Origin of the sequence: Candidatus Accumulibacter aalborgensis, from assembly GCF_900089955.1 — a bacterium.
In the GTDB taxonomy this organism is placed as follows: Bacteria; Pseudomonadota; Gammaproteobacteria; order Burkholderiales; family Rhodocyclaceae; genus Accumulibacter; species Accumulibacter aalborgensis.
Genome location: NZ_FLQX01000156.1, coordinates 1 through 44,627 on the forward strand (window position 1 = coordinate 1; position 44,627 = coordinate 44,627).

Sequence of the window (44,627 nt, forward strand, 5' to 3'; positions counted from 1 at the left end):
GTCCTGCTGCGCCACCGTCACCACTTCCACTACCGGCGGCGGCGCCGCCGCCGGCTTCTCCTTCTCACAAGCTGCCGTGAACAGAAGCGCCACGCCGGCCAGACCCAGGGTGGCCCGCCGGACCGCTTGCGCTGCGGCGGAATACGATAATGAGATCAACGACATGACGGCTCCTGCTGGGGAAATCTGGAGTGGCTGGCTGCTGCGCTTTTCGGGAGCTTCCCGTCGACGGGAAGTCAGTGGTCGATGCCCCAGCGCGCTGTTGCCCGAGATGTTGTTGCGGACAGGGACCATTAGCCGGGTGACAGCGACCATCAAGGCCGCGAGTATGACGCAAGCCGGGCGTCGAATCCAGCCTTCGGGGTTCACGGGTCTCTTCAAGCATGGCGGTACCAGGCTCGGCAACGAAGCACCCGGGTCGATCGAGTGACGCAAACGCCCAGCCCAAATCCTGCTGAAACGATGGGCGCGATGCTCGCGCGCGCCGGAACAGAGGTAAAGAGGGCTCTATAGGGATTTTTATAGTAACGTTTCTAATTTATCCGGATGTACGAGAGCTTGCCATGACCATCACGACCCTTACAAGCCGCCAGTTCAACCAGGATTCCAGTAAGGCCAAAAAGGCAGCAAAGACTGGCCCGGTGTTCATCACGGATCGTGGCCGGCTGGCGCATGTGCTGCTATCCATTGAGGCGTACCAAGAGCTGACCAGCAGTGGGTCGGCCAGCATCATCGACATCTTGGCCATGCCCGGAATCGAGGACGTTGACTTCGAGCCACCGCGCGCGAGCATCTCTTGCCGGAAGGCGGACTTGTCCTGATGTTTGTCCTCGATACAAACGTCGTTTCCGAACTACGCAAGGCCCCTCATTGCAGCAACCGCTCTGGTGCATGGCATGACGGTCGTCACGCGCAACGTGGCTGACTTTGAACCGGCTGGGGTCCCGATCCTCAACCCATGGATCGCTCGCTGATGATCGACAGGCGCGATTGCCGTCGAGCGCGGCGGCGATGATCAGACTATCGCAGTAGCTGAGCTGATGGTGTTGGCGCAGCAAATTACCCGGCTGATGTACTCCAAGGCCAGAGCTTGGAATCAACGACACACCTATCGCTCATGTGCCTCATCTTGTGACAGCGGCTCGAATTCCACGACTACCAATGGGTTGGCACAAAGAGTGGAAATCGCATCATCGAAGGAGCCTATGGGATTCACAACAGGCTTCTCATCGAACATCACCACCAGGTCGCCCGCCAACTGCAAGCCGTCCTTCAGGCGGACGGCGGCGACGCCCACGTTCCAGAGCGTGAGCGGTCTCCGCAATTTCTCCCGGATTTCTCCCTCGCGCTTACCAGATCGCTTTCCATAATTGCGTCCATTGATGGCCACTACCGCCATCTCCAACCACAGGAGAATTCAATGGAAACACCCTTGCCAGGGTCTCGGCGACTCAGGGCTTTGGTCCTGAACGCGAACGGCTACACCTTCGACACCCGAACGGGCAGGAGTTACAGCGTCAATCCGCCCGGCCAGGTCGCGTTGCTGATCATGCAGGACGGGAAGTCGCGGATGGCGATGATCGATGCGCTGGTCGAGCTTTGCCAACAGCCGAGGGCCGTCGTCGAGGTGGGGGTCGACGATTTTCTCGACCAGCTGACGAGGTGCGTATCGTGATCCGCCATGCCGATCAGCCGCATTGGACTAGCTGGAACATCGCGCTCACCGGCATCAACGCCAAGCCCGACAACCCCGGCCCGGGCTGTGCCGTGGCGCGCTGCCTGCGGCAGGCGGAGGGCTTTCGCGGCCGCATCATCGGCCTCGCCTACGGGACGCTTGACGCCGGCCTCTATTTGCGGGAAAGCTGCGACAGCGGTCACTTGCTACCGTATCCGGCGACCGGCGCGGCGGCACTTCTCGAGAGACTCGACGAAATCCTGCAGCACGACCCGGTCGACGCTCTGCTGCCCTGTCTCGACGCCGAACTGCCCAACTTCATTGCCGTCGAAGACGAACTCAAGCGGCGTGGCATTCGCCTCGTGTTGCCGCAGCGGGCGCAATTGCGCCGCCGCGACAAGGATAGCCTGCCAGCGCTGTGCGCAGCGGCCGGCGTCGCCACGCCCGACGTGCAGTGCCTCGTCGACGAGCGATTCTTCGACCACTGCGGCGGCGACGGCTGGGACTACCCGCTACTGGTCAAAGGCGTTTTTTACGACGCTCATGTGGTGTATTCGGCGTCGGAAGCACGCCAGCGTTACCGGCAGCTGGTCGCCACCTGGGGCTACCCGGTGCTGGTCCAGAAGTTCGTTCTTGGTGAGGAAGTCAACCTGACGGCGCTTGGCGATGGCAGTGGCGCGATGATCGGCGAAGTGATGATGAAGAAACAGGCACTCACCGACAAGGGCAAGGCCTGGGCCGGTGTCACCATCGACGACCCGGACCTGCACGCAGCCGGACGGCGCTTGTTCGACGCCCTCAAGTGGCGCGGGCCGCTCGAAATCGAGATGCTTCGCGACCAGGCCGGCACCCTGCAGCTGATCGAGATCAATCCGCGCTTTCCGGCCTGGATCTATCTCGCGCACGGTGTTGGCCGCAATCTGCCGGCTGCGCTGCTGGCCTTGATGAACGGCGTCAAACCGTCGCAGCTCAACCTGGCGCTGCCGTGTCCGGGCACCAGCTTTATCCGCCATGCGCAGGAAACGATCGTCGCCCTTGATGAAATCGCCACCCTCGCGATGAGTGGCAGCACGGCGTGTCCGCACGTGCTCGCCAGCCGCGCCGCCTGAACCCCGCAAGGAGAAAAGAATGACCAAAATGACCTGGCAAGCCCCCCGCATAGAGTCCATGACGTTGCCATCGCTGAACAAGTTTGGCCGGCGCCGGCTGGCTGCCGACGCGCAGTCGGCAATCGACGGCGTGTCGGTTGAAACGCTGGTCGAGCGCTACGGCTCGCCACTCTACGTCACCTCTGAGTCGCGTCTGCGCGCCAACATCCGGCGTATCACGCAGGCCTTTTCCAGTCGTTACCCGAAGGTGATTCATGGCTGGTCTTACAAGACCAACTACAACGGTGCCGTCTGTTCGATCCTCCACCAGGAAGGCTCGTGGGCCGAAGTGGTGTCGCGCTTCGAGTACGAAAAGGCGCGCGCGCTTGGCGTGCCGGGCGACCGCATCGTGTTCAACGGCCCGAACAAGCCGCGTCCGATTCTCGAGCGGGCCATCGCTGAAGGCGCCTTGATTCACGTCGATCACGCAGACGAGCTGGCATTGATCGAAGCTATCGCCGAAGAACGCCGCGAGCGCGTCCCGGTGACGCTGCGTCTCAATTTCAAGACCGGTTACAGCGAGCCCTGGAGTCGCTTCGGCTTCAATCTTGAGTCTGGCGCGGCGCGCGCGGCAATCAAGCGGGTAAAGGGCAGCCGGCACTTGCGCCTCAACGGCCTGCATAGCCACATCGGCACCTTCATCCTTGACCCGCGCGCCTACGCCGCCGCAGCGAGCACGCTCTGCATGCTGGCCCGCGAGATCGAGGCCGACGGCACGCGCCTGAGCTACATCGATATTGGCGGTGGCCTGCCGTCCAATAACGCCCTGCAGGGCATCTATCTGCCGCCCGAGCAATCCACGCCGGACCTCGATGAATATGCCGAGGCGATCTGCAGGGCCTTCCTGGACGGAACGGCGTATCGACTCGAGAACGGCGAAGAACGTCCGGCGCTGGTTTTTGAGAGCGGCAGGGCGGTGATCGACGACGCGCAGAGCTTGATCACCTCGGTGGTCGGCCGCAAGGAAACCGCCGACGGTCGCCCGGCTGCCATCCTCGACGCCGGTCTGAACGCCCTGTTTACGGCGCTGTGGTACGACCACCCGGTGCGACTCGCTTCGCCGGCGCGCGGCGAGCTGCGCGACACCGTGCTTTACGGCCCGCTGTGCATGAACATCGATGTGCTGCGGCACTCGGTACAACTGCCGCCACTGGCCGTCGGCGATCGTTTGGTGATCGCGCCGGTCGGCGCCTACAACACCACCCAGTCGATGCAGTTCATCGAATACCGTCCGGCTGTGGTGCTGATCCACGGTGACCGCGAGGTGAGCCTGATCCGTGCGGCGGAGGACCTCGAGGTGGTCTGTGCCCAGGAACGGCTGCCGGCGCACCTGGCGCCAGCAGCGCGGCAAACGGCAGCACCTGTCCCCGCCCTGCGCGTGGCTGGAGGATGAGATGAAGGTCCTGATCGACGGCCTGCACAGCTTGCTCGACGCTTATGGCGCGCTGTTCCTGGCGCGACAGCGCGTGGTGGGTGCCCTGCTCCTGGCGGCCACGCTGTGCGATCCGGCAACGGGTCTCTGTGGCCTCCTGGCGGGCGTCAGCGCACTGCTGACGCGCGCTTTGCTGCGTTTGCCGGGCCTGCCTGGCGAGGCCGAGATCCTCAACGCCATTTACGCCGGTCTGGCCCTCGGCGCGTTCTACGGCGGCCCGCCGCGGACTCTTGCGCTGGCCGCATTTGGCGGCCTGTTGGCCGTGCCGCTGGCGACCGCGCTGCGCCAGATGCTCGCCGGCCCGTTCGGCGCGCGCGGTTTGCCACTGCTCGGCGCACCATTTTTGTGCACCGCCTGGACGCTGCTCGCGGTGGCCAAGACCATCGCCTTGCCGCTGCGCACGCTGTGGCCCGCCTGGCCGGTCTTTCCCGACTGGCTGCCGGCGGCCAGCGCAACGGCCCTGTCGCATGTCGGTGCACTGTTCTTTGTGGCGCATCCGCTGGCCGGCCTGCTGGTCCTCGCTGCCGTACTCCTGGCCTCGCCGCTCCTGGCCCTGCTGGCCATCGCTGGCGGCTTGTTGGCCAGCGGCCTGCTGTCGGTGGCCAGCAGCACGCCGCTGTCGGGCCTGGCCTTGCTGGGAGTTTTCAACGGCGCTCTGGTGGCGATCTTTGTCGGCGGCACGCTGGCCGTGCCAAGCAGACGGACCCTGCTGCTTGCGGCCGGTGCCGTGCTGGTCGCCAGCGCGCTGTCGGCCGGTATGTTCGCGCTGTCAATGCCGCTCGGCGTGCCGCCCTTGTCGGCGCCGTTCGTGCTCACCGTTTGGCTGGCCAGCGCGGCCTTGCGAGCCGAGAGCAGCACGTTCTGGTCACGATTCTGGCTGCCAGTGCCGGCGTCTCCCGAGGACAGCATGGTCAACGCCCGTCTGGCCAGCGCGCGCGGGCTGGCCAGCGGCAGCGTTGCTCTGCTGCCACCGTACGCGGGCCGCATGGTGGTATCGCAGGCGGTCGATGGTCCGCATACGCATCGCGGCGAATGGCGCTATGCCCTCGATTTCGTTCGTCTCGTCGACGACCAGAGCTATCGCCGCGACGGTGCCAGATTGAACGATTTCCATGCTTTCGACCAGCCGGTGTTGTCGCCGGCCGACGGCTATGTCGTGGCGTGTCGCGGTGATATTGCCGACAACCGGCCGGGTGAAATGAATCTGGTCGAGAACTGGGGGAACCACGTCCTGATCGACATCGGTGCTGGTCTCTATGTGTTGCTGGCGCATCTGCGTCGCGGCAGTATCAAGGTCGAGCCGGGACAGCGCGTCGCGCCGGGTGCGCTGCTCGGTCGCTGCGGTAATTCCGGCCGCTCGGCACAGCCGCACCTGCACTTGCACGTCCAGCGCGGGCCCCGGTTGGGTTCGCCAACGGTGCCGTTTCATCTCGCACACTGCCTGATCGACGGCCGCGAATACGCGCTCGACGGCCACCCGCAGGAGGGTCAGTCGGTCGAGGCGGTGCTTAATGCCCCGTCGATAGCGGCGGCCTGTGCCCCCAGGGCAGGCCGCGAATGGTTGTTCGGGGAGCAGGCGAGCGAGTGGCGGCTGGCCGCCGAAGTCGGTTTGCTGGGTGAAACCAGCCTGGTCTCTTCCAGCGGTGGCCGCGTCCAGGCCAGCAGCGCGCGCAGCCTGCTGGCTCTGCATGAGCGGCGGGGTTCGCCGGACCGGCTGCTCGATGCCTTCGTCCTGGCTTTCGGGATGACACCCTTTGCCGCGCAAGGGCTGCACTGGTGCGACGCGCCGGACGCGTCGCTGTTGCCACTGCCGCTAGCGCTGCGGCTGGCGCGGCGCTTGCGCCATCCGTTTGGTGGCAATCTCGAGAGCGAGTGCGAACGCAGCTGGGACCCTGCTCGCCGCCTCTGGTGTCAGCGTTCGTGTCACCGGCTAACGACTGCTCTTGGCGAGGTCGAAAGCGAGAGTATCGGCTGGCTGTCCGAAGCGCGCGGCCCGGTGGCGTTCTCACTGGTCGTGGACGGCCAGACGATCGTAGACGCTGCGCTTGTCGGCTATGGCAATCGTGGCGATCATGGCGTTCCGGCCTGGTCGGCCGCCTACCCGCAAACATCGACGTCATGATCCGCCTGACCATTCAACGCAAGGTCTTCCTCGCCAGCTTCGCTCTGGCGACGAGTATGGCCGTGCTCCTCACTCTGGTCATGCGCTGGAATCTCGGCGACGGCTTCGAGCGCTACACGAGTGCCGCCGAGTTGGCGGGCCTCGACGGCGTGGTCAGCAATATCGAGGCCGAATACGCCAGGCACGGCAACTGGGACTTCGTGCGCGCGGCACCCGAGCAGAGCTGGCGGCGCCTGTCGCGTCCGAGTTCGGGGAACGCTCCGGAGCGTCACTTGCCGGAGCGTGCGGGTGGCTTTTCGCCCGGCTTGCCGCCGCCGCCGTTCGGGCAAGGGCCAGGCGCCACCCGTCCGCCCTGGGATGGGCGCCCGCTACCGCCCGACGTTGAAAGGCGGCCAGCGGGCGAAGCAAACGCCGCTGCGACGCCGCCGCAAGGCTCGCCCGGCAGGCCGCCGCCGGGCGACATCCTGCGCATTGGCCAGCGTCTTGCGCTGCTTGACGCCGACGGCCAGTGGCTGGCGGGTAAGGCACAGGCGAGCGGCGTCGGTGCCGCAACGCCGATTGCCTACCAGGGCAAGGTCGTCGGTAAGCTGACCCTGCAGGCTGTGCCATCGTCGGGACGCGCGCTCGATGCGGCCTTCCTGGCTAGCCAGACCGAGAACATGCTCTTCGCCGGATTGGCCGCGCTGGGTTTCTCACTGCTCGCCGCGTGGCTGCTGGCGCGTCATCTGCTGGCGCCGATTGGTGATCTGGAACGTGCGGCGCGGCAGATCGCCGACGGCTCGCTGGATGCGCGCATTGACGTGCGCAACGAAGACGAGCTCGGCCAGTTGGCCGCCAGTTTCAATGCCATGGCTGTGCGACTGGGCCGCGTCGAGGAATCACGCCGCGCCTGGATCGCCGAGAGCTCGCACGAATTGCGGACGCCTCTGGCCGTCCTGCGCGCCGAGATCGAGGCGATGCAGGACGGCGTGCGCCGGCCCGACGCGGCGACGCTGGTGCGGTTGCACAAGCAGGTACAGCAGCTCGCGAAGCTGGTCGACGATCTCCGCCTGACCCTCGATCGCGAAGCCGGCGGCAGCGAAATGGAGCAGCGTCTGCTGATGCCGGTGGCGATACTCGAAGAAACCGTCGCCGCGTTTCGCGAGCGCTACCTTGATGCCAATATCCGGCTTGACACCGCGCGCCTGGTCGACCTGGGCTGGTGGGTGCGGGGCGACGCCGGACGCCTGACACAGGTATTCACCAATCTGCTCGAGAACAGCTTGCGCTATACCGACGCCGGTGGCCAGTTGGCGATTGCCGCGCAAGCCTGCAAGCAACAGCTCCTGCTGGACTTCGACGACACCGCGCCAGGGCCACCACCAGCCGCGCTGCCGCGACTGTTCGAGCGCTTTTTTCGCGCCGAGGCCTCGCGCAGCCGGGCCTTCGGCGGTTCCGGCCTCGGCCTGTCGATTTGCAAGACGCTGGTCGAGGCGCACGGCGGCCGGATCAGCGCGACGCCAGCGAAGCTTGGCGGCCTGCACATTTGCGTCGAATTACCCCTGGAGATAGCATGAGCAAAAAGATTCTGATCGTCGAGGACGAGGTCGACCTTGCCCAGATTCTCGCCGAATACCTGCAGCGCGACGGTTTCGCAACGACCACCCTGGCCGACGGCCTGGCGGCCATGGCGGTTCTTCGACGAACGCCGCCCGACCTGCTGTTGCTCGACTTGATGCTGCCCGGGATGGACGGTATTTCGATTCTGCGCGAGTTGCGCAAAACCTCGGACTTGCCAGTGATCATGGTCACGGCACGGGTCGACGAAATCGACCGCCTGCTCGGCCTCGAACTCGGCGCCGACGACTACGTCTGCAAACCCTACTCGCCACGCGAAGTGGTGGCCCGCGTAAAGACCGTGCTGCGTCGCACGCAGTCGAGCGCGGGCGTCACCGTCAGCCCGAAAATTGGCGGTGCGGCGCTGGAAATCGACGCTGATGCCTTACAGGCGCGCGTCGCCGGCAAGAGCCTCGAACTCACGCCAAAGGAATTCCGGCTGCTGCGGGCGCTGGCCGGCAAACCGGGGCGGGTCTTCTCGCGTGCGCAACTGCTCGACGCGCTCTACGACGACCATCTCGATGTCTCGGAACGCGCCATCGACAGTCACCTGAAGAACCTTCGCAAGAAACTTGTCCAGGCTTTCCCCGGTGAGGACCCGATCCGTTCGATCTACGGCGTCGGCTTTGCCTTCGAGTCGTGACATCGGCGCCTAGCCGGAGCAGGCGACCGACACGAGATGAATGCCATGAAAATCAGCAAGACGCTCGTCGCCTCGAGGCGATTCATTGCTTCGCCACGAACGAGATTGCGGAAGAAGGTCTTGCCGGAACCGTATTCGCCAATCACCAGGCGAAAGGCCGTGCCGCCGTCGGCAATACGGTCAAGATCCTGGTCAAGAATCGGTTGGGCCAGTTTGAAGCTGACCCGCGTGATGTCGTTCATCACCAGCTTCTCGGCGGACTGCTGCTCCAGGGTGTTGATGTCGACGCGGAAGGCGATGCCGGCGAGCATCGCCTTGCTGTCGCGCGTCGTGTGGCGCAGCAGGTATTTGCGGCGCGGGTCGAGCGGCGACTCGGAACGCCAGCACAGCATGGCGTCGATCTGTTTGGCGACCTTGGGCAGTTCGCCGGATTCGACGCGGCCCATGAAGCCGCGATAGTCGTGCAGCTCGGGGTTGGCGGAATCCTGCGGCCGGCACACGTATTGCACCGGGAAACGGAATTTCTCGGCGTGTTCGGAATGGATCGCCGGGACGGTTTCGAGGATTTCGAATAGCGTCGGACCCTCGTACCAGTCGAGATGCTCGCCGCGGTCGACGATCATGTCGCCGTTCAGCGCCGACAAGGGGATGAAGCGCACGTCGGCGATTCCCAGGCCAGCGGCGAAAGCCAGGTAGTCGGCCTTGATGCGGGCAAAGGTCTCCGGCGCGTAGTCGACCAGGTCCATCTTGTTCACCGCGACGACGATGTGGCCAATGCCGACCAGGTGGGCCAGGTAGGAGTGGCGGCGGGTCTGCGTCAGCACGCCTTTGCGGGCGTCGATCAGGATGATCGCCAGGTCGGCGGTCGACGCGGCGGTGACCATGTTGCGGGTATATTGCTCGTGGCCCGGCGCGTCGGCGATGACGTACTTGCGCGTGCCGGTGGTGAAGTAGCGGTACGCGACTTCGATGGTGATTCCCTGCTCGCGCTCGGCCTGCAGCCCGTCGGTCAGGCACGATGCGGGCTACCAACTGGACAAGGTGCAGCGCGGTGAGCAGCCTGACGATTTCAAGCCCATGCCTACCATCGGCAAGGGCGTCGAGGAAATCCGGATGTGGGACGACACCGGCACCTACCGCGTGATCTACACGGCCAGGCTGGCCGATGCGGTCTACGTGCTGCACGCTTTCCAGAAGAAAACGCAGACGACGGCCAAGCGCGACGTCGAACTGGCCAAGAGACGATTCACCGAATTGATGAAAGGTGCCCAGTGACCAAGCCCGAGACTTTCAGCAGCGTGTGGGATGCGATTGCCGACACACCCCAGCAGGCCGCCAACCTTCAGGCTCGCGCTGAACTGATGCGGCAGATCGCAGCCATCATCAAGGACAACGACTGGAAGCAGGCCGACGCTGCAACCCATTGCGGCGTCACTCAGCCGCGCATCAATGATCTGTTGCGCGGGCGCGTGTCGCGGTTCTCCCTCGATGCTCTGGTGAACATCGCCACGGCGCTGGGCCGGCGAGTGCGTGTGGGTTTGGAAGTAGCGTAAGCAGGTGCTGGCTATGCCGGCGACCTGCCAAGCAAAACGCAGGGTGTCCAGGCCCAGCAATTCACCTTCGCGCGAAACCCATCACCTTGTGTTCCGCCCATGGTGCTCGTACACCACCACGGAAATGTTGTCGTGCCCGCCGGAATGGTTTGCGCGGTCGACCAACTGTGTCGCGATCTGGCGCATCGAGCCATAGCCGCCCATCACCTCGGCAATCTCCTGATCGGAGAGCATCTCCCAGAGTCCGTCCGAGCACAGGAGCACGCGGTCGCCTGAAGTCAATGGGCAGAGTCATCTCCGGAGCGAATCCGACCGCCATTCCGATGGCTCGCAGCACCTCGTTCTTGTCGGGATGCGTGCGTGCATCATCCCGCTTCAACACGCCGACTGCGACCAAGTCGGCCACCATTGAGTGATCGTTTGTGAGCGAGCAGTTGCGGCCCGGTCCACAAATAGCCGCGCCGCTCGCCACTCGTACAGCCCGTAGTTGTAGATCGCCTCGATATGTCGCGTGTCGGTCTGCCGCGCCACCTGCCAGGCCTGCTCGGCAAGCTCCGGCTTACCCCGTTCGAGATACGACAAGGCCCGGTTGCTCAGCCTAGAACCTCTGGTGATGACACGAGAGCCCTTCGACACGCCCGCTACGCGGGCTGCTCAGGGCGAACGGAAGCTCACCCGTTGGGTGAGCCACATGGACGCGCGAGGCCAAGTCACGGGCTGCAGCCAGGTTCAATCGTCTTGACGCAAAGCTGTCGAAGAACAGGCGGTCGGGCAGCGCCCAGTCCCACTTCTCGGGCGTACCGATTTCCTGCCGTTGGAGAATATCCGCCGGATCGGGCAGCGGCGCAGTGGCGATTGCCGCCAGGGTATCGCCGACCTCGGCCTCCGTGGTGCTGCCTATTCGCAGGCAAATGCCCATGTTTTCAGCCGGCAACCCACGCGCTCGCAACAGGCAAGCCAGCGCATCCTGCGTGGCGTCGCCTCGCCAGGCAAACAGATACACGGTCCGTCCTTCCGCGATCAGGTGCCTCGCGTCCAGCCCCAGGTCAGCGCAGTGATGGCGCGCTGCGGCGAGCATCTTGCAAGCAGTGGCATCGAGCCATTCCGGGTAATCGCTTCCGAGCACCAGGGCCTGCATTTCATCGCGCACACGATCATGGATCGGCATGCCGGAGCCGCCCGTTCTGGGCAGTTTGCCTGTGCTGGCCGCAATCAGTTCCACGCGCAGCTTGTCATGATCGATCGCGGCAATCTGCCAACGTCGCCCGGCAAAAATCAGCGCGTCGCCGATGCCATGGGCGCGTTTCAAAGGCAGCGTGCCCAATTCCTTGCCAGCGGTGCAGCAGGCGGTATTCGCGACTGTCCTGAAAGGCGGCGAAGAAGGTGTAGTGATTCACCCGCCTCTCGCCTACGCGACCGTGCAGGAGGACGCGATTGCCATCGTGCATGACCAGCTCGTTCGCCGCCAGGTTGCGCAGCAGTTCGATGAAATCGGCTTCGCCAATGTCGCGAAACGGTCCACCCAGACAGAGGATCCGATAAGCCTCTGCCGCGATCACACCACACCGCTCGCCGATCAGACTGAGGATCTGTTGCACGAGGGTGGAGTAATGCAGCGAGTTGGCAGGCGGAGGCTCGTACCATCTGGCCAGAAACAGCCGGGTCACCGCGATGGACTGCAACAGATCCGCGTGCAGCCCCGTCACCAGGCCGGAATCGGTAGCCGGTTCTTCGGTCACGCAATACTGCCAGAGTTCTGCCACTTCGCCGTCCCGCCTTCCCGCCCGTCCAACGCGCTGACAGAGGCTGGCGACCGTTTCCGGAGCACCGATCTGTACCACACCGCGAATGGCACCAATGTCGATACCCATTTCGAGGGTGCCGGTGCAAATAGCGCTGACCGGTAGACTGCCGCGTTTGAGTTCAAATTCGGTGCTTTCACGTTCCGCTTTTCCCAGGCGGCCGTGGTGCGGGAAGAAGGTCACCGGCAAGCCGGCCGCTTCGCAATGGCGCCGCAGAGCATCGGCGTAGAACTCGACCCTGCCCGTGCTGTTGGGAAAGATCAGGTAATTGGCGTTGCGCAGGCGCTTGAACAAGGCCGCCGCAATGTGGGTGTGGGCCGCGTCATCGCTATCGCTGTCGTCGGCTGGCTGCATCACCGCTTTCACCAGCAGCCGCAGCGATTTTGTTTCCGCTGCGCTGACAATCAGACGAACATCGTTTCCTTCGCCCAGCCGGAGAAAATCCGCTGCCATCGCCATGTTACCCAGGGTAGCCGACAGTCCGACCCGCTGTACCCGTCGCGCCAGGGCGGCCTCCAGGCGATGCAGCAGCGATTGCAACTGGCGGCCGCGTTCGCAGCCGATGAAGGCATGCAACTCGTCGACCACCACCGCTTCCAGCATACCGAACAAATGCCGCAACTCGGCGCCACGATGAAAGAGCAGGGACTCCAGCGACTCTGGCGTGATCAGAACCACGCCACGGGGCGCAGCGACAAAGCGTTTACGTGGAGTTTCTCTGATGTCGCCATGCCAGGGACAGACGGGGATCTCCAGCCGCTCGCAAAGCAGGCTCAGGCGCTCGTGCTGATCGTTGATAAGCGCCTTCATCGGTGCCACATAGAGCACGACGCCGTCGCCACCGCCCTGCCAGAGCCTGGTGAGAAGGGGCAGAAAAGCGGCCTCCGTCTTGCCGGAGGCGGTGGCGGCGGCAATCACCACATCGACCCGGCCCTCCAGGATCGGCGCCACGGCTTGCGCCTGCGCGGGTCGCAACTCCGACCAGCCCTGTTCCCACAACCAGCGCTGCAGCGGTGGGGCAAGGCGATCGAAGCTGGCGTGCTCCAGCGCTGTCATGAGGGTCAGCCTGCCTTGAACGGATTGACGATCGTCAGGCACTCGTCAATGACCAGGCCATGGTGCAGGTCTTCGGAGTACAAGGTGGCGCAGTCACCTTCGAGCGCTGCGGCGACGATCAGGCTATCCCAGAAGCTGAACTGATGGCGTTGTCGCAGCAAGTGCGCCCTCTGGTGCAATCCAAGGTGAGGCCCAACGACATGGCAGCGCCTATAGAAACTCTCCACGATCGGAAGAAGCCTGTCCTCGCTCAGTTTTCCCTTGCGCAACAAATTGACGGAAACCTCAGCCACGACTTGCTCGCTGATCGTCCGTGGCACTGGTGCGTCGACCAGGCTTCGCGCTTGTTCGTGGCGCTTCTCCTCACCCGGACGAAGCACCAGTGCGTACAACCAGACGTTGGAATCAACGAAACACCTATCGCTCATGCGCCTCGTCCCGTGAAAGCGGCTGGAAGTCAGCGATTACCAACGGGTTGGCACAAAGGTTGGAAATCGCATCAGCGCAGTGGCCTGTCGAGTTCCCAGCAGAATTTTCCTCGAACATCACCACCACCCGAACCGGCATTCCGGAAGCCAGCAAGGAAGGCTCCGGTAGTGGAATTGCCGCGTTTTGAACAACCGAATCAAATTCAATCGCTTGCATAATCTTCTCCGAAAAACGGTGCTAATTCAGACGATAATTGAGATGGAACTTGTCGTATTCAAACATCTTTCCATGTCGAAATCACTTGAGTTAGCACGTCATAAGCGATAGTGATTTCATCATCATTCTCTTCAAGGGCGAGTTCGCCGGTAAGGTTGAGCGCTCGCTCGTTGAGTTCGGCGATGACGGCATTGGGAAGCAGGTCGAGGGGAAGCTCGGCGTAAAGGCTGCGGGCTTTGCCAGCGGAGGCCTGCAAGCGTCGATCGGGGCTGAGGTCGGCGTGGGCAACCACCAGTTGGCGATTCATTGCTTCGCCACGCACAAGATTGAGGAAGAACGTTTTACCCGAACCGTATTCGCCAATCACCAGGCGAAAGGCCGTGCCGCCATCGGCAATACGGTCAAGATCCTGGTCGAGAGCAGCAATCTCAGCGTCGCGGCCGACCTGGATGTGCCGGGCGCCCAGCCGGGGTGTCACTCCCGCGCGCAGGGATTGAATCAGCGCGTCGCGTTCGCGGGCACGGAGAGCAGGACTGAGCATGGCAGATGGGCAGGTTTATCCTTGATCGTGGGCGTATCTTACGCCTCTGGCGAATGGTGCTGCCCTGAAAAACAAGCTCTCAGACGATCATGCCGGCGCCGACGGTGTTGTTCGATGACTCGTCGATGACAATGAAAGCGCCGGTGCCGCGGCTCTCCGCGTAGGGATCGGCAAAGATCGGTTGCGCCAGTTTGAGGCTCACCCGCGCGATGTCGTTCATCATTAGCTTCTCGGCGGACTGATGCTCCAGGGTGTTGATGTCGACGCGGAAGGCGATGCCGGCGAGCATCGCCTTGCTGTCGCGCGTCGTGTGGCGTAGCAGGTACTTGCGGCGCGGGTCGAGCGGCGACTCGGAAAGCCAGCACAGCATGGCGTCGATCTGTTTGGTGACCTTGGGCAGTTCGCCGGTCTTGACGATCATGTCGCCGCGCGAGATGTCGATCTCGTCTTCGAGCAGGAGGGTCACCGATTGCTCGGCAACGGTGCGCGGCAACGACTGGCCGAGAATCTGGATGTCCCTGACGCGCGTTTCACGCCCGGAAGGCAGCACGGTCACCGCATCGCCGATCGCCAGTTCGCCCGACTCGACGCGGCCCATGAAGCCGCGATAGTCGTGCAGCTCGGGGTTGGCGGAATCCTGCGGCCGGCACACGTATTGCACCGGGAAACGGAATTTCTCGGCGTGTTCGGAATGGATCGCCGGGACGGTTTCGAGGATTTCGAACAGCGTTGGGCCATCGTACCAGTCGAGATGCTCGCCGCGGTCGACGATCATGTCGCCGTTCAGCGCCGACATGGGGATGAAGCGCACGTCGGCGATTCCCAGGCCAGCGGCGAAAGCCAGGTAGTCGGCCTTGATGCGGGCAAAGGTCTCCGGCGCGTAGTCGACCAGGTCCATCTTGTTCACGGCGACGACGATGTGGCCAATGCCGACCAGGTGGGCCAGGTAGGAGTGGCGGCGGGTCTGCGTCAGCACGCCTTTGCGGGCGTCGATCAGGATGATCGCCAGGTCGGCGGTCGACGCGGCGGTGACCATGTTGCGCGTGTATTGTTCGTGGCCGGGCGCGTCGGCGATGATGTACTTGCGCGTGCCGGTGGTGAAGTAGCGGTACGCAACGTCGATGGTGATTCCTTGCTCGCGCTCGGCCTGCAGCCCGTCGGTCAGCAGCGACAGGTCGACGACGTCGAGCCCGCGTTTGGCCGAGGTGCGCTGCATGGCGTGCAGCGTGTCGGCGAGAATCGTCTTGCTGTCGAAGAGCAGGCGACCAATCAGCGTGCTCTTGCCGTCATCGACGCTGCCACAGGTCAGGAAGCGCAGCAGGCCGTTGTCGGGAATCGCTTCGCTGGGGAGTTTTTCAATGGCGGACATCAGAAATAGCCTTCCTTCTTGCGTTGTTCCATCGACGCGTCCGAGGTCTGGTCGTCGAGGCGGGTGGCGCCGCGCTCGGTGATCGTCGTGATTGCCGTTTCGGCAATGATCGCCGCCACGCTGTTGGCGTCGGATTCGACCGGCGCAGTGCAGGTGATGTCGCCGACGGTGCGAAAGCGGACCATCAGATCCTCGATCGCATCATTGGCTCTGGCCGGGGTGACTTCAGTGACCGGCAGCAGACCACCGCTGCGGCGAACGATCGGCCGGCGATGGGCGAAGTAGATCGACGGCAGGGCCAGGTGCTCGCGTTCGATGTACTGCCAGACGTCGATCTCGGTCCAGTTGGAGATCGGGAAGACGCGAATGTTCTCGCCCTTGAAGCTGCGCGCGTTGTACAGGTCCCAAAGCTCGGGTCGCTGGTTTTTCGGGTCCCACTGGCCGAATTCGTCGCGGAACGAGAAGATGCGTTCTTTGGCGCGTGCCTTCTCCTCATCGCGGCGGGCGCCACCGATGCAGGCATCGAAACCGAACTCATCGATCGCTTCGAGCAGCGTCACCGACTGGTGCTTGTTGCGTGGTTCATCAGGCGACTTGAGCACCACCGTGCCGCGCGCCATCGAATCCTCGAGCGAGCGAACGATCAGTCGCTCGCCGAGTTCGGCTGCCCGCTGGTCGCGGAAGTCGGTGACCTCGCGGTAGTTGTGGCCGGTGTCGATGTGCAACAGCGGAAAGGGGAAGCGGCCTGGACGGAAGGCCTTTTCAGCGATGCGCAGCATGCAGATCGAGTCCTTGCCGCCGGAGAAAAGGAGGACCGGATGGCTGCACTGGCCGGCGACCTCGCGCATGATGTGGATGGCTTCGGATTCCAGCCAGTCGAGATGGGAGAGGGTGACCCTGGGGAGCGTGGCAATACTCATGGTTGACCTGTATCGGTGACTCGGGATTTCAGGCGCGCTTGACGTGCAAGCCGCATTCCTTCGATTGTGGATTTTCCCACCACCAGCGGCCGGCGCGGACATCTTCTCCGGGCGTGATCGGCCGCGTGCACGGCGCGCAGCCGATGCTCGGGTAGAACTTGTCGTGCAGCGCGTTGTACGGCACCTGGTTCTGGTTGAGGTAGGCCCATACTTCGCGTTCGCTCCAGTCGGCGAGCGGGTTGAACTTTTCCAGTCCACCGTTGGCGACGTCGACGCTGCGCATCGGCAGACCGTCGCGGGTTGCCGCCTGGCTTGCGCGCAGGCCGGTGATCCACGCTTTGCGGCCAGCCAGCGCGCGTTGCAGCGGCTCGACCTTGCGCACGAAGCAGCAGCCCTTGCGCTGCTCGACCGACTCGTAAAAGCCGTTGATGCCGTTTTCGCTGGTCCAGGTCTCGACCAGATCGTGGCGCGGGAAGTAGAGGCGCAGCGCCAGGCCGTAGTGCTTCTTCACTTCGGCGATCAGGTCATACGTTTCGAGCGGCAGGCGCCCGGTGTCGAGCGAGAAGATCTCGATGGCGAGCTGGTCGCGATGGATCAGATCGGTGAGCACCATGTCTTCGGCACCGAGGCTGCTGGCAAAAGCCGCCGGCGAGAAATCGTCGGCGATGGCACGCAACAGCGTGCGCGCGGCGGCAACGCGGGCGGCAAGGCCGTCGAGCAGGGCCGGGTCGTCGAGCTTGAGCCGCGCGTTCATGCCGGCTCCTGGGCGACGCGGCGCATGAAGAGCGGCTGCGTCTGGTCGGCTGCCGCCTGGTAGGTTTCGCTGAAGACGTGCAAGCCAGCCAGCGCTTTGTCGATGTCCTTGTCGGCACGCAGCGCATAGGCGTCGATGCCGCAACGGCGCATGTAGAAGAGCTGATCGTGCAGAACGTCGCCCAGCGCGCGAATCTCGCCCTGGTAGCCGTAGCGCTCACGCAGCAGGCGGGCGCTGGAGTAGCTGCGGCCGTCGGTAAACTTCGGGAAGTTGACGCCGATCACGGCGAAACGGTCGACGTCGCCGGCCAACGCTTCGGGCCCCTCATCGCTGTCGAGCCAGACGCCGAGCGGCCGCTGGCCGGCGATCAGTTCGGCGCGGCGCGCCAGCCAGATGGAGAGCGGCAGGAGCACCAGCCCGTCCGGCAGGGCGACCGCTTCCGGCGCCTCGCCATCGGCCGGAGTGAGGACCTGCCAGTCGTCCTCGACGATGCTTTCGTTCTTGATGATTCTAGGCATTGACCAGTTCCCTTTCGCTGCTGTCAATCTTGGCCGCGCGCCGGCGGTCGCGGCCGATGTACGCTCTGGCCTTGAACGGTTCCATGCCGATGCGCTGCCAGGTGTCGATGAAGCGCTCGCTGGCGCTGCGGTTTTCGAGATAGACGTCGATCAGCGCGGCGATGACCAGCGGCACTTCCTGCGCGTAGAACGACGGGCCGATCACCTTGCCGATCGCCGCCGCGTTGCCTTGCTGGCCGCCGACGGTGATCTGATACCACTCTTCGTTGTTCTTGTCGACGCCGAGGATGCCGATGTTGGCCACATGATGGTGGCCGCAGGAATTCATGCAGCCGGAAATGTTGAGCGAAATGTCGCCGATATCGTGGAGGTAGTCGAGGTCGTCGAACTTCTGCTGCACCGCGTCGGCAATCGGAATCGAACGCGCATTGGCCAGCGAGCAGAGATCGCCGCCGGGGCAGCAGATCATGTCGGTCAGCAGACCGATGTTCGCCGTCGCCAGCCGGTGGCTGCGAGCGATCTGCCAGACTTCATACAGGTCGCTCTGTCTGACGTCGGCGAGCACCACGTTCTGCTCGTGGCTGACGCGCAACTCGCCAAAACTGAAACGATCGGCGAGGTCGGCAACGGCGACCATCTGCGTATCGGTGATGTCGCCGGGAGCGACTCCCGGCGCTTTCAGCGACAGGGTGACGGCGGCGTAGCCGGGCGTCTTGTGGGCCTGGACGCAACGCTTGACCCAGTTGGCAAAGGCCTTGTCGGTCGTCAGCCGGGCTGCATGGGCCGGGTCTGCCGCGGGCAAGGTCTCCCAGGCGGGCGGCGTGAAATGGGCCGCGATGCGCTCGAACTCGGCGTCGCTCACCGTCGTCGGGCCGTCCTCCAGGTGCGCCCACTCGTCCTCGACCTGGCGGGTGAATTCCTCGACACCCAGCGCCTGGAGGAGGATCTTGATGCGTGCCTTGTACATGTTGTCGCGGCGGCCGTAGCGGTTGTACACGCGCAGGATGGCGTCGAGGTAGGAGAGCAGATGGCGGCGCGGCAGGAAGTCGCGAATCGGCTTGCCGAGGATAGGCGTCCGTCCGAGACCACCACCGACAAAGACGCGGAAACCGATCTCGCCGCTGTCGTCGATGCGCAGATCGAGGCCGATATCGTGCGCCCGAATCACCGCGCGATCAGCGGCGGCGGCATTGACGGCGATCTTGAACTTGCGCGGCAGGAAAGCGAATTCTGGATGGAAAGTCGACCATTGGCGCATCAGTTCGCAGTACGGGCGCGGGTCGGCCCGCTCGTCGGGCGCACAGCCGGCGAAGTGGTCGGTGGTGATGTTGCGCACACAATTGCCCGAGGTCTGCACGGCATGCATCTCGACGCTCGCCAGTTCAGCCAGGATATCCGGCGTTTCTTCGAACTGTGGCCAGTTGAGCTGCATGTTCTGGCGCGTCGTGAAGTGCCCGAAGCTGCGGTCGTAGCGGCGCGAGATTTCGGCCAGCTTGCGCAGTTGCGTGCTGGCGAGCATGCCGTAGGGGATGGCGATGCGCAGCATCGGGCCGTGACGCTGGATGTAGAGGCCGTTCTGCAGGCGAAGCGGGCGCAACTCGTCGGTCGACAGTTCGCCGGCCAGATGACGGGCGATCTGGTCGCGATACTGGGCGACGCGCTCGTCGATGATTTGTTGGTCAGTGCTGTCGTAGCGATACATTGCTCGCTCCTTTCATGAATGAGTCTCTGGCCGCGCTCAGGCGGTACCCGTGCGACTACTGGGCAATCAGTTTGCCGCCGATCAACAGCAGCATGCCAGCCAGCGCCGGGCGGAGGAAACGCTCCGGGATCCTTGCCGAGGCGTGGCTGCCAAGCCAGATGCCGGGCAGGGAGCCGACCAGCAGGCTGCCGAGCAGCGACCAATCGACGCTGCCGATCAGCCAGTGGCCGAGGCCGGCAATCAGCGTCAGCGGAACGGCGTGCGCCACATCGCTGCCGATGATGCGGATCGCCGGTAGCCGGGGATAGAGGTAGAACAGCACGGCGACGCCGAGCGCGCCGGCACCCACCGAAGAAATGGACACCAGAACGCCGAGCAGGGCACCGACAGCCACCGTGATCGGCGCCCGCAACTGCGTGTGCGCAGTGTCTTCGGCGTGCGCCAGCGCCTGCTGTTGCAGTTTCTGCCGAAAGATGATCGCAGCCGCGGTGAGCAGCAGGGCGATACCGAGCGAGAACGAAATGACGTGCGAGACGGCGGCGCTCTGCTTGGGCAGGAACGACAGCGCCCAGATGGTCAATGCCGCTGCCGGAATGCTGCCGCTGGCCAACAGACGGGTGATGCGCCAGTCGACGTGGCCCTTGCGGCCATGGACGATGGTGCCGCCGGCTTTGGTGATCGCCGCATAGAGCAGGTCGGTACCCACTGCCGTCGCCGGGTGGATGCCGAAAAGCAGCACCAGCAACGGCGTCATCAGCGAACCGCCACCGACACCGGTGAGTCCGACGATAGCGCCGACGACAAAACCCGACAGGGTGTACATCCAGTTCCAGTCCATGACCCGCCACCGCAAGAAAGTACGCACATCGTAGCAGCGCACTTATTGATGGAAAAAGAATATTAAGTTAGATTATTATAACCAATGGCAATTTGGAGCAGCAATGAAACTCCAGCAACTGCGCTACCTCGTCGAAGTGGCGCGTCACGGCCTCAACGTGTCGGCAGCAGCGGAGGCGCTATTCACCTCGCAACCGGGGATTTCCAAGCAGATCGGCTTGCTCGAAGACGAACTTGGCGTGATGGTCTTCGAGCGTAGCGGCAAGCGCTTGACGGCGATCACCGAGCCGGGCAAGGCAGTTCTGGAAATCGCCGAGCGTATCCTGCGCGATGCCGAGAACATTCGGCGCGTCGGCGAGGAGTACGCCGGCGGTGATTCCGGTAGTCTGGTCATCGCCACGACGCATACGCAGGCGCGCTACGCGCTGCCGGCAGTGGTCAAGAGCTTTGTCGAGCGCCATCCCAGGGTCAGGCTGTCATTACACCAGGGGAATCCGACACAGATCGCCGAGTGGACGCTGAAAGGCGAGGCCAACGTCGCCATCGCTACCGAAGCGCTCGACCAGTATCCGCAACTGGTGATGCTCCCTTGTTACCAGTGGGTGCACTGCGTGATCGCTCCCGAAGGGCATCCGATTGTCGGCGACAAGCCCTTGTCGCTGGCCGCTCTCGCGCGCTGGCCCTTGATCACCTATGACTCGGCTTTTACCGGTCGCTCGCGGATCAACAAGGCCTTCGAACTGGCGCAACTGACGCCCAACGTGGTGCTCACCGCGATCGACGCCGACGTCATCAAGACCTACGTCAGCCTGGGGCTGGGGCTCGGCATTATCGCGCGCATGGCTTTCGATGCGGTGCGCGACGTCGGGCTGCAGGCGATGGCCGCAGAACATCTGTTCGGATCGAACACGACGCGCATCGGCTTGCGCCGTGGCACGCACATTCGGCGCTACGAATACGACTTCATCGAACTGTTCGCCCCGCATCTGAACCGCAAGGCGGTGGACATGGCGATGGCTGGCGCCCGGCCCGATGACGAGTATCAACTCTGAGCAGCGACTTCCGGCAACGGTCGGCGATGGTGGTTCCGGTGGTCGTATTCCGCTAGTATCCGTCTTCCGGCTTCGCTATTGGTTTGCGCTCGATGACTCTGAGAATCGACCTGAAGAGCGCCATTCTGGCGCTGTCCGACGCTCTCGACCTGGTCGGGGTGAATGACTTTCAGCACGGCAAGCGCGTCGCGATGATCGCGCGCGAGACGGCGCTGGTGCTGGGCCTGTCGGAAAGTCGGCTGAACCGGCTGGTTTGCGGCTGCCTGTTGCACGATCTCGGCGTATCGTCCACCGCGGTGCAACGGCGCTTGCTGCGCGACACCGAGTGGGGCGACCGGCACGTCCACTGCGAGACCGGATATCGACTACTACAGCCCTTCGTCCACCTGTCGCTGGTGGCCAAGGCCATCCGCTATCACCATACGCCGTGGGTGGACCTGCCCGCCGGTCTGGACGAGGTCGACGCGCTGGACAGCAACCTGATCCTGCTCGGCGACCGGGTGGACGCCATGCTTCTTCTACGTGGCCTGGAAAACCCGCTGTTCCACCGGGACGGGGTCGTCGAAGAGATCGCTACGCTGGCCGGCCGCGAACTGTGCCCGGACGCGGTTCAGGCTTTCCTCGCCGCCGCCGCGCGAGAAGCGTTCTGGATTGCCCTGGCTCCGCGCCATGTGCACCGCTATCTGATGGACCTGGCGCTAGACGACTGGCGGGTGGTGATCGACTTCCCGCAGTTTGGCGATGTGGCGCGCCTGATTTCGACCATCGTCGACGCCAAGAGCCACTTTACGGCGGCCCACTCGCTGGGTGTCGCGCAGCTCGCCCGCTACCTGGGAGAACGGGTGGGACTGACTGGCGATGCGCTGGCCGAAGTCGAGGTCGCCGGTCTGATGCACGACGTGGGCAAGCTCTGCGTACCGGACGAAATCATCGACAAGCGCGCCCAACTGACCCCCCTGGAATTCTCGGTGATGGAGCGACACAGTTTTGAAACCTACCAGATCCTGCGCCATATTCCGGGCCTCGAGCAGGTCGCCGAGTGGGCCGCTTTTCATCATGAGGCACTCAACGGCTGTGGTTACCCCTTTCGCCGCAACGGCGATTGTCTCTCGCGCGAGGCGCGCCTGGTCGCCGTGGCGGATGTTTTCCAGGCCCTGGCGCAGGAGCGCCCCTACCGCGGTGCGCAACCCCTTGAAAAGATCGAGCGCGTCCTGGGCGATTTCGTCGCCCGGGGCGTGCTCGATGGCGAACTCGTCGCCTTGGCCTGCGAGAATCTGGATGGCAGTTGGTTGGCCGCGACCCAGCCGCTGACCGACATTCCTTGCCGGTAAGCAGCAGGTGCGAACCATTGAGAGCATGAGCGATGGACATGTTGCTGAGCGTGGCGATCCGGCGAGCGCCGGCCTGGTCATCACCTGCGAGCACGGCGGCAACCGGATTCCCCCGCTGTATCACGAGCTGTTCGCTTCCTGTCGGGAACTGCTCGACAGCCACCGCGGTTACGATCCGGGTGCGCTGATCATGGCCAGAGATCTGGCCCGCGCATTCGCCGCGCCACTGGTCACCTCCACGGTCAGCCGTCTGCTGGTTGATCTGAATCGATCGGTCGGCCATCCGCGCCTCCATTCCGAGGCGTCCCGCCAGGTGCCGGCCGAGCCACGGGAGCGGATCCTGACGCGCTACTACCAGCCTTATCGGGCGCAAGCCGAGCGCCTGGTTGGTCAGGCAATAGCCGAGCATGGACTGGCCATCCACGTCTCGTCGCACAGCTTTACACCCGAGCTGGACGGAAAGGTACGCCACGCCGACATCGGCCTGCTCTATGACCCGGGTCGCCCGGGCGAGGTCCTTCTCTGCGAGCGCTGGCAGGCATCGCTCAGGGCTTGTGGTCCTGGACTGACCGTTCGTCGCAATTACCCGTACGCCGGCAAAGGCGACGGCCTGACGGCCTCGTTTCGCCAGCGCCTGCCACCCAGCGCCTACATCGGCGTCGAACTCGAGGTCAACCAGAAGCATGTCGCCAGCGGAGGACGACATTGGCGCTGCATGCGCCGCTTGATCGTCGAGTCCTTGCGTCGCGCGCTCGCCGATCCGCGTCACGCCCAGGGGTGCGAACTGGCGCACAATGCTTTAGACTCGCCGCTGGCGTGAATCGCCGGTCGGCGATTGACGATTGCTCACTCACCAGGGTCAGGGAATGGAGGAAGTATTGAAATGAACGATCAACACAGAGACGCCTGCAGCGCGTCGCCGCCGAAGGATTCGCTGCCGCTCGTCGGGCAGGAGGACCGGCGCACCGGGCTTAGCGTGGACGCTCTGAAGCGCGCCGTGCTCGACAAGCTGGTCTATTCGCAGGCCCGCTTTCCGGCGGTTGCCACGCGGCGTGACTGCTTCCAGGCGCTTGCGCAGGCCGTGCGTGACCGCCTGCTGCAACGCTGGGTACAAACTGCCCGCACCTATCGGGAACAGGGCAGCCGTACCGTCTGCTACATGTCTGCCGAATTTCTGATCGGGCCGCAACTGGGCAACAACCTGATCAACCTCGGCATTCATGACAACGCCCGGCAGGCGCTGCAAGAACTTGGGCTCGACCTGGACGTTCTGCTCGATCAGGAGGAGGAGCCTGGGCTGGGCAACGGTGGGCTTGGGCGACTGGCGGCCTGTTATCTCGATTCGCTGGCGACGCTCGAGATTCCCGCCATTGGCTATGGCATCCGTTATGAGTTCGGTATCTTCACGCAGGCCATTCGGGACGGTTGCCAAGTCGAACTGACCGACAAGTGGTTACGTTCGGGAAGCCCGTGGCTGATCCACCGTCCGAACATCGCTTTTGACATCAAGCTCGGCGGCCATACCGAACGTCAGTACGACGTTCGCGGCAGTCGTCGTCTGCGTGTGCAGTGGGTGCCAAGCAAGCTGGTGCGCGGAACCGCCTGGGACATGCCTGTTCTCGGCTACGGCGTGAACACGCCGAACCGGCTCAGACTGTGGAGCGCAGAGGCACCCGAGGAATTCGACTTTGCCGCGTTCAACGCCGGCAACTACGATGAGGCAGTCAATGCACAGATCTCGTCGGAGACGATCACCAAGGTTCTGTACCCCAACGATGAAACCGAAGCCGGCCAGATACTGCGGCTCGAACAGCAATACTTCTTCGTTTCCTGCTCGCTGCAGGACATGATTCGTCTGCAACTGCAGCGCGAGCCGAATCTCGATCGCTTCAACGAGAAATTCGTCGTCCAGCTCAACGATACGCATCCGTCGATCGCTGTCGCGGAACTGATGCGCTTGTTGGTCGACGAGTTCGCCATGGAGTGGGACCCCGCCTGGGCGATCACCAGCAGGACCTTTGCCTACACCAACCACACGCTGTTGCCCGAGGCGCTCGAGAAGTGGCGGCTGCCGCTGTTCCAGCGCGTTCTGCCGCGCCATTTCGAGATCATCTGCGAGATCAACGAGCGTTTTCTCGACGACGTGCGAATTCACTTTCCGGGCGACGATGCGCGGCTGCGGAGGATGTCTCTGATCGATGAGGACGGGCCACGCTACGTGCGCATGGCGCACCTGGCGGTCGCCGGCAGCTTCGCGGTCAACGGTGTTGCTGCCCTGCACACCGAACTCCTCAAGTCGGACGTCCTCAAGGACTTCCACGAGATGTGGCCGGAGAAGTTCAGCAACAAGACCAACGGCGTGACGCCGCGCCGCTTCGTTCTGCTGGCCAATCCGGCGATGTCGAAGCTGATCACCGAGACCATTGGCAGCGGCTGGCCGACGGACATGGAACGGCTGCGCGAACTCGAGCCGCATGCCGACGATGCCGGTTTCCGCGAGGCGTGGCGCGGCATCAAGACGCACAACAAGAACAACCTGGTGCACGAGATCAAGCGCGTTGCCCACGTGGACGTCGATCCGGCATCAATGTTCGATGTCCAGGTCAAGCGTATCCACGAGTACAAGCGACAGCACTTGAACCTGCTGCATGTCGTTTCGCTGTACAAGCGTCTGAAGGACAACCCGAACCTCGCGGTGGCACCCCGTACGGTGATCTTCGGTGGCAAGGCAGCACCGGGTTACTTCATGGCCAAGCTGATGATCAGACTGGTCATCGCGGTCGCCGATGTGATTGCTCGCGATCCGGCAATGCGCGGCAAGTTGCAGGTTGTCTTCTTCCCGAACTACAACGTCAAGAACGCGCACCTGATTTTCCCGGGTTCCGATCTGTCCGAGCAGATCTCGCTGGCCGGCAAGGAGGCGTCAGGCACCGGCAACATGAAATTCCAGATGAACGGTGCGCTGACCATCGGTACGCTCGATGGCGCCAATGTCGAGATTCGCGAGCAGGTCGGCGATGACAACTTCTTCCTCTTCGGGATGAACACGCCCGAAGTCAAGGAACTGCGCAACCGGGGCTACCGCCCACGCACGTACTACGAAACCAACCCGCACCTGCGTGAGGTGATCGACCTGATCGCTTCCGGCTTTTTCACCAAGGGCGACCGCGAAGTTTTCCGGCCTCTGATCGAGCACCTGCTCGATCACGACGAGTACATGCTGATGGCCGACTTCCAGTCGTACATCGATTGTCAGGCCAGGGTGTCCGAGGCCTACCTGGACCCCGAACGCTGGTCGCGGATGTCGGTTCTCAACGTCGCGCGCTCAGGGTTTTTCTCATCCGACCGGGCCATCCGGGAATACTGCGACGAGATCTGGAAGGTTAAGCCGGTACGCATCGAGCTGACCGAACTGTCGGCCGATGATATGAAGTTCACACGCGCCACTGCAGGAGTGCGTTGAGCTAGGGCAGGGGACGAGTCGAGTCCCCTGCCACTAACTCCTGGCCCCGGCCGTGCGCCGGGGCTGGCCTGAACCGCCGCCTTTCTACCAGCGGCGGATCTTGATGATATGGGCCATCTTGGTGGTCGGACTGAGTTCGATGTAGACCGATGAGCCGCTCCAGCGGTAGCGCTCGTCGGAGAGCAGGTCGTCCGCCTGGTACTGTTCGTCCTCGGCGATGCCGAAGGTGGCGAGCGGTATGTGCAGGTTCGCATACTGTTTGTGGAAGGGGTCGAGGTTGACCACGCAAACAATGATGTCCGACAGATCATCGGTCATCTTGGCATAGGCGATCATCTGCGGGTTATCCACAGCCAGGAAACGGACATGGTTATAGGTCTGCAGAGCCGGTGAGTCATGGCGGATCTGATTGATGCGGGTAATGATGTGCGTGATGTTGCCGGCTGCCTTCCAGTTGCGCACCCTGATCTCGTACTTCTCCGAGTCCAGGTACTCTTCCTTGCCCGGAAGGGCCGCGTTTTCGCACAGCTCGTAGCCGCTGTAGATGCCGTAGACACTGGATAAGGTCGCGGCCAGAACGGCCCGTACGATGAACGCCGGCCGGCCGCCGTACTGCAGGATCGGCGGCAGAATGTCCGGCGTATTGGCGAAGAAGTTGCCGGTGAAGTACTCCTTCATCTCGCCGCTGGTCAACTCGCTGACATACTCGGTGAGTTCCTCCTTCTCGTTGCGCCAGGTGAAGTAGGTGTAGGACTGGGCGAATCCGACTTTAGCCAGCAGTCGCATCATTTTCGGCCTGGTAAACGCCTCGGCCAGGAAAATGACTTCCGGGTGCCGCCGGTGCACTTCGCCGATCACCCATTCCCAGAATGGCACCGGCTTGGTGTGCGGATTGTCGACGCGGAAAGTAGTGACGCCCTTGTCAACCCAGAACAGGAAGATCTTGAGCATTTCCTGCCACAGTCCGGCGCGGTCGCTGGTCCCGAAGTTGAGCGGGTAGACGTCCTGATACTTCTTGGGCGGGTTTTCGGCGTACTTGATCGATCCGTCCGGACGATGGAAAAACCAGTCTGGATGCTCGGCGACGTACGGATGCTCCGGTGAGCAGTTCATCACATAATCGAGCGCGATCTCGATCCTCAGATCACGACAAGTGGCGACAAACTGATCCCAGTCGTCCCAGGTGCCAAGCTGGGGCTCGAGCGCCATGTGACCGCCATGTTCGTTGCCAATCGCCCACGGACTGCCGACGTCGCCGGGTACGGCGACCAGGCTGTTGTTCTTGCCCTTGCGGAAGCTGTGCCCGATGGGGTGAATCGGCGGCAGATAGACGACGTCGAAGCCCATCGCCTTGACCTCGCGCAGGCGGCGGATGCTGTCCTGCAGAGTGCCATGCCGGTACGGCATGGTACCTTGCGAACGCGGAAAGAACTCGTACCAGGCGGCAAAACGCGTGATTGGCCGATTGACCAGAATCGCCAGCGGGGGCGCCAGTTCGTAGCCCTCGCTGCGATCGGGACAACTGGCCATCGATCTGCGCATCACGCTGCCGATCCCCAGATCGATGGCGCCTTGCTGTTCACCGGCAGCGAGCGCACTTTCGATGGCGGTGATGATGCCGTTGATGCGCGCGCGCTCCGCCCCTGGCGCCAATGCAGCCGACGTTTTCAGGATCACCAGCCCCTCGAGCAGTTCGCTGTTCAGGTTGGCACCGGGAACGTTCTTTTTGGTGATCTCGTCCACCCACGACAGATAACGCTCGGCGTACGCTTCGATGGTGTACTCCCAGCGACCGATCGCGGCGACCGTGAACTCGCCGTGCCAACGGTCGTTGTCGCCCTGGGTCATCGGGCTTTCGTGCCACCTTTTCTCGCCGACCTTGCGCACCTTGAGTACCGCAGCCAGTTTGTCGTGACCTTCCTTGTAGATGTCGGCGCTGACCACGACTCTCTCGCCGACGACGCGCTTGATCGGAAAACGGCCGCCGTCGACCTGCGGCTCGACCGCTTCGATGATCACTCGCGGGTAGTCCTGGGGAATCATCATGCTCCTCCTCCTAGCAGCGACTGGTAGAGCTTCTTCGTCTGCTGTGCGATGCTCTCCCAACTGAAGACGTCGCGCGCGCGTTGGCGGCCGGCAGCGGCCATCGAATCGGCGAGTGCAGGGTCGTCGAGAACCTTGTTGATCGCCGAGGCCAGATCGCGCGAAAAGGCGTCCGGGTTCATGGGCTCGAAGGGCGCCACCTGCTGCTGCTCCAGCGGCACCAGGTAACCGGTGACGCCATCGACGACGACTTCCTTGATGCCACCGACGGCACTCGCGACGACGGCCGTCTGGCAGGCCATGGCTTCCAGGTTGATGATCCCGAAAGGCTCGTAGATCGACGGACAGCAGAAGACCGTCGCATGCGAATAGAGCTGGATTGCTTCTTCCTTGGTGACCATCTCCTGAATCCAGATCAGGTTGTTGAATCCCGCCTGGAGAACGTCGTTGACCCCGGCGGTCATTTCGGCGAGGACCTCCTTGGTATCGGGCGCGCCGGCGCAAAGGACGATCTGCGCGTCCGGTTTGATGTACTTCACCGCGTTAACCAGGTGCACGATGCCCTTCTGACGCGTGATCCGGCCGACGAAGAGAACGATCGGCTTGCCCGGATCGACGCCGTATTTTTCCAGCGCGGTCGTCTCGCTCGTCGGTTGGTACTGGTCGACGTTGATCCCGTTGTAGATCACGGTGACCTTGGCCGGGTCAATGTCGAAATGTTCGAGGATGTCGTTCCTGGTTTCCTCCGAAACGGCGACCACCGCATCGGCCATGTCGAGACACTGTCGCTCGATCCACGACGACATGTCGTAGCCGCCACCGAGTTGTTCGCGCTTCCACGGACGCAATGGCTCTAGCGAGTGCACGGTCTGCACCAGAGGGACGCCGTACAAGGCCTTCGCCAGGATGCCGCCGAGGTGAGCATACCAGGTGTGCACATGCACGATGTCGGCATCGACCTGCTCGGTCAAGGTCGCCAAGTTGCCCTCGAAGGCATCCAGCGCACCACTGAGGCGCTTGTCCACGTGTTTGAAACTGCCCGTGCCAAACGGGTAGCCCTTGACCCGGACACCCTCGACAACGGTGTCCTGGTCGCCAAAGCAGCGGACTTCGACATGCATCAGTTTGGCGAGTTCGCCAGCCAGATACTCGACGTGAACACCGGCTCCGCCGTAGACGTAGGGAGGATATTCTCGCGTGAATAGCAGTACTTTCATCGAGGCACTTTCTAAGCTGTAGTTGTGAGGTTAAACGCGCTTTGCCGCGTTTTCCGAAGGCCCTGTCATTGTAGCGGGAAAGGCGCTGGCCGGCCAATCCGAGCCGGCTACGGCACTTCATTCTCCAGGTCCTGCCGTCGGGAACACTCGCACGCAAATCGCGCAGCGGGCGCGCTGCCGAACACTGGCCGCTGCGCCCAAGGCAGCAGGCGACGGCGGCGGGAAGGACGGGTAAAATAGAGCCCATGAATCTACTGGCCATCGAGACGTCGACCGAACTTGGCAGCATTGCCGTCTGGCGCGAAGGCGAGTTGCTGAGCCGGGTTTGCCCGGCGACGCTGGCGCATTCGGAAACGCTGCTGCCGCTGATCAGCGCGACCCTGCGCGAAGCCGGCCTTGGCTTTGCCGACCTGCACGGGATCGCTTTCGCTGCCGGTCCCGGCTCGTTCACCGGTCTGCGCGTCGCCTGTGGTGTCGCGCAGGGTCTGGCCTTTGCCCTCGATCTGCCGGTCATACCCGTCGGCACGCTCGATGCCATGGCGCTGGCCAGCGGCAGCGAGCGGGTGATCGTCATGCTCGATGCGCGCATGGGCGAGGTCTATTACGGCCTGTTTTCCCAGGGCTTACCCTTGGCCCCGGTGGTCGTCTGTCAACCGTCGGCAGTGCCCATTCCCGACTCGCCCGGCTGGCACGCTTGCGGTAACGGGCTGGTCGCCTATCCCGCTCTGCGTCAGCGCTTAGCGGCCTGTGTTCACCTCTGGCAGCCCGAACTGGTGCCGGACGCCGGCGCCGTCGCCCGTCTCGCCGCACCACGTCTGGCGCGCGGCGAAGGCGTCGATGCAGCCGATGCGACACCGCTGTATGTGCGCAACAAGGTGGCGCTGACCGTTGCCGAGCGACTGGCCAGGGGCGGCAAGGCGTGAGCGCCGTTCTGGCCCCGCGAGCGACGATGCTGGCGATGAGCCCGTGCGATATCGACGACATACTGGCCATTGAAGCGCGCGTTCACCCGTTTCCCTGGACGCGCGGCAATTTTGTCGATTCCATGGCTGCCGGGTACGGCGTCTGGGGATCCCGTATCGATGGCCAACTGGTCGGCTACTGCGTGCTCATGCTGGCGGTGGATGAAGCTCACCTGCTCAACATCGGCGTGGCCGAGAGGCGTCAGGGGATGGGGTTTGGTGCCAGCCTGCTCGACCATGCCATGCTCGCGGCGCGTCGGGCGGGGGCCAGCAGCCTGTTGCTGGAGGTGCGGCCGTCCAACGAGAAAGCGCTGGCCCTCTATCGGAATTTCGGCTTTCAGCAAATTGGCGTGCGCCGAGCTTACTATGCCGCCGAGCCGGGGCGTGAGGATGCGCTGGTGCTGCAGCTTGCTCTGGCCGAGGTGCCGGAATGATCACCCGAACGCTCATGACTTCTCAAGACACCTCCCGATCATGAAAGTCATGACCGTTTCCCTCCCTTGCAGGGCGCACTCCGGCTTGCACGCCGGAATTGCTCAATGGGCGCGGAGCATGCTCCGCGAATTCCCCGTCTCGCCCCCCGACCCCTCTCCCGCGCGCGGGAGAGGGGAGATTCGTGAGTCGTTGGCGCGACTTTCATGGTAAAGCCGCCCGGTCCACGCCTGCAGCGTGGGCAACTGTTGCACGAAATGGGACTCTCGCCACAATGGCAACTGCGACCGCGGCCGTCAGTCGGATCGCCCGTGCCTGAGCTTCGCCCGGAAGCCGCGGCTACGCTTCGTCCGCTGATCGCCACGGTCGCCGCTGCGCCCGCAGAAAGCGTCTTCGTTGCGCCGCCAGCCGATCGTGCGGCAGAGATCAATGGCCTGAACTGGGAAGAGTTGCGCCGCAGTGTTGCCGCCTGTCGTGCGTGTGGGCTGTGCGCTGAGCGGCGGCAGGCCGTGCTGGGCGTGGGCGATGTGTTCGCCGACTGGCTCTTCATCGGTGAGGGGCCGGGAGCAGAGGAGGATGCGCGCGGTGAGCCTTTTGTCGGTTCGGCCGGCAAACTGCTCGATGCGATGCTGGCGGCGATCGATCTGCGCCGTGGCGAGAATGTCTACATCGCCAATGCCGTCAAGTGCCGTCCGCCCGGCAATCGAACGCCGGAGGCCGGCGAGATGGCCACTTGCGCGCCCTATCTGAGGCGCCAGATCGCGCTCATCCAGCCACGGGTGATCGTTCTGCTGGGCCGTGCGGCGGCGCTTTCCGTACTCGGTGAGAGCGGCTCGCTGGCCAGTCTGCGTGGACAGCCCCTCGCGTATGCTGGCCCCGAGAGCGCTGGCAGCGCCATACCGGTGGTCGTCACCTACCATCCGGCCTACCTGCTGCGCACCTTGCCAGACAAGGCAAAGGCCTGGGAAGACCTGTGCCGGGCGCGGAGCCTGATGCGCGCCACGAAGGCCTCGGCCGTGCAGCAGACGTGAGAACGGCTTGCGCGCCAGCGAGAAATCGCCGAAAGTTGTCATCTGCTATCCTCCCGTCGTGATGGCCCATCAAGGAAAATGTCATGCGTTTGCAAATACTGAGGCTCCTGAGGCTCCTGACGCTCGGCGTCGTGCTTGCCGGCCTGCTCTCCGGCTGCGGCTACAACACCTTTCAGACTGGCGACGAAGCGATCAAGTCGGCGTGGTCCGAGGTGCTCAACCAGTACCAGCGGCGAGCTGACCTGGTACCGAATCTGGTCGGCACGGTCAAGGGCTACGCCAGCCACGAAAAGGACGTTCTGACGCAAGTCACCCAGGCCCGCGCGCAGGTGGGTGCCATCCAGGCGACGCCCGAGCTGGTCAATGATCCCGCCGCTTTTGCCAAATTCCAGCAAGCGCAGGCCGGCCTGTCGAGCGCTCTGTCGCGTTTGCTGGTGGTGACTGAAAACTACCCGCAACTGAAGGCCGACGCTGGTTTCCGCGACCTGCAGGCGCAGCTCGAAGGGACCGAGAACCGGATCACCGTTGCCCGCAATCGCTACATCAAGGCGGTCGAGATCTATAACGTCTCGGTGCGCAGTTTCCCCAACAATCTCACGGCGATGATCTTCGGTTACACCGTCAAACCGAATTTCAGTGTCGACAATGAAAAAGCGATCTCGACGGCACCGAAGGTCGATTTCGCGGCGCCAGCGCCGGCAACCCCCCCCGCAGCCAGGCCGGCACCCGCCGGCCCCGGTTCGCCGGCAGCCAGTTACTAGGCAACCGTGCCGCGCCTTCCTGCCCGGCTGGCCGCCTGGCTGCTGAGCCTGCTCCTGCTGCTCGGCGCAGGTTTTGCCTACAGTGATGATCTGCTACCCGTGCCACGGCTGGTGGCGCGAGTCACTGACCTGACGACAACGCTGACCAGCGAGCAGCGCGGGCTGCTCGATGCCAAGCTGGCCGCCTTCGAGCGCGAGAAGGGCGCGCAGATCGTCGTCCTGATCGTCGCGACGGTCAAGCCCCAGGCCATCGAGCAATACGCGCTGCGCGTCGTCGAGGCCTGGCAGCCGGGCCGGCGTGGAATCGACGATGGCGCGCTGCTGCTGGTTGCCAAGGAGGACCGGAAATTGCGCATCGAGGTGGGCTACGGGCTCGAGGGCGCGCTCAACGACGCGACGGCAAAACGAATCATCAGCGAGACGATCAGTCCCCATTTCAAGCAGGGCGACTTTTTCGGCGGCATCGACGCCGGCGTCGACGCGATGATCAGGGTGATCGGTGGCGAGCCGCTACCGGCGCCGAGCGCGGCATCGCTGCCCGGCGCCGCCGCTGCCGATAGCCACCTCGAGACGCTGCTGTTCGTTGCTTTCATCTTGGTGTTCGTCGTTGGCGGCGTGTTGCGGGCCATCTTCGGGCGCTTTCTGGCTGCCGGCATCGTCGGCGTCGCCGCTGGCGTGATCGCCGCGATGCTGATCTCGTCGGTACTGGTCGCGGCGGCGGTCGGTTTTGCCGGCTTCATCGCGTCCATCTTGTTTGGCGCGCTCGGTGGCGCTGGCTGGACGTCGGGCGGCATCTCGTGGGGAGGTGGCGGTGGGGGCGGCGGCTCGCAGGGCTTTTCGGGAGGCGGTGGCGGTTTTGGCGGCGGTGGAGCTTCGGGAGACTGGTGATGGGCATGGATCTGAAACGACTGCTTCGCCATCTGGTCCTTCCCCACTGGTGGGTTCGGCGCGTTTTTTCGCCGGCCCTCCTGCGCCAGATAGAACAAGCGGTCGCCATGTCGGAGGCGGTGCATCGTGGCGAGTTGCGCGTGGTGGCCGAAGGCAACCTGCCGCTGCCTGCGTTGTGGCGTGCACAGTCGCCGCGTGCGCGGGCAATCGAGCTTTTTTCGTACTTGCGCGTTTGGGACACCGCCGAGAACAGCGGCGTGCTGATCTATCTGCAGTTGATCGACCGGCGAGTCGAGATTGTCGCTGATCGAGGAATCGACGCCAGGGTTGGCCGGGAATTCTGGGATGGCGTCTGTCGGCAGATGGAGATGGCTTTCCGATCCGGCGATTTCGAGAGCGGCACGCTGGTCGCCTTGGCCACGATTACCGAAGCGCTGCGCTTGCACTTCCCGGTGGGCGGTGAAAATGCCAACGAGTTGAACGAGTTGGCCGATGCGCCCCTGCTGCTCTAGCCTTCGGCATAGCGGATGCGCTTGCTCGACTTGCTTGGCTGAGTCAGGTGTTCAAGCGGCAGGACATGGGTCTGCTTGACCGTCTGCAGGGCGATGCTGGTCTTGATGCGCGCGACTCCGGGCAGGAAAAGCAGGCGTTTCATCATCAGTTCGGAAAAAGCCGCCAGATCGGGAACGGTAATCCGCAGCATGTAATCGGCGTCGCCACTAACCGAGAAACAGTCCATCACTTCCGGCATCGCGGCGACAGCTTGTTCAAACGCTTCGCTGGCGGTCTCGCTGTGACGTTCCAGGATGACCTGGGCGAAAGCGGTGACCCCCAGAGGCCGACCGCCGAGGGGGCGAGCATGGCGACGTAGCCGGCGATGACGCCATCTTCTTCGAGGCGCTGGATACGGCGGCTGATCTGCGATGCCGACAGGCGGATCTGTTCGCCCAGCGTCGCATTGGTCGCGTTGCCCTTGCGCTGTAGTGCGTCGAGCAGGGCGAGATCGTAACGGTCGATGGTGATTTTGGACATGATTGCGCTGCGTTGCTCAGTGGCAGTTGTCGTCGAGGTGGATCACGTCATCGCGCAGGCGCTGATTGGCTTCGTGGCGCAATTTCACGAGGTACATCGTGCCGCTGACGAAAAGCCCGAACAGGGTGACCACCACGTAGATCGACAGGTCGGCCCTGAGCATCAGATAGTACAGGCCGGTCATGGCCAGGATCGACAGGTTCTCGTTGAAGTTCTGCACGGCGATCGAATGCCCGGCACCCATCAGGATGTGGCCGCGGTGCTGCAGCAAGGCGTTCATCGGCACCACGAAGAAGCCGGACAGCGCGCCGATCAGGATCAGCAGGGGGACCGCCAGCCACAGGTGCTGGACGAAGTTCATGACCAGAACGATGACCCCCATGGCGATGCCGAGCGGGATGACCCGTAAGGACTTGCGCAAGGTGATCATTCTTGCCGCGCCAACGGCGCCCAGCGCAACGCCGACGGCGACGACGCCCTGCAGCATGCTCGACTTCGACAGATCGAGCTGCAGCGCCACCTCTGCCCACTTGATGACGATGAACTGCAGGGTGGCGCCGGCGCCCCAGAACAGCGTCGTCACGGCCAGCGAAACCTGGCCCAGGCGGTCGCGCCAGAGCAGCATCAGGCAGTGATTGAATTCGCGCAGCAGATACCAGGGGTTCTTGTGCAGGACCCGGTGATCGACGCCGGTGTCGGGAATATAGAGATTGAACAGCGCCGCCAGCAAGTAGAAAGTGGCCACGAAACACAGTGCCATTTCGCCGATCGTATCGACCCCGGTGTCGATCAGCGGAAAGTCGAAGGCGAGCAGTGGGTTGGCGATTTCGGGTCGGATCAGCGTACCGCCGACGACGACGCCGAGAATGATTGCGGCAACCGTCAACCCTTCGATCCAGCCATTGGCGACGACCAACAGACGGTGCGGCAGGTACTCGGTAAGGATGCCATACTTGGCCGGCGAATAGGCGGCCGCACCGAGGCCGACGACGCCATAGGCGAGCAAGGGGTGCACGTCCCAGTACATCATCGCGCAGCCGATGACCTTGATCGCGTTGCTGATGAACATCACTCGCCACTTGGGCATCGAGTCGGCAAAGGCACCCACGAAAGAAGCGAGAACGACATACGAGACGGTGAAAAAGGTCTTCAGCAGCGGTTCGTATGCGCTCGGCGCGTGCATCTCACGCAGGATCGAGATGGCCACGATCAGCAAGACATTGTCGGCGAGCGCAGAAAAGAACTGCGCCGCCATGATCAGGTAGAAACCAAGGGGCATGGGTGCTTTAAAGTATTCTGAATGCGTTTGTATTTGCTCGCTTGGGCTTATACCATGAAAGGAAGCAACTTGTTAACGCGCTAGCCCGCGTGGAATTGGCAGCCAGCCGCACAGTGCTGGTCGGCGTGTCTGTTTTGTGATTCAATTCGCTAATATAAGGCAGAAAAATGGGAGAACATTGATGGCTGATCGTCGTCTACAGGTGTTTCACGCTGTCGCCACGCACCTGTCTTTTACCAAGGCGGGCGAGGCGCTACACATGACCCAGCCGGCGGTCACCTTTCAGATCAAGCAGCTCGAGGAACGCTTCAATGCCCGCCTTTTCGACCGTGGTGGCGGTCGCATCTCGCTGACCCCGGCCGGAGAACTGGTCCTCAACTATGCTGAGAGAATTCTCGGGCTGTCCGCCGACCTCGACATCCGCGTCGCCGAGATGACCGGGCAGATGAGCGGCAGTCTACTCGTCGGGGCGAGCAAGACGATCGCCGAGTTCATGCTGCCACCGATTCTCGGTGAGTTCAACGTGCGTTATCCACAGGTCAGGGCGCGCCTGACCGTTGCCAACTCGGAAGCCATCAGCAATGCCATCGCTGCGCACACGCTGGACATTGGCCTGGTTGAAGCGCATGCAAGTCAGCCAAGCCTGCAGTGCGATGTCTGTGGCGATGATGAGCTGCAGGTCATCTGCACACCGAATCATCCCTTGGCGAAGCGCACCGAAGTCGACGCACGCAGCCTGCTGGAGCACGACTTCATCGCTCGCGAACCGGGTTCCGGGACGCGCGAAGTCACCGAAGACTATTTGCGCGCCTGTGGCGTCGAGCCCAATAGGCTGAAGACCCTGATGGATCTGTCGAGTCCGGAGGCCTTGAAGGGCGTGGTCGCGACGGGACTGGGCTTCTCGATCGCCTCACGCGCGAGTTTCGAGAAGGAGCGGCAACTCGGCAGTCTGGTCGCCATTCCGCTACGACCGCGCCTCAAGCGCACGCTGTCGCTGATCTATCAGAAGGAACGCTTCCGCTCCAAGGTGGTGCTCACCTTTGTCGAATTCGCGCGGAGTAAACTGCGCGAGCTGTCCGCCTGATGCCGCGCCCCATTTCTGCGCGCATCGATCTCGCAGCGCTACGCCACAATTATCTGGTGGCCAGGAAGTATGCCCACCGCGATGCCACCCGTGCTAGCGCCTCCGCGGCCGGCGGCGCGAAGGCATGGGCTGTGGTCAAGGCGAATGCCTATGGCCATGGCCTGCTGCGCGCTGCGTCGGCGCTCGCCGAGGTCGCCGACGGCTTCGCGCTGCTCGACCTGGAGGAGGCGGTCAAGCTGCGCGAGGCCGGCGTTCACCAGCCAATCCTGTTGCTTGAGGGTTTCTTCGAGGTGGCCGATCTGGCGCACTGTGCCGAGCACCGTCTGACCCTGGTCATCCATTGCCTGGAGCAACTGCAGATGCTGCGGCAGGCTTCCCTGCCGGTGCGCCTGCCGATCTACCTGAAGCTCAACAGCGGCATGAATCGCCTTGGTCTGACGCCCAGCCAGTTGCCGGCCGTCAGGCGCGAACTGGCAGCGTCACCAGCGGTCGGTGCGGTGACGCTGATGACGCACTTTGCCGAGGCCGACGGGGACGGCGGCGAACGCTGTATCGCCGGGCAAGTCGAGCGTTTCGCGCGGATGATTGCCGACTGGCCGGAGGCGTCGACCCTTCCGGTCTCGCTGGCCAACTCGGCCGCCATCCTGCGCTACCCGCAGACCGCGCATGACTGGGTGCGGCCCGGAATCATGCTCTACGGCGGCAGCCCGTTTGCCGATCAGGCTGCCGCGAGCTTTGACCTCAAGCCGGTGATGACGCTGCAGAGTCGAATTCTGGCGCTACAGGAAATCGGCGTCGGCGAGCGGGTCGGTTACGGTGCCACCTTTGTCGCCCACCGGCCGACGCGCGTTGGCGTGGTCGCCTGTGGTTATGCCGATGGTTATCCGCGCCACGCACCGAGCGGCACGCCGATTGTCGTTGCCGGCCGGCGGACGCAAACGCTCGGTCGCGTCTCGATGGACATGCTGGCCTGCGACCTGACCGATCTACCGACGGCTGGCGTGGGCAGTCCGGTTGTACTCTGGGGCGAGGGGCTGCCGGCCGATGAAGTGGCGGCTGCTGCCGAGACCATCAGCTACGAGCTGTTCTGCGCCCTGGCGCAGCGCGTGCCGGTGATCGCGGCGTGAGCATGGCCCGCGTTGACAACCCTAGGAAGACGGTTTTTTCCTGTAGCGAGTGCGGTGCGAGTGCCGCCAAGTGGCAGGGACAGTGCCCCGGCTGTGGGGTGTGGAATACCCTTGTCGAGACGGTTGCCGAACCTACGGGCGGTAGCCAGAAGCGTTTCGCCGCCCTGGCTGGTACCAGCTCGATACAGACGCTGTGTGAAATCGAAGCCCGTGACGAGGACCGCCTGCCCACCGGCATCGCCGAGTTCGATCGGGCCCTGGGCGGTGGGTTGGTCAGCGGCGCTGTCGTACTGATCGGTGGCGACCCCGGAATCGGCAAGAGTACGCTGTTGCTGCAGGCGCTGTCGGCGATGTGCATGGTGCGCGAAGTGCTCTATGTCAGCGGCGAAGAGTCCGGCCAGCAGATCGCCATGCGCGCCCGGCGACTGTCGCTGGAAACAAGACGACTCCGCTTTCTAGCCGAGATCAATCTCGAAAAGATCCTCACCATCCTGCAGTCCGCACGGCCGCAGGTGGCGGTGATCGATTCGATCCAGACCTTGTGGTCGGAGCAGCTCAACTCGGCGCCAGGGTCGGTTGCGCAGGTGCGTGAGTGCGCAGCGCAGCTCACCCGGCTGGCCAAGCAGACCGGAATCACGGTGATCCTGGTCGGCCACGTGACCAAGGAAGGTGCGCTGGCCGGACCGCGCGTTCTCGAACACATCGTGGACACGGTGCTCTATTTCGAGGGCGACACGCACTCGAGTTTCCGCCTGATCCGTGCGGTCAAGAACCGCTACGGCGCGGTCAACGAAATCGGCGTCTTTGCGATGACCGACAAGGGACTGAAGGGAGTCAGCAACCCGTCGGCGATCTTCCTTTCGCAGCACGGCAGCGATGTTGCCGGCTCCTGCGTGCTGGTCACCCAGGAGGGTACGCGACCGCTGCTGGTCGAGATCCAGGCCCTGGTCGACCAGGCGCACGGCAACCCGCGACGGCTGACCGTCGGCCTCGATGCGCAGCGCCTGGCGATGCTCCTGGCGGTGCTGCATCGCCACGCCGGGATCGTCTGCTTCGATCAGGACGTTTTCGTGAATGCGGTCGGCGGCGTCAAGATCGTCGAGCCGGCGGCTGATCTGGCGGTCTTGCTGGCGATCGTGTCGTCACTGAAGAACCGCTCCTTACCCGCGAAACTGATCGTCTTTGGTGAAGTGGGCCTGGCTGGCGAGGTGCGCCCGGCGCCACGCGGCCAGGAGCGTCTCAAGGAGGCCGCCAAGCTGGGTTTTACCCGCGCCATTATTCCCGAAGCGAACCAGCCCAGGCAGGCCATTGCCGGCATCGAAGTGATCCCGGTACGGCGGGTTGAAGAAGCCGTCGAAGCACTGCGTGGGCTTGAGTGAGTCTCCTTGGGGTAGAATCATCGCGGGAATGCTTTTTGCACTGCTCGCCAGCAACGCGTTAGAAAACGGAATTCATGGGCCCGATCAAGCGCATCAAATATTCCGAGCAGATCAAGGTTGGCAAGGATCTGGCCCATCTGAACCGGGCGCTGGAAGCCAAGGTTGCGGCACGGACTGTGGAGCTGGCCAAGGCGAACGCGGACCTGCTGGGCCGCGAGGCCCTGCTCAAGCAGATCCTTGATACGTCCAGCGTGGCGATCTTTGTGGTCGACCTGAACGGGCGCATCACGCAGGCCAACCGGCGGATGACCGAGATGTTCGGCTGCCCGCTCGGTGATCTGCTCGGCAAGCCATACCTCACGCTCGTTCCCCCGTCGGTTCGCGAGATCAGCCAACAGAGGATGCTGGCCCTGCTGGCTGGCTCAGTTCCCTCGGTTGAGGTCGATCGCCTTTACTGGCGCGCTGATCAGACCGAGTTCTGGGGCCACCTGGCGGGCCGGCGCTTCTATCACGCCGACGGAACGGAAGGCGGCCTGGTCGGTGTGATCGCGGACATCAGCCTGCTCAAGGAGCACCAGCGTCAGCTCGAACGTATTGCCCACTACGACGCTCTGACCAACCTCCCCAACCGCGTGCTGCTCGCCGACCGTCTGCACCAGGCGATGACTCTGGCCCAGCGGCGCGGGCACCTGCTGGTGGCGGTAGCCTATCTCGACCTCGATGGCTTCAAGGCGGTCAACGACCAGCACGGGCACGAAGTCGGCGACCAGTTGCTGATGACTGCGGCCACCCGCATGAAGCAGTCTCTGCGCGAAGGCGATACACTCGCCCGCCTGGGCGGAGATGAGTTCGGCGCCGTGCTGATCGAGATCGAAGACAGAGCCAGCAGTGTACCGATGCTCGGCCGCCTGCTTGCCGCGGTAGCGCAGCCGGTTCAGGTGGGTGATCTGCTGCTCCAGGTCTCGGCCAGTCTCGGCGTGACCTTCTACCCACAGGCTGAAGACCTCGATGCCGACCAACTGCTGCGTCAGGCCGACCAGGCCATGTATCAGGCCAAACTGGCCGGCAAGAACCGCTACCACATGTTCGATGCCGACCAGGACATAAGCATACGTTGTCGCCACGAGAGCGCGCAGGACATCCGACGGGCGCTGAGCAAAAACGAGTTCGTGCTCTACTACCAGCCGAAGGTCAACATGCGCACCGGGCAGGTCATCGGCGCGGAGGCTCTGATCCGCTGGCAACACCCGGACAAGGGTCTGCTGCCGCCAGACGCATTCCTGCCGGTGATCGAAGATCAGCCGCTGGCCGTCGAACTCGGCGAGTGGGTAATCGACACGGCGCTGATCCAGATGGTCGACTGGCGTCCAGCCGGGCTGGACATCCCGGTCAGCGTGAACGTCGGCGCCCGCCAGTTACAGCAGGCTGACTTTGTCGAACGGCTACGCAGCGTGCTGGCAGCGCATAGGCGCGTCCGGCCGGGCGACCTTGAACTGGAGGTCCTTGAAACCAGCGCGCTGGAAGACCTGGAGCACGTCTCCAGGGTCATCGAGTCGTGCCGGGAGCTTGGCGTCAGGTTTGCCCTTGACGACTTCGGTACCGGCTATTCCTCGCTCACCTACCTGAAGCGCTTGTCGGTAACGCAGCTCAAGATCGACCAGAGCTTCGTGCGCGACATGCTTGACGACCCGGACGACCTGGCCATACTGGACGGCGTGCTGGGGCTGGCTACTGCCTTCCGTCGCCAGCCCATCGCCGAAGGCGTGGAGACCGTCGAACATGGCGAGATGCTTCTGCAACTCGGCTGCGAGGTGGCGCAGGGCTACGGAATCGCCCGCCCGATGCCGGGTGGCGAACTGCCCGGCTGGGCTGCTGCCTGGCGACCAGATCCGGCCTGGGTGGGTCGGTCTCCGGTCAACCGCGACGACTTTCCCCTGCTTTTTTGCAGTGTCGAGCACCGTGCCTGGATCCTCGCCATCGCCAGCCACCTCAGAGGCGAGCGTGAAGTTCCGCGAATGGATCGTCACCATTGCCGCTTCGGCGCCTGGCTCGTTGCCGAGGGCCACAGTCGCCATGGTGCGCAGCCAGCGTTCGCGAACATTGAATCCTTGCACCGGCAGTTGCATGCACTGGCGGATGAACTGATGGGACTCAATGCTCTCGGTCGGAATTCCGAGGCGCTGGCGCGGGTGCACGAGCTTCATGACTTGCGCGATGCACTGCTGGCACGGATCAAGACTCTGCTGTCGGAGACTCGGCTGCACGAGCTGTTTTCGATGGGTGGACGGTCGTAGCGGGCGGATGAATTCCGACCAAAGGCTGGCCATTGGTCAAAGGTGCGATGACGACCCGGTTGCGTCCCTGCTCCTTGGCCTCGTAAAGTGCGGCGTCGGCCAGCTTGAGAGCCGTATCCAGAGAACACGACGACGCGTCCGCCAAGCCCAGGCTCAGCGTGATCTGCAGGTCGACGCCATCGGTCAGCTCGATCCTGCTTTCGGCGGCGCGCTGGCGCAGGCGCTCGGTCAAGCGGTGCGCTTCCTTGAGGGCTGTTTCCGGAAAGACGAAGGCGAATTCCTCGCCACCGTAACGACCAGCCAGGTCCGACTGGCGCAAGGTTTGTCCGACTAATGCGGACGTCGACTGCAGCACGCGGTCACCGACGGCGTGTCCATAGCCGTCGTTGATTTTCTTGAAAAAATCGAGGTCGGCCATGGCGACGCAAATCGGTCGGCCATAGCGCTGAGCGCGTTTGATTTCCTCCTCGGCCAGGGCCATGAAATGCCTTCGGTTGAACATTCCGGTCAAGTCATCGGTAGTGGCCAGGAGCGCCAGTTGCTGTCGCGCCTTCTCGTTCTCCTGCATGACTTCCCGCAATTGCCCGATGGCTCCCTCGACCGCTCTGATCTCGAGCATCGACGCCGGTTTGATCGGCGCAGCCGGATTCCCGGAGCGCAACGCAGCCAGCGTCTCGTCCATCGCTTGCAAGGGGCGGATCAGGTGCCTATGGACCAGGAAGACGAAGCCGCTGACAAAAACGGCAAGCAGAGCGAGCACGACCGCGAGCTTCATCCGACTGTTGCGCATGGTTGCCGACACTGCGCGCAAATCGTCGGTCGCCAGGTCGACGCCCTCGATCGACACATCATCGGCCAACAAGCTCAAGCGACTCGACAGCCGCGCCCATTCGCCGAAACGCTCCTCGGTCATGCCGTCGCGGGCGGCGCGCGCGAGAAAACGCTCTACCTCAGGGGCCAGGCTGGCGGCTCGTGTATCGGCCAGCAGCGCAGGATGGCTGGCCAGCAGGCTGACGACGAACAAGGCTTGCTGGCGGTCGACCGGCGTCCTGCCCGAAAAAACGCGCTCTCCCTCCAGGCGGAGTTGTTCGATGTTACGCGCCAGGCGAAAGTGGTCCAGCGTCTGCGGGACGGTTTCGTCGAGCAGACGCTGAGACCTGTCGAGCACCAGACGCTGGTCATCGGCCAGCCAGAACAGGAGGACCAGAAGAATGCACCCGAACACGCCGCCAATGAACGTGAAGGCCTTGCCGGCAGGCCAGCCGCGTCCAGCCCAGCGCGTGAACAGGGAGGGCTGGCTCATCTTCGCTAGAGCGGCTCTGGCGTGTGTGCCATTACTGTAAGCGGAAAGGAAGGTGTTCGCTGTTCAGGCGGTCGAATCGGCCATCCCGCTTGATTCTGTCGAACGCCTTGTTGATCTCGTCGCGCAGTTCAGGGTTTTGCGGATCGATGCCGAAACAGACGTCGCCGCTCAGTCCGGGGTATGGCATGAGGGTAGTCATCAGGTTCAGCGACTGGAGCGATCGTTGCTGGCGCAAGGTCAGGGCGGTAGCCATGGGAATCAGCGCCGCGTCGGCCTTTCCCTCAGCCAGCAGGGCGGTCAGCTCAAAGTGATCCTGCGCCGCAGCGACCTTCCAGCCCCTCGCCTGGGCGTAGCGGAATTGTGCGCTACCGGCGACTGCCGCGACGCGGACCGAAGCGGCGCCCGGCTCGACGCCCGCTTTGGCAAACCAGACACTGCTCGAACGGTAGTAAGGTTTCGACAACAGTATTCTGGCCCGACGTTCCGGCGTGTCGAGCAAGCTCACCGCTGCGAAATCGAATTCACCCGCCGCCAGGTCATCGACCACCTGCTCAAGAGAGACCACCGTCAAGTCGCAGCGCTGGGCCATCGCCTCGCACAAGGCGTGTGCCACGCCAACATTGAATCCGGCAGGCTTGCCCCCAGCATCCGTGTAGGACATTGGCGGCGAATTGGTCAGCACGGCGACCCGCAGGGCGCGCTCCGCCGCCTGGACTGGAATGCAGATCCCGAGCACCAGCAGCAGCCACAAGAACGGTTGACTTTCTGGGCGAGCCACGCTGTCGCACTCCATGGGTCTTGGCAGTGCGAAGTCTAACATTTCACCACCGTCGTGTAGGACAAAAGCCCGGAACAGCCTCAAGCGGTGAGCGAGCACCAGCGCCGTCCAGATCGTCGCGCTGTCGCTCGGTTTCATGGCCCTGCTGCTGTTGACCGTACTCAGCCACGACGGCTGGTCTGTCTGTCGGTGACCGCATCGAGTTCGTCGTCGGCGGCGCGATCAGGATGTGGGTGGTGGGTCTCCGCAAGGTCAACCGGGATGCCATGCGGGCGAATTTCCTTGTCCTGACGCCGCCGCGGGTGCTCGATGGCTACCCGGCAAGCTGGATCACGAGCTTCTACTTTTCCCCGGAGAAGGCGGATTTCTTCAATCGCTTGGTTGGCCAGTGTCCCGACCTGACCGTCATCGACATTGCGGCCGTCCTGCGTCAGTTGCAACGAGCGTAGCCCGGATGGAATGAATTGGAATTTCGGGAAGTAGCGCATTTCAAACCGCCTTACGGCCCCGGACTCCACATTTACTGCATCCGGATTACGGCCGCTGTCCATCCGCTCCGGGCGACAAACGGGACCTTGAGGTTAACCTCTTGCCCTGTGACCTCGGCCTTTAGGAACGGTCGCGGGATGGCTTGCAGTTCGGCTACGTCCGCTTTGCGGAAACAGCGATCAACGCGTACTATCGGCCAGTGGACGGTGAAGAAGTCTGCCGAAAGCAGTCATTGAAGAGATCTGGGTGTATGCTATCGTCCTACCTTACGGAGTGCTGCTTTTCGCGGAAATTTAGTACCATGTAGAGGCCTTGATCATCATTCCGGCCACCCCCGCTACGCCGCCATCGGCATCAGATAGGGCTGCT

42 protein-coding genes and 4 pseudogenes are annotated in these 44,627 nt (G+C 63.4%); 24 read left to right on the forward strand and 22 right to left on the reverse strand.

Translation table 11 applies throughout. The features are described from left to right. Window positions 1–563: 563 nt before the first annotated feature. Window positions 564–821 carry a type II toxin-antitoxin system Phd/YefM family antitoxin gene (locus ACCAA_RS19755; protein ID WP_186408962.1) on the forward strand — a complete coding sequence of 86 codons (258 nt, stop codon included), beginning with the start codon at window positions 564–566 and terminating at the stop codon, window positions 819–821. Between the two features lie 45 nt (window positions 822–866). Beyond that, window positions 867–974, forward strand: a pseudogene (locus ACCAA_RS22305) (VapC toxin family PIN domain ribonuclease); the annotation flags it as partial. A gap of 134 nt (window positions 975–1,108) precedes the next feature. Here the strand turns inward: ACCAA_RS22305 and ACCAA_RS19760 are convergent. Then, on the reverse strand, window positions 1,109–1,390 hold the full coding sequence (locus ACCAA_RS19760; RefSeq protein WP_186408963.1) for a hypothetical protein: 282 nt from the start codon (window positions 1,388–1,390) through the stop codon (window positions 1,109–1,111). Between the two features lie 30 nt (window positions 1,391–1,420). Here ACCAA_RS19760 and ACCAA_RS19765 point away from each other — a divergent pair, with 30 nt between their 5' ends. The 6 genes from ACCAA_RS19765 to ACCAA_RS19790 are packed head-to-tail and all read left to right on the forward strand — an operon-like array spanning window position 1,421 to window position 8,616. Further along, on the forward strand, window positions 1,421–1,675 hold the full coding sequence (locus ACCAA_RS19765) for a PqqD family peptide modification chaperone (protein ID WP_186408964.1): 255 nt from the start codon (window positions 1,421–1,423) through the stop codon (window positions 1,673–1,675). Continuing rightward, window positions 1,672–2,784: an ATP-grasp domain-containing protein gene (locus ACCAA_RS19770; RefSeq protein ID WP_245754697.1), complete on the forward strand. Its 1,113-nt coding sequence runs from the start codon at window positions 1,672–1,674 to the stop codon at window positions 2,782–2,784. Before ACCAA_RS19765 ends, ACCAA_RS19770 begins: the two co-directional genes overlap by 4 nt. Window positions 2,785–2,803: 19 nt before the next feature. Further along, entirely contained in the window at window positions 2,804–4,216 is a 1,413-nt protein-coding gene (locus tag ACCAA_RS19775; protein WP_186408966.1) for an alanine racemase, read from the forward strand. A 1-nt stretch (window position 4,217) separates the two neighbouring features. Beyond that, window positions 4,218–6,377, forward strand: a complete 2,160-nt coding sequence (locus tag ACCAA_RS19780) for an urea transporter (protein WP_186408967.1) — start codon at window positions 4,218–4,220, stop codon at window positions 6,375–6,377. Then, window positions 6,374–7,933 (forward strand): ATP-binding protein, encoded by a 1,560-nt coding sequence (locus ACCAA_RS19785; protein WP_186408968.1) that lies wholly within the window; start codon window positions 6,374–6,376, stop codon window positions 7,931–7,933. Before ACCAA_RS19780 ends, ACCAA_RS19785 begins: the two co-directional genes overlap by 4 nt. Beyond that, window positions 7,930–8,616 carry a response regulator gene (locus ACCAA_RS19790; RefSeq protein WP_186408969.1) on the forward strand — a complete coding sequence of 229 codons (687 nt, stop codon included), beginning with the start codon at window positions 7,930–7,932 and terminating at the stop codon, window positions 8,614–8,616. The genes ACCAA_RS19785 and ACCAA_RS19790 overlap by 4 nt, the downstream gene beginning before the upstream one ends. On the opposite strand, the pseudogene ACCAA_RS19795 reads toward ACCAA_RS19790, so the two are convergent. Further along, a pseudogene (locus ACCAA_RS19795) lies at window positions 8,586–9,635 on the reverse strand (sulfate adenylyltransferase subunit 1); the annotation flags it as partial. The gene ACCAA_RS19790 and the pseudogene ACCAA_RS19795 sit on opposite strands and share 31 nt — an antisense overlap. On the opposite strand from ACCAA_RS19795, the gene ACCAA_RS19800 reads away from it, so the two are divergent. Then, the gene (locus tag ACCAA_RS19800; protein ID WP_186408970.1) at window positions 9,586–9,891 is read left to right on the forward strand and encodes a type II toxin-antitoxin system RelE/ParE family toxin; all 306 of its coding nucleotides are present in this window, start codon (window positions 9,586–9,588) and stop codon (window positions 9,889–9,891) included. The pseudogene ACCAA_RS19795 and the gene ACCAA_RS19800 overlap by 50 nt on opposite strands. Beyond that, window positions 9,888–10,169 (forward strand): helix-turn-helix domain-containing protein, encoded by a 282-nt coding sequence (locus tag ACCAA_RS19805; protein ID WP_186408971.1) that lies wholly within the window; start codon window positions 9,888–9,890, stop codon window positions 10,167–10,169. Before ACCAA_RS19800 ends, ACCAA_RS19805 begins: the two co-directional genes overlap by 4 nt. A gap of 81 nt (window positions 10,170–10,250) precedes the next feature. Here the strand turns inward: ACCAA_RS19805 and ACCAA_RS19810 are convergent, their stop codons facing one another. The 13 genes and pseudogenes from ACCAA_RS19810 to ACCAA_RS19870 all read right to left on the reverse strand — a co-directional run bounded on the left by ACCAA_RS19810 (window position 10,251) and on the right by ACCAA_RS19870 (window position 20,314). Next, window positions 10,251–10,451 carry a PP2C family protein-serine/threonine phosphatase gene (locus ACCAA_RS19810; RefSeq protein ID WP_186408972.1) on the reverse strand — a complete coding sequence of 67 codons (201 nt, stop codon included), beginning with the start codon at window positions 10,449–10,451 and terminating at the stop codon, window positions 10,251–10,253. A gap of 93 nt (window positions 10,452–10,544) precedes the next feature. Beyond that, the gene (locus ACCAA_RS19815) at window positions 10,545–10,751 is read right to left on the reverse strand and encodes a hypothetical protein (protein ID WP_186408973.1); all 207 of its coding nucleotides are present in this window, start codon (window positions 10,749–10,751) and stop codon (window positions 10,545–10,547) included. Between the two features lie 16 nt (window positions 10,752–10,767). Beyond that, window positions 10,768–11,478, reverse strand: a complete 711-nt coding sequence (locus ACCAA_RS19820; RefSeq protein ID WP_186408974.1) for a hypothetical protein — start codon at window positions 11,476–11,478, stop codon at window positions 10,768–10,770. Further along, window positions 11,402–13,027 (reverse strand): DEAD/DEAH box helicase, encoded by a 1,626-nt coding sequence (locus tag ACCAA_RS19825; RefSeq protein WP_186408975.1) that lies wholly within the window; start codon window positions 13,025–13,027, stop codon window positions 11,402–11,404. Before ACCAA_RS19825 ends, ACCAA_RS19820 begins: the two co-directional genes overlap by 77 nt. A 5-nt stretch (window positions 13,028–13,032) precedes the next feature. Further along, on the reverse strand, window positions 13,033–13,455 hold the full coding sequence (locus tag ACCAA_RS19830) for a PIN domain-containing protein (RefSeq protein ID WP_186408976.1): 423 nt from the start codon (window positions 13,453–13,455) through the stop codon (window positions 13,033–13,035). Further along, window positions 13,445–13,672: a hypothetical protein gene (locus tag ACCAA_RS19835; RefSeq protein WP_186408977.1), complete on the reverse strand. Its 228-nt coding sequence runs from the start codon at window positions 13,670–13,672 to the stop codon at window positions 13,445–13,447. Before ACCAA_RS19835 ends, ACCAA_RS19830 begins: the two co-directional genes overlap by 11 nt. A 211-nt stretch (window positions 13,673–13,883) precedes the next feature. After that, window positions 13,884–14,213 (reverse strand): annotated as a pseudogene (locus ACCAA_RS19840) (BREX system ATP-binding domain-containing protein); the annotation flags it as partial. Window positions 14,214–14,292: 79 nt separating this feature from the next. Further along, window positions 14,293–15,582 (reverse strand): sulfate adenylyltransferase subunit 1, encoded by a 1,290-nt coding sequence (locus ACCAA_RS19845; RefSeq protein ID WP_186408979.1) that lies wholly within the window; start codon window positions 15,580–15,582, stop codon window positions 14,293–14,295. Then, a complete protein-coding gene (cysD, locus tag ACCAA_RS19850; RefSeq protein WP_425394506.1) occupies window positions 15,582–16,502 on the reverse strand; it encodes a sulfate adenylyltransferase subunit CysD in 921 nt (306 codons plus the stop codon). The genes ACCAA_RS19845 and cysD overlap by 1 nt, the downstream gene beginning before the upstream one ends. A 28-nt stretch (window positions 16,503–16,530) precedes the next feature. Continuing rightward, the gene (locus ACCAA_RS19855; protein WP_186408980.1) at window positions 16,531–17,256 is read right to left on the reverse strand and encodes a phosphoadenylyl-sulfate reductase; all 726 of its coding nucleotides are present in this window, start codon (window positions 17,254–17,256) and stop codon (window positions 16,531–16,533) included. Continuing rightward, window positions 17,253–17,774, reverse strand: a complete 522-nt coding sequence (locus tag ACCAA_RS19860) for a DUF934 domain-containing protein (protein ID WP_186408981.1) — start codon at window positions 17,772–17,774, stop codon at window positions 17,253–17,255. The genes ACCAA_RS19855 and ACCAA_RS19860 overlap by 4 nt, the downstream gene beginning before the upstream one ends. Then, complete coding sequence (locus ACCAA_RS19865) at window positions 17,767–19,476, reverse strand: nitrite/sulfite reductase (RefSeq protein ID WP_186408982.1); 1,710 nt, start codon at window positions 19,474–19,476, stop codon at window positions 17,767–17,769. Before ACCAA_RS19865 ends, ACCAA_RS19860 begins: the two co-directional genes overlap by 8 nt. Window positions 19,477–19,531: 55 nt before the next feature. Continuing rightward, window positions 19,532–20,314, reverse strand: coding sequence for a sulfite exporter TauE/SafE family protein (locus ACCAA_RS19870; RefSeq protein WP_186408983.1), 783 nt, complete (start codon window positions 20,312–20,314; stop codon window positions 19,532–19,534). Window positions 20,315–20,417: 103 nt separating this feature from the next. On the opposite strand from ACCAA_RS19870, the gene cysB reads away from it, so the two are divergent. From cysB to ACCAA_RS19890, 4 genes are all read left to right on the forward strand, one after another. After that, window positions 20,418–21,365: an HTH-type transcriptional regulator CysB gene (cysB, locus tag ACCAA_RS19875; RefSeq protein ID WP_186408984.1), complete on the forward strand. Its 948-nt coding sequence runs from the start codon at window positions 20,418–20,420 to the stop codon at window positions 21,363–21,365. A 92-nt stretch (window positions 21,366–21,457) separates the two neighbouring features. Beyond that, the gene (locus tag ACCAA_RS19880) at window positions 21,458–22,696 is read left to right on the forward strand and encodes an HD-GYP domain-containing protein (protein ID WP_186408985.1); all 1,239 of its coding nucleotides are present in this window, start codon (window positions 21,458–21,460) and stop codon (window positions 22,694–22,696) included. Window positions 22,697–22,721: 25 nt separating this feature from the next. After that, window positions 22,722–23,516 (forward strand): N-formylglutamate amidohydrolase, encoded by a 795-nt coding sequence (locus tag ACCAA_RS19885; protein WP_186408986.1) that lies wholly within the window; start codon window positions 22,722–22,724, stop codon window positions 23,514–23,516. Between the two features lie 63 nt (window positions 23,517–23,579). Further along, on the forward strand, window positions 23,580–26,159 hold the full coding sequence (locus ACCAA_RS19890; RefSeq protein WP_186408987.1) for a glycogen/starch/alpha-glucan phosphorylase: 2,580 nt from the start codon (window positions 23,580–23,582) through the stop codon (window positions 26,157–26,159). Window positions 26,160–26,243: 84 nt separating this feature from the next. Here ACCAA_RS19890 and ACCAA_RS19895 read toward each other — a convergent pair whose 3' ends face one another. Both ACCAA_RS19895 and glgA read right to left on the reverse strand, forming a co-directional pair. Further along, window positions 26,244–28,205 carry an alpha-1,4-glucan--maltose-1-phosphate maltosyltransferase gene (locus ACCAA_RS19895; RefSeq protein ID WP_245754698.1) on the reverse strand — a complete coding sequence of 654 codons (1,962 nt, stop codon included), beginning with the start codon at window positions 28,203–28,205 and terminating at the stop codon, window positions 26,244–26,246. Further along, window positions 28,202–29,419 carry a glycogen synthase gene (gene glgA / locus ACCAA_RS19900; RefSeq protein ID WP_186408988.1) on the reverse strand — a complete coding sequence of 406 codons (1,218 nt, stop codon included), beginning with the start codon at window positions 29,417–29,419 and terminating at the stop codon, window positions 28,202–28,204. The genes ACCAA_RS19895 and glgA overlap by 4 nt, the downstream gene beginning before the upstream one ends. Window positions 29,420–29,664: 245 nt before the next feature. On the opposite strand from glgA, the gene tsaB reads away from it, so the two are divergent. From tsaB to ACCAA_RS19930, 6 genes are all read left to right on the forward strand, one after another. Further along, window positions 29,665–30,342, forward strand: coding sequence for a tRNA (adenosine(37)-N6)-threonylcarbamoyltransferase complex dimerization subunit type 1 TsaB (gene tsaB, locus ACCAA_RS19905; protein ID WP_186408989.1), 678 nt, complete (start codon window positions 29,665–29,667; stop codon window positions 30,340–30,342). Continuing rightward, on the forward strand, window positions 30,339–30,815 hold the full coding sequence (gene rimI / locus ACCAA_RS19910; RefSeq protein ID WP_245754699.1) for a ribosomal protein S18-alanine N-acetyltransferase: 477 nt from the start codon (window positions 30,339–30,341) through the stop codon (window positions 30,813–30,815). Before tsaB ends, rimI begins: the two co-directional genes overlap by 4 nt. A 204-nt stretch (window positions 30,816–31,019) precedes the next feature. Next, window positions 31,020–31,844 (forward strand): uracil-DNA glycosylase, encoded by an 825-nt coding sequence (locus ACCAA_RS19915; RefSeq protein ID WP_186408990.1) that lies wholly within the window; start codon window positions 31,020–31,022, stop codon window positions 31,842–31,844. Window positions 31,845–31,927: 83 nt separating this feature from the next. After that, window positions 31,928–32,605: a LemA family protein gene (locus ACCAA_RS19920; protein WP_186408991.1), complete on the forward strand. Its 678-nt coding sequence runs from the start codon at window positions 31,928–31,930 to the stop codon at window positions 32,603–32,605. Between the two features lie 6 nt (window positions 32,606–32,611). Then, window positions 32,612–33,493 (forward strand): TPM domain-containing protein, encoded by an 882-nt coding sequence (locus ACCAA_RS19925; protein WP_186408992.1) that lies wholly within the window; start codon window positions 32,612–32,614, stop codon window positions 33,491–33,493. Window positions 33,494–33,498: 5 nt separating this feature from the next. Further along, the gene (locus ACCAA_RS19930; protein ID WP_186408993.1) at window positions 33,499–34,005 is read left to right on the forward strand and encodes a TPM domain-containing protein; all 507 of its coding nucleotides are present in this window, start codon (window positions 33,499–33,501) and stop codon (window positions 34,003–34,005) included. On the opposite strand, the pseudogene ACCAA_RS19935 reads toward ACCAA_RS19930, so the two are convergent. Beyond that, a pseudogene (locus ACCAA_RS19935) lies at window positions 34,002–34,525 on the reverse strand (Lrp/AsnC family transcriptional regulator). The gene ACCAA_RS19930 and the pseudogene ACCAA_RS19935 overlap by 4 nt on opposite strands. Window positions 34,526–34,541: 16 nt before the next feature. After that, window positions 34,542–35,804: a lysophospholipid transporter LplT gene (gene lplT, locus ACCAA_RS19940; RefSeq protein ID WP_186408994.1), complete on the reverse strand. Its 1,263-nt coding sequence runs from the start codon at window positions 35,802–35,804 to the stop codon at window positions 34,542–34,544. Between the two features lie 181 nt (window positions 35,805–35,985). Here lplT and ACCAA_RS19945 point away from each other — a divergent pair, with 181 nt between their 5' ends. The 4 genes from ACCAA_RS19945 (at window position 35,986) to ACCAA_RS19960 (ending at window position 41,688) form a co-directional block, all read left to right on the forward strand. Further along, a complete protein-coding gene (locus tag ACCAA_RS19945) occupies window positions 35,986–36,888 on the forward strand; it encodes a LysR family transcriptional regulator (protein ID WP_186408995.1) in 903 nt (300 codons plus the stop codon). Further along, window positions 36,888–38,015 carry an alanine racemase gene (gene alr / locus ACCAA_RS19950; protein WP_186408996.1) on the forward strand — a complete coding sequence of 376 codons (1,128 nt, stop codon included), beginning with the start codon at window positions 36,888–36,890 and terminating at the stop codon, window positions 38,013–38,015. The genes ACCAA_RS19945 and alr overlap by 1 nt, the downstream gene beginning before the upstream one ends. A gap of 2 nt (window positions 38,016–38,017) precedes the next feature. Then, window positions 38,018–39,394, forward strand: a complete 1,377-nt coding sequence (gene radA / locus ACCAA_RS19955; RefSeq protein ID WP_186408997.1) for a DNA repair protein RadA — start codon at window positions 38,018–38,020, stop codon at window positions 39,392–39,394. A 74-nt stretch (window positions 39,395–39,468) separates the two neighbouring features. After that, the gene (locus tag ACCAA_RS19960) at window positions 39,469–41,688 is read left to right on the forward strand and encodes an EAL domain-containing protein (RefSeq protein WP_186408998.1); all 2,220 of its coding nucleotides are present in this window, start codon (window positions 39,469–39,471) and stop codon (window positions 41,686–41,688) included. Here the strand turns inward: ACCAA_RS19960 and ACCAA_RS19965 are convergent. The 3 genes from ACCAA_RS19965 to ACCAA_RS19975 are packed head-to-tail and all read right to left on the reverse strand — an operon-like array spanning window position 41,627 to window position 44,320. Then, complete coding sequence (locus tag ACCAA_RS19965) at window positions 41,627–42,991, reverse strand: GGDEF domain-containing protein (protein ID WP_186408999.1); 1,365 nt, start codon at window positions 42,989–42,991, stop codon at window positions 41,627–41,629. The two genes, ACCAA_RS19960 and ACCAA_RS19965, sit on opposite strands and share 62 nt — an antisense overlap. A gap of 31 nt (window positions 42,992–43,022) precedes the next feature. Continuing rightward, window positions 43,023–43,907, reverse strand: a complete 885-nt coding sequence (locus ACCAA_RS19970; protein WP_245754700.1) for an ABC transporter substrate-binding protein — start codon at window positions 43,905–43,907, stop codon at window positions 43,023–43,025. Between the two features lie 23 nt (window positions 43,908–43,930). Further along, a complete protein-coding gene (locus tag ACCAA_RS19975) occupies window positions 43,931–44,320 on the reverse strand; it encodes a hypothetical protein (protein WP_186409000.1) in 390 nt (129 codons plus the stop codon). Window positions 44,321–44,627: the final 307 nt, after the last annotated feature.

What these genes read in the sequence shown, in the direction of transcription:
- ACCAA_RS19825 (WP_186408975.1), bottom strand. Translation starts at nt 13,027, where the DNA reads ATGACAGCGCTGGAGCACGCCAGCTTCGATCGCCTTGCCCCACCGCTG.
- ACCAA_RS19965 (WP_186408999.1), bottom strand. Translation starts at nt 42,991, where the DNA reads ATGAGCCAGCCCTCCCTGTTCACGCGCTGGGCTGGACGCGGCTGGCCT.
- ACCAA_RS19865 (WP_186408982.1), bottom strand. Translation starts at nt 19,476, where the DNA reads ATGTATCGCTACGACAGCACTGACCAACAAATCATCGACGAGCGCGTC.
- ACCAA_RS19970 (WP_245754700.1), bottom strand. Translation starts at nt 43,907, where the DNA reads ATGAAACCGAGCGACAGCGCGACGATCTGGACGGCGCTGGTGCTCGCT.
- ACCAA_RS19885 (WP_186408986.1), top strand. Translation starts at nt 22,722, where the DNA reads ATGAGCGATGGACATGTTGCTGAGCGTGGCGATCCGGCGAGCGCCGGC.
- ACCAA_RS19785 (WP_186408968.1), top strand. Translation starts at nt 6,374, where the DNA reads ATGATCCGCCTGACCATTCAACGCAAGGTCTTCCTCGCCAGCTTCGCT.
- ACCAA_RS19790 (WP_186408969.1), top strand. Translation starts at nt 7,930, where the DNA reads ATGAGCAAAAAGATTCTGATCGTCGAGGACGAGGTCGACCTTGCCCAG.
- tsaB (WP_186408989.1), top strand. Translation starts at nt 29,665, where the DNA reads ATGAATCTACTGGCCATCGAGACGTCGACCGAACTTGGCAGCATTGCC.
- cysB (WP_186408984.1), top strand. Translation starts at nt 20,418, where the DNA reads ATGAAACTCCAGCAACTGCGCTACCTCGTCGAAGTGGCGCGTCACGGC.
- ACCAA_RS19890 (WP_186408987.1), top strand. Translation starts at nt 23,580, where the DNA reads ATGAACGATCAACACAGAGACGCCTGCAGCGCGTCGCCGCCGAAGGAT.
- ACCAA_RS19960 (WP_186408998.1), top strand. Translation starts at nt 39,469, where the DNA reads ATGGGCCCGATCAAGCGCATCAAATATTCCGAGCAGATCAAGGTTGGC.
- ACCAA_RS19920 (WP_186408991.1), top strand. Translation starts at nt 31,928, where the DNA reads ATGCGTTTGCAAATACTGAGGCTCCTGAGGCTCCTGACGCTCGGCGTC.
- ACCAA_RS19755 (WP_186408962.1), top strand. Translation starts at nt 564, where the DNA reads ATGACCATCACGACCCTTACAAGCCGCCAGTTCAACCAGGATTCCAGT.
- ACCAA_RS19895 (WP_245754698.1), bottom strand. Translation starts at nt 28,205, where the DNA reads ATGATGATTCCCCAGGACTACCCGCGAGTGATCATCGAAGCGGTCGAG.
- glgA (WP_186408988.1), bottom strand. Translation starts at nt 29,419, where the DNA reads ATGAAAGTACTGCTATTCACGCGAGAATATCCTCCCTACGTCTACGGC.
- ACCAA_RS19975 (WP_186409000.1), bottom strand. Translation starts at nt 44,320, where the DNA reads ATGGACAGCGGCCGTAATCCGGATGCAGTAAATGTGGAGTCCGGGGCC.
- lplT (WP_186408994.1), bottom strand. Translation starts at nt 35,804, where the DNA reads ATGCCCCTTGGTTTCTACCTGATCATGGCGGCGCAGTTCTTTTCTGCG.
- ACCAA_RS19835 (WP_186408977.1), bottom strand. Translation starts at nt 13,672, where the DNA reads ATGCAAGCGATTGAATTTGATTCGGTTGTTCAAAACGCGGCAATTCCA.
- radA (WP_186408997.1), top strand. Translation starts at nt 38,018, where the DNA reads ATGGCCCGCGTTGACAACCCTAGGAAGACGGTTTTTTCCTGTAGCGAG.
- ACCAA_RS19880 (WP_186408985.1), top strand. Translation starts at nt 21,458, where the DNA reads ATGACTCTGAGAATCGACCTGAAGAGCGCCATTCTGGCGCTGTCCGAC.
- ACCAA_RS19780 (WP_186408967.1), top strand. Translation starts at nt 4,218, where the DNA reads ATGAAGGTCCTGATCGACGGCCTGCACAGCTTGCTCGACGCTTATGGC.
- ACCAA_RS19860 (WP_186408981.1), bottom strand. Translation starts at nt 17,774, where the DNA reads ATGCCTAGAATCATCAAGAACGAAAGCATCGTCGAGGACGACTGGCAG.
- ACCAA_RS19870 (WP_186408983.1), bottom strand. Translation starts at nt 20,314, where the DNA reads ATGGACTGGAACTGGATGTACACCCTGTCGGGTTTTGTCGTCGGCGCT.
- ACCAA_RS19945 (WP_186408995.1), top strand. Translation starts at nt 35,986, where the DNA reads ATGGCTGATCGTCGTCTACAGGTGTTTCACGCTGTCGCCACGCACCTG.
- ACCAA_RS19775 (WP_186408966.1), top strand. Translation starts at nt 2,804, where the DNA reads ATGACCAAAATGACCTGGCAAGCCCCCCGCATAGAGTCCATGACGTTG.
- ACCAA_RS19800 (WP_186408970.1), top strand. Translation starts at nt 9,586, where the DNA reads ATGGTGATTCCCTGCTCGCGCTCGGCCTGCAGCCCGTCGGTCAGGCAC.
- alr (WP_186408996.1), top strand. Translation starts at nt 36,888, where the DNA reads ATGCCGCGCCCCATTTCTGCGCGCATCGATCTCGCAGCGCTACGCCAC.
- ACCAA_RS19930 (WP_186408993.1), top strand. Translation starts at nt 33,499, where the DNA reads ATGGATCTGAAACGACTGCTTCGCCATCTGGTCCTTCCCCACTGGTGG.
- ACCAA_RS19765 (WP_186408964.1), top strand. Translation starts at nt 1,421, where the DNA reads ATGGAAACACCCTTGCCAGGGTCTCGGCGACTCAGGGCTTTGGTCCTG.
- ACCAA_RS19915 (WP_186408990.1), top strand. Translation starts at nt 31,020, where the DNA reads ATGGTAAAGCCGCCCGGTCCACGCCTGCAGCGTGGGCAACTGTTGCAC.
- ACCAA_RS19845 (WP_186408979.1), bottom strand. Translation starts at nt 15,582, where the DNA reads ATGTCCGCCATTGAAAAACTCCCCAGCGAAGCGATTCCCGACAACGGC.
- ACCAA_RS19855 (WP_186408980.1), bottom strand. Translation starts at nt 17,256, where the DNA reads ATGAACGCGCGGCTCAAGCTCGACGACCCGGCCCTGCTCGACGGCCTT.
- ACCAA_RS19830 (WP_186408976.1), bottom strand. Translation starts at nt 13,455, where the DNA reads ATGAGCGATAGGTGTTTCGTTGATTCCAACGTCTGGTTGTACGCACTG.
- cysD (WP_425394506.1), bottom strand. Translation starts at nt 16,502, where the DNA reads ATGAGTATTGCCACGCTCCCCAGGGTCACCCTCTCCCATCTCGACTGG.